Here is a 56392-nt window from a genome sequence, read left to right as displayed (position 1 = left end):
GAAGAGACAGATGAGCCCGAAAGCATCCGGTATGAACCAGATCGAGCTCAGATGGGCAATGTAGAGATAATATCGCGCGGCGGCCGAGAAATCGTCGCGCAGGAAATACGTCGCCATCGCAACGGCTTCGAGACTGAACGCCCCCCACATCAACAGCGGGAGTCGCAGGAGCGGCATCGTCCGGCGCAGCGCTAGCGTTGTCGTCGTCATATTCGTCCTTAGCTCGAAAGGCGTGTCGAGGGCTCGGCCGGCGCCGGCGAATACGCCACCGCTCCGCGGAAGATGTTCCGCACCAGCCTGGACCCGGGCAGTTCGATCCACCGATAGGTCAATTGCGAGAGAGCGAACACGGCGCCGAGCACGATCAGCAGGTTGAGCGTCGGCGCCAGCCCTGGATGGATGGCTTCCAGGTGGGCCACCGCCGGCTTGCCGGCGGCACGGACAAAATACTCGGCGAGCAGCACGACGAAGGCATGGACCATGTAGATCGAGTATGACCGTTGCCCCAGCCACAACAGCGGCCTGACCGTGAGCATGGGGGGAACGACAGCGGCCTTTGGAAACGCCAATAACGAGCCAAGCAGCACGGCAAAGGTTACAGGCGCAAGATAGCTGATCCACGGGTAGGCTTCGGTCAGGGACACATGCGCCACGGCCGCAACTGCGGCCGCAAGTTGAATGGCGCCCTGCAAGGCGGGACTGATGCCGCGTGGCAGTGCCCCGACTGCTTTCGCAGTGAGCACGCCGAGAAAGAAGCTCGTGAAGCAGCGCAGCAGCCCCCAATCAAACTGGACGTCCAGCTGAGGCGTCGCGACCACCGTCGTCAGCACCAACCAGCTGCCGAGCGCCAGCGTGGCGGCGGCGAAGTAGAACCAGGCAAGCGAATTGAGGCGCTGCGCGGCCAGCAGCATCAAGCCGAAGACGAGATAGGTGTAGAATTCGACGCTGATGCTCCAGCTCGGGGCATTCCAATTCAGGTACTGAACGAAGCCGAGCGAGTGCAGCAGGAAGACGTTCAGAAAGAACGAATAGCCGTTGTTGACTTCAAACGCCGCCGGAGCAGTCACGACAACGCCCGCCATCACCAGTCCGAGCCCGATGCGCGCGAGCCGGAACAGCAGCAGCACGAGAAGCATCACGATGTGCAGCGGATAGACGCGCGCGAACCGTCGAACCATGAACTCGCGCAAGGAGAAGCGCCCGAAATCGGTTTGCAGATAGCTCAATGACATCACGATGCCGCTGAGCACGAAGAAAAGATCGACCAGAAATCCGCCGCTGCGGAAGAACGCACAGTCGATCCACGCACGATTTGGAAACGCCGCAAGGAAAGTCGGCATCAGGATCACATGGTGAACGACCACGGTGACCGCGGCTATTCCTCGAATGCTGTCCAGGGGCAGGACATGCGCTTTCTCGCGATGAACCGGCACAGTCACGACAATTTCCTAGCACCCCGCAGCGCAGCATTACTACTGAGCATTCGACGCGAATACAATCTCCGCCGGCATTCGCTGCATGCATTTCGATCGAAGCAGTCGCCCGCACCATAAGCCGTGACGTCACGGTTGATTTGCCGCAGGCAACGCACCCGAACATGACGGTGAAGCGGTCGTTTGCCTGCAGGATGAGCAGCCTGCCCTGTGCAGAACAAGAAGCTCACCACGCAAAACACCTTTGCGTTGATGCTGCTCGCTTTGCGTGTTCGCGAACTGTGGAGTTAACCTGTTCATTCGGCACGAATGTGGCAAAAGCGCTCGCAAGCTCGGGAACTGGAGTACGACGCCAAGCTGCGGTTCTCGGAGTTGATCCTGTGCAAAGCCTCGCGGTTTGCGGCGATTTGGGCGAGCCTGTCTCGGTTTCGTCACACGTTCGTCAACAGAAACACAGTCGCGGCCTTCTTCGAAAGCTGCGCCCTGCTGTTTCTGCGACCATGGCTGCGCTACGACGCGCTCACCAAGCAACCTCAATTGATCGCGATGGGACGGCTACAGACCGCCACTCTCCTTGCGGTTGCAAGTATTCACGACCACAAGGGCACTTGGCGGCGCAGCTTTAGGGCGGAGGCGTGGTGCTGGACATCGGTCGTTGACCGTTCGCCCTGAAATTGCTTCGGCGACGAATCGATGTCGATACAAGTCAGGAACTTCCCGCCTCTGCGTGAGTATAGGCGATCACGGGACTCAAGCTTCGAGAGACGCCATTGTCGTTTGCCTATTCACTGTTCAATCCGGGCGTCTCACCGCTCATCTGCTCATCAGCAAATTCGTTGTGAATTTCAGGGGCTTTCCGACTATGTTTTGCACCGCACAAGAATTTGACATAGTTAAGCGCGACACTCGGTTTGAGCGAAGTCTTGCGCCGAGAAGTCTTGCGCCGATTTGAAATGAACGCGATGAATGGTTTGGCCCTGTCTCAACGACGACGATCTGCCGATCGGCCCATGGGCGGATTCTCGGATGGCTTTCGCGCGGCACTTGCGATCGCAGGGCTGATGCTGGCGTGCGCCGCCAGGCCTTGCGAGGCTCAATGCGTCGAGCAGGGGGAGCGTGTCCCCGCCTCCATTCTGAAGGTCTTCCAGATCGAACCTACGTCGCTGCTGCGCGACCCCACCGTCCGCGGCGATCGCAACAAGCTCACGGGCCGTCTCGCCGCCTACGTCGTAAGCGACATCACAATCCTGCCTGCAGTACGCGATCTCGTCAGCGAATCTTCCAACGTCGAGCGCAATGCGATCGGCATGGCCCTGCGCCGCGCGCAGCTGATCTGTGTGCCTCGCAAGCCCGAGACTGCGCAGAAGATCAGCCAGTTTATTCAGAAACTGGCGGACTCGGCCGTGAGCGCCGGTTACTCCGCCGAGCTCGAGGCCGTCGAATTCAATCCGAATGCGGTGGCGTCCCCGTCGGCTGGAGGCACGCCGGGATCGTCGCCCCAAAAGCCTTCCAGCTCTGCGAACAGCCTCATGACTGGCGAATGGAGTACGGATGTCGGCGATCCGTTTGCTCCTGCGCCGCTCCCCCAATAATTTCACGTCAGGTCGATGAACATTCAGATGTATCAGCCCAGAGAGCAATTCCACGTGCAAGAGAGATCCGCCCTGGAGTTGGCGGGGTCGAGTCTCAGTCTCGAGCGTATCATCGGCATTTTGCGCCGGCAGTGGCCGGTTATCGCTGGGGTCGCCGGCGTCGCGCTGGCGATCTGCCTCGTTTACCTGCTGACGGCCACGCCGATGTATACGGCGAACACGCGCATCCTGATGGACACGCGCCAGACGCAGGTGCTCGACAAGGATAACGGCACGTCCAACGCGCTGATCGACCCCGGCTTCGTCGACAGCCAGGTCGAGATCATCACCTCGGACGATCTGATTCGGTCCGTCGTCCGTCGCATGAACCTGACGGAAGATCCCGAGTTCAACGGCTCGGATCCGGGCCTGCTGCCCGGCATTATCGGAAAGGTCATCGGACTGTTCGGATCGGACGGGCCCTCATCTAAGGAACGCATCGAACGCGGAACGGTCGCCGCAGTTGAGAACAACCTCAAGGTCGAGCGCCTGCTGACGACCTACGTCCTGTCGGCCAGCTTCCGCTCGCGGGACCCCGACAAAGCGGCCCAGATCGCCAACGAGATCGCTGATGCCTATATCGTGGGCGCCCTCGACGCGAAGTACCAGTCCACCAAGCGTGCCAGCGAATGGCTGCAGCAGCGCAGCGCCGAGCTGCGCGAGCAGGCGACCGCCAGCGACCGCGCCGTGCAGACCTTCAAGAGCCAGAACAACATCGTCGGCACCAGCCGCGGCCTGATGAACGAGCAGCAGCTCACCGACGTGAACACGCAGCTCATCCAGGCGCGCGCGGCCACCTCCGAGGCCAAGGCGCGGCTCGACCGCATCGAGGCGATCAGCGACAAGGATATTGCCCAGCCGACGGTCACCGACGCGCTGAACAATCCCGTGATCACCCGCCTGCGCGCTCAATACCTCGATCTGTCGGCGCAGTATTCCGACTGGTCGGCCCGCTATGGCAAGACCCATCAGGCCTCGGTCAATCTCGCCAACCGCATGGAAGAGCTGCGCAAGTCGATCGCGGACGAAGTCAAGCGTATCGGCGATGCCTACCGCAGCGATTATGAAATCGCCAAGAGCCGCGAGACCTCGCTGGAGGAAAACCTCAAGAACCTGGTCAGCCAGGCCGGCAACACCGGACAGGCACAGGTGAAGCTGCGTGATCTGGAAAGCGCTGCCGACACCTACCGCAACCTGTACAACAGCTTCCTGGAGAAGCAGCAGCAGGCAATGCAGAATCAGAGCTTCCCGATCAGCGAATCTCGCATCATCAGCACCGCTGTGAAGCCGGACCGCAAGAGCTCCCCCAAGACCGTACTCTCGCTGATCGGGGCCTTGTTCGGTGGCCTCTGCTTCGGCCTGGGCGCCGCCTTTGCCCGCGAGATGCTGAGCGACGTGCTGCGCTCGCCGATCGAGGTCGAGGACGAAATCGGTGTCAAATGCCTCGGCGTGCTCCCCGCCATCGGGACCAAGGCAATGGGCTTGCCGAAAATACGCGGATCGCGATCGTCCGATGGCGCCCCCGTCGAGGCCAGCGGCCAGCTGTCGCGCTACGTCATCGATCATCCCTTCTCGCGCTATGCCGAGACCATGCGTAACATCAAGGTCTCGATCGATCTCGCCCGCCTGTCGCGGGAGGTGAAGGTCATCGGCATCGTGTCCTCGCTTCCGAAGGAAGGCAAAACCACGGTTTCAGCCAACTTCGCGCACCTCACCGCATTCACCGGCAAGCGCGTGCTGCTGATCGACGGCGACCTTCATACGCGCTCGCTGACCAAGGAGCTCGACCCGACCGCCAAGAGCGGTCTGCTCGAGTCGCTCAAGAATCCGCAGTCGGTCGGCCACCACATCCGGCGCAGCGCAGAGACCGGGCTGGATTTCCTGCCCTCCTTCGCCGTTTCGCGCATGGTGAACTCCGCCGACATCATGGCCTCGAAGGCGATGGCCGACCTCTTGACCTTGCTGCGTAACGAATACGACTACATCGTCATCGATCTTGCGCCGTTGATGCCGGTGACCGATGCCAAGGCCATCAGCCACCTCATGGACGCTTACGTCTATGTCATCGAATGGGGCCGCACGACGCGTACGGCCCTGCAGGAGTCGCTGTCGAGCTCCGAAGGCATTCAGAAGAAGGTGCTGGGCGCCGTTCTCAACGGCGCAAACCCGAAGATGCTGAAGCGCATCGAGGGCTACAAGGGCTCGCACTACAACGCCTACTATGTCGAGGGCGCCTAAGACCGAAGGCGGTACATCTCACGGCTCGCGCTGGTTCGCGCGCGGCGCCAATTATTTGCTGGCGGCCTCTGCCTTGCATGGGCGGTGTCGATCGTCCCAACCCTGTCCGGTCCGACCGTCTCGCGGGGCGCCCGGCAAATCGCCGCCGGCGAGAGCTACGATGCACCTCTGCTGAGGCGCATCGTGACGGAAAACCCGCCCGCGGCTGAGCGCCCGTGCGAACCGAACGGCGATTTCGGGAACTGCTTGTCCTGCAATTGTCGGCCGCCGACATGACCATCCAGGCGGGGATGCGGACGTCGGCGCCGTGCAGCGGGATGAGCAGGAATCCTGTTGGAATGTGCCCCAACCGAGAAGCGCCGGGGTGGCTGGGAGGCCGGCGGCGACTCTCGGCCGCCGCGGGATCAGAACACCTCGCCAGCTCGCCGGTTGATGCCGCAGAAGAATAGCTCTGCCGCCCGACGGACCGAGCTCCGCACCGCTCAGTAGGCTTCCTGATGGACCAGCGCCAGCGCGGTCTTCAGGATGATCCTGATGTCGAGCCAGATGCTCCAATTGCTGACGTACCAGACATCGTATTCAACCCGTTTCTCCATCAGGTCGATGGTCGGCGTCTCGCCACGGAAACCGTTGACCTGGGCCCAACCGGTCAGGCCCGGCTTCATGTGATGCCGATACACGTAGTTGCTGATCAGCTGGTCGTAATAATTGTCATGCGCCAGCGCGTGCGGTCGCGGCCCGACCAGCGACATCTCACCGCGCAGGACATTCCAGAGCTGCGGCAACTCATCGATGCTGGTCCGTCGCAAGACGCGGCCAACGCGGGTGACCCGGGCGTCAGACCTGGTCGCCTGCGTCACGGTGTGGCCGTTCTCGGCCACCGTCATGGACCGAAACTTCCAGATTTGGAATGGCTTGCCGTTGAACCCACGCCGGGACTGCTTGAAGATCACATTCCCGATCGAGTCGAGCTTGATCATGGCCGCAGCCGTCACCAGCAACGGTGCCAGCAGCAACAGGGCAAACGAGGCAAGGCCGATGTCGAGGCAGCGCTTCTGCGCTCGCTCGAACACAGTGAGCGGCGCACGTTGGATTTCGATGGCAACCGTTCCGCTGACGGGTTGGAACGGGCGGGAGACGAGATCGGCGATCGGAAAGTCAGGCAACAGGCGGATCGGCTGGGGAACCACGCGCAAGTGCTGGCTCAGCTTCTGGAGCAGAGGCATTTCGTCCCAGTCGATGACCAGAAGATATTCCTCGACATCGGCCGCACGCGCCTGACTGACGATGTCGCGAATCTCGTGGTCCCACCCCGCGCCTTCTGCGGATGGCCCGAGGACGAAATGCCGCACGACGTTGAAGCCGTGCTTGCGCAGATCCTTGAAACGGCTCGACGTGAAATCGAGCGGCTTCAGGCTGAGCAGCAGGATCTTCCGGTCGACCAGACGGCCTCTGGCGTAGCTTGAGTTCAGCGCTATGCGCCACAGGACCCGGAGCCCGCCCAAGGCAACGCTGCCGGTCGCGGCAAACAGCAACGTGGTTCCGCGCGACAGATCGGCCGACGATTTGAGCAGGAACGCCTCGACCGCGAGAATGGTCAATGAGACGACCCAGATCGCCAGCGTCTTGCGGAGCTGCCAGACCGTGCTCAGGAAGCGATGATGATCATAGACGCCCTGGAAATACGAAATCGTCACAAACACCGCAGCGACGACGAGGCCCGCACCAACCGACGAATCCTGCTCAGCCACGAGCATGCGATACAAACCACTCGCTGCGAAATAGCTGAGCATGAGTGCAAGGAAGTCGCCCGCGATCAGGGCGATCTGGAGGGGGCGTTGGAGGGCTCCACCACGGTTCGAGACAACCGAATAGAAGTTTTCCGAACCGTAAGTTGCTACAGCCATCCGAACCTCGCTGCCTCGTCACGCACTCGCAATCGGAAATTGCAAGCAGTCCATTAAATTTGCGATGCGTCTTGGACAGTGTCTTAACCAAACAAAGCAACATTGCGGCACTGCAACGAAAAAATCAAAACGATTTTTGCAATGCGATACCCGCATACGCGCATGCTCAATGTGCTGTCACACGCGTGACATTCAGCGCAGCATCGCGCCGCGTTTCGCGCCAGATCGCGCTAATTTTACACATCATTGCGCGCACATTTGAACGGTTGCTCAACCCTGTTGCTTAAGCCGCCCTTAGGTCGGCATCGTTCACACTCACGGCTGTTTCGGGGGAGTTGTACCGTGAGTGCCGTCGCCGTTTTGAGTCTGCTGATCGGATCGTTGCTTGGGAGCCGATTCCGGATTTTCGTCCTGCCTCCGATCATTGTTCTCGGTGCCGTGATGATCGGCACCGTCTGCGCACTCTACGGCGAGGGACCGGCTCACGCGGTCGTTACGATCCTGGTCTTTGCTACAGTGCTCCAGCTCGGCTATCTCTGCGGCGCGATCCTCGTCCGCCCTCGCGCAGCGGCGTATCGCACCAAGGCCGCACCGTCTTTCGACAGCCGCGGCTTCAGCTGATCGAAGCCCGGCGTGGCAGATCGACGCCTCATCAAATCGCAGGAGTAATGCAACCGTCGCGCGAGTTGGCGTTCACATTGGCGTGGGCCAAAAAACCACTCTCGCTGACTCGAATTGGTCGATAGCATATTGACATCTCGGGCGAAGCTCTCTCCAAGGGTTGGACCCCATGGTCACGATCCCGACACAGAACTCGCCCCGGCCGAAGCTGCCGAACGGCGTACGGATTTACGCACTCAGCGACATCCACGGCTGCGCGCATCTGCTCGAACAGATGTTCGCCGTCATCGATGCCGACATGGCGAACAGCCGCCCCTATCGCGCGATCGAGGTCTTTCTCGGCGACTACATCGATCGCGGACCGGACTCGCGTCACACCCTGGATCTCCTGATCGACCGCAGCCGCCGCCGCAACACGGTCTTTCTCAAGGGTAATCACGAGGCCTATTTCACCTCGGTGCTGGACGATCCCTCGCGCACCACCGACTGGTTTCAGTTCGGCGGCCTCCAGACCCTGATGTCCTACGGGATCTCGGCGGCCTCCGATCTCAGCAAGGATGAACAATCCGATCTCGTGCGCGAGCTCACGACCGCAATGCCGCCGCAGCACATCGCGTTCCTGCGTCAGTTGCGGCCGACATTCACATGCGGCGACTTCTTCTTCGTGCATGCGGGCGTTCGTCCGGGCATCCCGCTGTCCGAGCAGCGTGAGCAGGATCTGCTCTGGATCAGGGACGAATTTCTCCAGAGCAAGAAACGTTTTGGGAAATACGTCGTGCACGGCCACACGCCCGTGCGCCAGGCCGAGTTGCTCGAGAACCGCGCCAATATCGATACCGGAGCGTATGCCACCGGCAACCTGACGCTGCTGTCTATACAGGGCAACAGCATGCTCGCGATCTAGGTGGCGTTTTCGAGCGAAGTGGATACCGGTTCGCGTCAAGAAAATGCATCAAGACAAAAATCCGTCGCGCCTGCGCGCGCCGTCAGTTGGCCTGGCTTACCGGCGGCCGGTATTCCGGGAATCGGCTGAGCATCGCCGCCTTCAGGAATTTGAAATGGGCGATCGAAGCGCTGAGCTCCTTGAGCCTGCGCTGGCCGTTCAGGATTTCCTTGTCGAACAGATCCTGGTGGTGATTGTCCAGCGCCTCGCGCTCCAGATATTCATCATCACCATTGCCGATTGTCACGGCTGCACGCGCCAGCACGTCTTCCACCCGGCGATTCAGGCCGGATTGCTCGCGCTCCGCCGCATGCAGCGCCTCCTCGATTGCGACCATGATCGCCTCAACGCGCGTGCGATCGGTTTCGGCGTCGCGCTCGGGCGAGCGGGCGCGAAACGTCTGCTCTCCGCCGAAACGATCTTTCAGGAAATTGTGGGTTCGGGCCCGCAAGAAGAGCTGAAACATGCGTGCATTTCCGGTTTCGAGGCGCCAGACCGGAAAATGGGCCCTGGATGGTTAACAAAGGCTAAAGGCCACAGAACGTTATGCTGCGGCGCGGCCCCGTGAGCCGGGCGGAGGACGTTCAGATCGAGGCGTTCAGGGCATCCAGCTCACGATCGAGCGCCTGCTGCCAACTCGGCGGCGTGATGCCGAACCGCTCGCGCAGCCGCGTGAGATCGAGGCGGGAATTGGACGGCCGCTTCGCCTTCACGGGAAATTCGTCCGAACGGATCGGAACAATTTCCTTCACGGCGAACGTAGCGCCCCTCGATTGCAAACCGGCAACGATCGCAGTCGCAAAGCCGTGCCAGCTGGTCTCGCCGGCGCAGACCAGATTGACGACGCCACTTCGTTGCTCGAACGTCTTGCGGAGGTCGTCGTCGCCTTTGGGGAGCATCGCAACCACCGCTTGCGAAATCGCACTGGCTGTCGTCGGCGCACCGACCTGGTCGGCAACGATGCGCAACTCCTCGCGCTCTCCGGCGAGCCGCACGATCGTCTTGAGGAAATTTGCCCCGGTTGCAGCGTACACCCAGGACGTGCGCGCGATCACATGCAGCGCGCCCGCCTCGGCAATGGCCTGGTCGCCCGCGAGCTTGCTTTGGCCATACACGGAGAGTGGCGCCGGCGGACTGTCCTCGCGCCAAGGGCGATCGCCGGAACCGTCGAAGACGTAGTCGGTCGAAAAATGCACCAGCGGCACGCCGCGGGGCGCGGCCCACTCGGCAATTGCCTTGGGAGATTCAGCGTTGATCCGAAACGCGAGCTCTCGCTCGTCTTCCGCGCGGTCGACAGCCGTATAGGCAGCGGGATTGATGATCAGATCCGGCTTGATCGAATCCAGCTTGCCGGCAAGCTCGTCCGGCCGCGACAGATCGAACTGATCCCGCAACGGCGCAACGATATCGGCTCGCTCCCGAAGCATCGGAAGCAGCGCTCCGCCCACCTGCCCCGCAGAACCCGTCAGTAGGATCCTCATGTCAGATCTCCCCGTAGCGCGGGAGATTCTTCACATCTGCGAGCAAGGGCGCATCGGCATCCTTGGGCGACAGTGAGGGATCTGCGAGGCCCCAATCGATACCAATCGCCGGATCGTTCCAGCGCACAGAGATCTCGTCCTTCGGGCTATAGAGCGCGTCGCATTTGTAGAAGAAGTCAGCCGTCTCGGAGAGAACGGCGAAGCCATGCGCGAAGCCGCGAGGAACCCACAATTGCCGCCGGTTGTCCTCATTCAATTCAACCGCCACATGACGGCCAAAATTCGGGCTACCGACGCGCACATCGACGGCCACATCCAGGACCCGGCCGCGAAGCGCCGTGACCAGCTTGCCCTGCGCGCCTGGATTTTGCAGGTGCAGCCCACGCAATACGCCATGACGCGAGCGTGACAGATTGTCTTGGACGAAGGGCTGTGCAACACCGTTCTGCGCGTAGCGCTCGAACTGGTAGGTCTCCAAGAAAAAGCCGCGTTGATCGCCGAATAGCTTCGGCTCGATGATCAGAACTTCGGGCAGGTCTGTCTTGATAACGTTCATTCCAGCGACTTCAGCTCCGTGCGCACAACAATCTTGTGCAGCGCACACTATCTGATATTTTCAAGTTGGTAAACCAGAGGGACCTATGAAGGGAATCATACTCGCTGGCGGAACAGGCTCGCGCCTTTATCCCGTCACGACAGTGGTGTCGAAGCAACTGCTGCCGGTTTTCGACAAGCCGATGATCTACTATCCGCTGTCGACACTGATGCTCGCTGGAATTCGCGACATTCTCATCATCTCGACGCCGCAGGACAAGCCGCTGTTCCAGCGCCTGCTCGGCGACGGATCGGAGATCGGCGTCAACTTTTCTTACGCCACCCAGGAAACCCCGCGCGGTCTTGCCGACGCATTCATCGTCGGTCGCGAATTCGTCGGATCGGATTCCGTCGCCCTGGTTCTCGGCGATAACATCTTCTACGGCCACGGACTTCCGGAAATGCTCGCCAGGGCGGCGACACGCAAGAGCGGCGCCACGATCTTCGGCTACGTCGTCAACGCGCCCGAACAATATGGCGTGGTCGAGCTCGACAATGACGGGCGCGCGCGCTCGATCGAAGAGAAGCCCAAGCATCCGAAGTCGAATGTGGCCGTGACCGGCCTCTATTTCTACGACAACAGCGTGGTCGACATCGCCGCGGGAATCAAACCGTCGGCGCGTGGCGAAATCGAGATCACCGACGTGAATAACGCTTACCTCGCCCGCGGCGATCTGTTCGTCGAAGTGCTCGGGCGCGGCTTTGCATGGCTCGACACCGGCACCCACGCCTCGCTGGTCGAAGCCAGCCATTTCGTTCAGATCCTGGAGCAGCGCCAGGGGTTGCGCATCGCCTGCCCCGAGGAAATCGCCTTGCGACGCGGCTACATCTCTCTCGAAGCCTTCAAGAAGGTGGCCGAGAAGACCGCCAAGAGCAGCTACGGCGAATATCTGCAATCGGTGGCCCGTTCCTTCGCCGCTCAAGACTGAGGCATATCATCCATGCGTTTCGAAGGCTCCACGATTTTCGTCACGGGCGGTGCGGGTTTCATTGGTTCCGCGGTCGTCCGTCATCTGCTCCGCGACACGCATGCGCGCGTGGTCAACATCGACAAGCTGACCTATGCGGCAAATCTCGAGTCACTCCCTGGCGCCGAGGCAAACCCGCGTTATGCATTCGAGAAGCAATGCATTTGCGAGGCTACCTCGCTGCGCAAGCTGTTCGAGAAGTACCAGCCCGCCGCGGTGATGAATCTGGCGGCCGAGAGCCATGTCGACCGCTCGATCGACGGCCCCGGCGAATTCATCCAGACCAACATCGTCGGCACCTTCACGCTGCTGCAGGAAGCGCTGCGATACTGGAGAGCTCTGCCCCCCGACCGCCGTTCCAAATTCCGCTTCCTCCACATCTCCACCGACGAGGTGTTCGGATCGCTCGGCAAGGACGGCTATTTCACCGAGACCACGTCCTACTCACCGAACTCGCCCTATTCGGCGAGCAAGGCGTCGTCCGACCACCTGGTCCGCGCCTGGCGCGAGACCTACGACCTTCCGACCATGGTGACGAACTGCTCGAACAATTACGGGCCGTATCACTTTCCCGAGAAGCTCATTCCCCACATCATCATCAAGGGTCTCGCCGAAGAGTCGCTGCCGGTTTACGGCGACGGCCAGAATATCCGCGACTGGCTCTACGTCGAGGATCACGCCAAGGCACTCACACTGGTGCTCGAACGCGGCGCGGTCGGCGAGACTTATAATGTCGGCGGCCGGAACGAGCGCACCAATTTGCATGTCGTGGAAAGCATCTGCGACCTGCTGGACGGGATGTCGCCGCGCGCGGCCGGCCCGCGGCGCGGCCTCATCTCGTTCGTCGCCGACCGCCCCGGTCATGATCGCCGCTATGCCATCGATGCTTCGAAGCTCGAGCGCGAGCTCGGATGGCGCGCCGACGAAAATTTCGAGAGCGGCCTGGCCAAAACGGTTCGCTGGTTCTTCGACAATCGGCAATGGTGGCAAGCCATTCTCGATCGCGGCTATCAGCAGAAGCGCATCGGCCTCGGATAGCGGGTCGATCCTCCCTTCGCGACGGCTGCCGTCTTGCACAAGGGCGACGGCAGCCTGACCGCATCGGTCCGCAAGAAACTAAAGATAGGGCTGATCGACGCGGCTCCGCGCCATCCAGACCTTCCACGCATCTTCATGCTTGGCGTATAGCTCCAGCCAGCGCTGCTCACCCGGGGCAGGTTGAGACCCGCGCTCGATCCAGATTGCTCCGGCGCGACCGTCATCCGGCTCGCTGTCGAGCCGCTCGAACTCGAAGGTCTCCTCCGGCGTAAGACCGATCAGAACACGCCGGCCGACTGCATCGACAAAATATCGCCGTGGCGCATTATTGTTCCTGATGCTCGTCATGGCGCACCTCTTTCGCGATCCAGGGGCGGCACGGATCAACAGGACACGCCCGCAAGAACCATGCGCAACCAAATGGGGACGTGCGTGGGGAACAATGACCGGCGCGGTCTGACCTTGCCGGATATGGTTACTGTCGCACCGCGCAGCGCTCGGCTGCCCCACTCAGAATGCACGGCCGTCGCAATTCGCGACGCGAACATTCTCATCTTCGAGTTGTGTCGAGATCATGATGGCGTTCGCTGATTTTGTCGTCACAGGTGGGAATTTTTGGGCAGCAGCGTGCTGCCGTCCTGATCGTTCGCATCAACTGACCAGCCAGAAGAAGAATTTCACCGACAGCAGGATGACGAAATAAGCCCATCCCACCATCGCGATCAGCGCAACACCGAGAAAGACACCTTCGAATGCCCGCTCTCTCATCTTCGCTAGAGGCTTGGCAGACAGCGTTTTTTGAAGCATCTCGATCTTCTTCTATTCGTATCGTTCGCACGATCATAGCCGAACGAATTCGACGATCTCGTGACGGATGCAGGCGAGATGCGCCTGGTGTGCGCGCAAGCTCCGTCACGACATCGATCTTCAACGATTTTTGAATCGGCGCGGCGCGCAGCACCCGGCAACGGAACAAATTTTCCGATGATGCGTTCGATCAGAGCTCGACCTGATTCGATGATTTGCAATCTTGACGTGAAACACCCGGATGACGGCATGAGAGGATTTTTCAAGCGGGCTTGCCCGGTCACGGGACGATGCTGCGCAGCCTGACGCGGCTGCGCAGCATCAGGTCGGAGAGTGGCGATCATCGCCGCTCGGCTCGATATCGAGAAAAACCCCGGAATTATACGGAGCGTCAGCGGCTGATTTCGTCGCGGTAAGGTTGAGCAGTTAGCTTAATCCGCGTTGTTTGTTGCGAAGTCTCGCCGATCGCATATCCATCTCTGCACCGGGCTTCCCCCAAGGGCCCGGCCCCACCCAAGCAAAGCCGTCGAGCGACATGGGTCCGCTTGGCGGCTTTGTCGTTGTGTCGATGCAAGAGGATCATTTCGGTTATGGCGCGGAAGCCCTGGTCGTTCAAGGAAGACCGCCGGCTCATGGAGCTGGCCAAGTCTTCGACGTCGCTGGAGGAAGCGGCGAAGCAACTCGGGCGATCGCCCGACGCGATCAAGCGCATGGCCTTGCGTCTCGGCCTGGCGCTGAAATCGAAGGCCACCAAGAAGAGCTAGCGCGCGCCCGCACAGGGTGAGCGGCGTTCGCGGACGATTGCCGTCGGCACTGGCCGGATACAACCGCGCGAAGCGACGTAGTCCGGGCGCTACGGCGCCCTCGCTCTCTCCACGTATGGATGTTAGACTATCCAACCGAACGTCGGCTGTTGCTCGCCAAGGGCGATCGCTCGATAGCCTTGGTATCCGACCGATCATTTGTGGGAGGATTGCACCATGTTGGCCCGCGCTCTTGCCCTAATTGTCCTCCTGGCCCTGCCTTCGATGGCGTCGGCGCAAGTTCCCGTGCATTTCGGATTTCCGAAGGGTGCGCCCTGGTGTGCGTTTGGCTTCGATTGCAGATTCCTGAACTTCCGCGAATGCGCGGGCAGGATCTACGATCCCGCACGCAACTGCCTCAAGAATCCCTACTTCGCGGCCCGCTATCCCACCGATGTAGACAAGGGCTGGTCCTACAATCGGCGGTGAACGGGCGGAGCCCCGAGCGGCCATGTGCTGAGGGGAGAGCCTGGCGCCTGCGCCGGCGGGCGAGCCTGCCGATAAGAGGAACTTGCGCGGCATAGCCCGCCTCGACCAGCGGAACTCTCGGCCCGCCCCAGTGCTGTTCCCCGGGGACGTGGAGACCGATCATCCTGAACATCAGGTCAAACGATCGCATGCGATCTCCTTAAACCCTATCTTAGCGCCTCCCAGGCTAGGGTGCCGCCACCCTTTGTTAACTTCCGCGGGCCGGATGACAGCAGCACGGCCGAGACTCTCATTGGCGGCGCTCGTGCTTGCGGGCATGGCAGCGTTCGCGCTCGCCGGTCACATCGCGGCGACGCGGTTCATCCACGATCAGCAGACGCGCCAGCTCGACGAGCTGACCGAAGTCGTGCTGCGCCGGTCCGAATTCGCCGTTGATTTCGCAACCACAAGCCTCGACGAGCTGGCCGGCCGCGGGCTCGCGACATGCGCGCCCGCCTCGCTCCAGGCGATCCGTCTGCATGTTTATCAACGCTCCGCCGTCAAAGACGTCCGCCTCGTCAATTCCGACGGCTCGGTGATCTGCTCGGCCTATTCCGAGACCCTCGAATTCGACAAGGGCTGGGTCAACCGGACGGACATGCTTGCATCGCGCGATTCGAAGCTGATGCTGTTCCGCGTCGAGCAGTTCGGCGGCGATGCACTCGGCGTGCTCAGGGACATCGGCGACAACAAGGCGCTGGTCGCCATTCTCGGCATCAACTCCAGCCTGTTCGACATCATGCCGGCCGAGCTGCGCGCTCATGGCGAAGTGTTGCTTGCGCTGAAGAACGGCGCACAGCTCGGCGAGTTCGCACTCGATGCCGGCAAGGCGCTGCTGCATCCGATCGACTTCGAGAAAAGCTCGGCGCGCTATCCGCTGCGCGCGGTCATCCGCATCGACAAATCGGTGCTGTCGACGTGGAACAGCGAAGCCTATTGGCCTGCGATGGCGGTCTCGCTCGCGCTCGGCTTGCTGTTCGGTGTCCTGCTGTCGCGGACCCGGCGCACGGAGGGCCCCGTCGCGGATCTCGACCGAGCGCTGGCGCGTGGCGAGTTCAAGCCCTACTTCCAGCCGATCTTCGATCTTCGCACCTCCGAGATCCGAGGCTGTGAGATCCTCGCACGTTGGTTGCGCGAAGACGGCACTGTGGTTCCGCCGATGAATTTCATTCCGCTCGCGGAATCCAGCGGACGAATCGAAGCCATGACCTGGCAGTTGCTCGGCCGCGCCTTGGCCGACCTCCAGCCGCTGCTCAAGGCCGACAAGGATTTCAAGCTCTCGCTCAATGTCGTGCCGAGGCACATCCTCGGCGCCGGCTTCGTCGAAACGCTCCGCAGCACCGTCGCTGCGGCACGGGTTTCGGCACGCCAGATCGTGATCGAGGTGACCGAGCGCGACGAGCTCGACGATCTGGCGCGCGCCGCAGCTGTGGTTGCCGAGCTGCGCGACTACGGCTTCCGTATCGCGATCGACGATGTCGGCGTCGGCCATAGCGGGCTGTCGCGGCTGAAGGGGCTCGGTGCCAACACGATCAAGATCGACAAGTTCTTCGTCGATACCATCGCGGTGGACGCCTCGACCACGACGATCGTGGAGATGCTGGTGGCGCTCGCCAGGGACTTCCACATGACCGTTGTCGCGGAAGGCGTCGAAACCGAGGATCAGGTCCGCGCCCTGATCGCGTGCGGCGTCGAAGAGGGCCAGGGCTATCTCGTCGCTGCGCCGCTGCCCTTCGCGAAATTCAGCGAATTGATGGCGGCGCGGCGTGGAGCGACCTCGCTCGCAGCTCCGACACGAGACACTGCACGGGTGGCCTGACCGGCCGTTGACCCGAATTCGAACAGCCGTAATCCCGACCTGCCCCGCTGCGAACCAACGGTCATGAACGCGTCGTCGACGATGTACGCTCCTTAACGATGTTCTCCGCTTTTGAAAGCGGCGCGCCGGTCGACCGGCTATGATCCGGCGATGCGCCGAAACCACCTCATCGCAGCTGCGGCCGTCTGCCTTGCGCTGATCGTCTATGCCACGCTTGCCACGCTTGCGGGCAGGCCGGTGCTGATGGGCCATGCCGAGGCGTATTGGGTCGTCGTCATCGAGCGCTTCAGCGCCTATTGCCTGCTCGGCTTCCTGCTGTCCTTCCTGCTGCCGGGACGCTTCAAGCTGGCTTGCGCATTCGTGATTGCAGTCGCGATCGGCCTCGAGGCGTTGCAGGCGATCGTGCCCGACCGCGATCCGGGGGTCCTCGACGTGCTGCAAAAGGCGTCCGGCGGCATCCTCGGCATCATCCTCGCCCAGACCGTTCTGGCTTTCCTGCCCAGGCCGCCGTCCTGACCCGCGTAGAGTCAGCCGACATCGCAGGCGCGATGTGCAGCTTGGTCCAATAGATTACTTTGCCATCTGCCCGCGCAGCTCGCCGCCTGGATTGGCCGCGGTATGAATGTTCGCATACCATTTGCCGGCCAGGAGATCGGCAGCCTGCGTATCGGTGAGGGTCGCCGTGCCCTGGATCGGGCTCTGCGTCGACTTGAACGGCAGCGCGATGCCGGCGTTCTTGCCGGCCTCGCTCGGTCCATGGAAATGCGCTCCAAGCGCGGGGCCGGTCAGATCCGCGTAGGTGACCGTGTAAGTCAGGACTTTCGTATTGGTGTCGAAAGCCGCCTCGGCCTTGCCGGAGCCGGAACTCGCATTGGGCGGCACCTCGTTGCTGCCCCTGAGTTCCGCTTGGAGCTTGACCACTTCAGCACTGGCCGCCGTCGCGAGAAGAAGCGGGAGCGCAAAAACCATCGCACCCGCCAGGCACACGGCTCTCATCATGGCAACCTCCCAGCCCGGATCCCGTTGGTTTCGACCCGTTCCGGTGTGAAACACCAAGGGGCGCGGTAAATTCCGGTTGAACGATTATGCCTGATTCGAACCGAGCCGACTGCTGCCGGAGCGTCGAACTGGCGCCATGCCGCGCCGCTCCTGATCGGAGGCGACGGACATCTGCCGGTGCGTTTCTCGCAGTGCCGTGATCGCGTCATCAAGACCGAATTCGGCTTCACGAATGGTCTCGAAGAACCGGGTCATCAAGGCGAAATCCAACTTGACACGGGTGTTGCCATCGCGGCTTTTGCGGCGATCGAGTAACCGATGCAGCGCCTGCGTCCTGGCTTCGGCGGCACTACAGCCAGTAAGCGCCGCGAGTTCGTCATATGTCATCCAGATCTGAGGCATATCCCTGTCCGCCTTTTGTTATGGGCCTCAACCTAGATTTCACATCTAAAAGCACTCTTGCCGCGGTGCGGCCGCCGCATGCTTTCGCGACAACAACGTCAACGCAAAGCTAAGGCGCGGGAAACATCAGGACGCAGGAGGCCTGGAGGGCGTGAACGGTGCTCGCGGCCGCGACCGGCTGTCGGGCCCCCTGGGCAATTTGTCGGCATTGAGCTTCACGATCGCGCATTTGGCGTCGGCCGGCAGCACCTCTTCCTGGCTATAGATCAGCGTGCACTCGAATCCGACCTCGGGCGCCTCCCTCGCCGTCCCCGAACATGTCGCCATCGCGCCGCTGCAGACGCCGGAGAGATCGACCTCGACCTCGTCAGGACCGAATACGCTCGGATTGCCCTCGGTATGCCGTTTCACGGTAAGGACAGCCGTGAAGCGTTGCTGATTGACCTGATAGAAGCCGCCATAAGTGAAGAAGGTGTCGCGGCCCGTGATCTGCCCATCGACCAACTCCACGAGGCCCGTGCCCTGACCGCGCGCGGTCCGGAACCAGGCAGCGTATTTGCCGTCTCTCAGCATGAAGACATCCACCGTAAAAATTTCAAATGTATTTGCAACCAACTCTGGGGCGCGACAATGACCGACGCGGCGCGTATTCCGCCACGGTTAACGCCCTGCAAAATCAATCCGTCAAATTGCCGTCGCCGCATGCGCGACTTCGGCGGCGGGATCAGAACAGTTCTATCCCGTCATCCGCCGCCTCGATCACCTCGGCCCGGCGGGCGGCAGCGGTCGACGAAAGCCCGAGAGATTGCAAAAACTCCCGGTGGACATCGCGCTCGCGCTCCATGGTGTAACGCGCGAACAGATCGTCGAGCAGCACCTCGTCTTGTGGCTGCGGACGATGCGCGCCTGCGCTTACGGTCTCGAGGCGCGCAGCGACGGCGGGCAGCGTCGCAGAGCTCTCGCCGAGCGAGCTCATCAGACCTTGCGCCGAATTCATCAGCCCCTCGAACTCGGCACCTTCGTCGACGAGCCGGCTCATCAGCTTGCCGAGCCGTTCATTGCCGGCCTCGACCTCGCGCAGCGCCTGAAGGATCTGCGGCTCGAGGTTAGCAAGCTGGGTAGGATCGCCCTGAACGCGGAGCTCCTTCAATTCGTTGGCGGACCGCTCGATGCCATCGAGCACTGGCCGCAAGCGCCCGGCGCCGGCCGAAACCTGGTCGGCGGTCGCCTTGAGCTCGTTGGCGATGACGACGAAGGCGCTGCCGCGACTGCCGAGATGGCTCGCCTTGAGGCCCGCATTCATGCCGATCAGCGTGATATCGACCGAGGCTTCGGCCAGGCCCGCAATGGCCTGGCGGAATTTCGCCAGCGTCTCCTCGACGACCGCCAGCGCCTCGTCGACCGCGTGGCCGCCGTTCTCGCAAGTGGCGATCAGGGTCGAGGCCTGGGCCAGCGTCTGCTTGATGCGGGTGAGGAACGACGACGAGGAGCCGTTCTCGCCGCCAAACAGCGAGCGGCCGTGACCGACGACGCTCCCCGCATCATGCAGGATCGCCGACAGCGCCCGGATGATCTGGTCGATATCGCCGCCGAACTCGCGCTGGGCGTCCCTGAGCTGGGTCGCCTGCAGCCGGCGGATCGCATGCGCGCCGTCTTCGCTCGCGGTCGTCCCCGGAACCAGACTTGGCTCCGGGCCGGAGGAAAGACGCAGACCATGACAGACATGTTCGAGCCGTTGCCGCGTGCTATCACCAGCCTGCAACGAAATGATCGCGCTGCCGACCGCCTCGGCGATCTTCCGCGTGCTGCCGCTTGCGAGATCGGCGAGATGGCTGCTCTTGCTGCGCTGGTCGCGCAGGCCGGAATAGGCCGCACCGAGTTCGGCGCTCTCTGCGACCAGCTGATCGCCGTAGCGACTCTCGAACTCCTTCTGCCGGCCGGATGCGGTGGCGACCGCCTCCGACAGACGCTGTTGGTCCCGCGCGCAGCCCTCAATCGAGCCCTGCACGGCCTTGCCAAGGTCGTAGGCTTCCTGTGTGAAGGCGAGAAAGCCCTCGCGATCGCCCTCGAGCGACGCCGCCTCGATCCGCGCACTGCGCGCGATGATGGTGATCATCTGGATATGCTTGAACAGCGACTTCAACAGCGCGGACGCCTCGGTCGTGCTCTTGCCGATCATCGCGAGCAGCGCGCTCTCGGCCGGCAGTGCCTGCGCCAGCTCACTCAGCCGCGCCGCGATCTCCTGCAGCGCGGTTGCGGCGCCCTCGATCTCGGCGCCGGAGAGCTCCCCGGAAAGAGACGCGAGACCCAGATTCAGCTCCTTGAAGATGATGTGGCCGCGACCGAGCTCGTGGCCGACGCGCGCAAACACGTCCTCGATGCGCGACGAGACGGCCTCGACCGCGGCGATCGCATCCGTCAAATTGCCGGCAGAAGGAGCAGTCATCGCGATCAACCCGCCGTCGCCGCGTGCCCAGCCTGATACCAGTGCATGATCTCGCGCGGAATGTGGTGCAGCGCGACCACCTTCTCGACTCCACCATGAGCGATGGCTTCCTTGGGCATGCCGAACACCACGCAGCTCTCCTCGTCCTGCGCCCGGGTCGAGGCGCCGAGCTTACGCATCTCCAGCATGCCGCGTGCGCCGTCGTCGCCCATGCCGGTCATGATGACCCCGAGCGCGTTGGCGCCGGCATGCTGGGCCGCGGAGCGAAACAACACGTCGACGGAGGGCCGATGCCGCGACACCGGCGGGCCATCCTTGATCGCGACCTGATAGCGCAGGCCGATGCGTTGGAGCAGCATGTGGCGGGCGCCCGGCGCGATGTACGCGCAGCCCGGCAATACCGGCTCACGATCCTCCGCCTCCTTGACGCGGATCTGGCAAATGCTGTCGAGCCGCTTGGCGAAAGCAGCCGTGAAGCCCGCCGGCATATGCTGCACGATCAGAATGGGCGGACAATTCGCCGGCAGCATCTCGAGGACGTCGTTCAGCGCTTCCGTGCCCCCGGTCGATGCACCGATGCATACGATGCCCTCGGTCGCCGGCCTGATCTTTCCCTGCACTGGAGGGGGGATGATGGCGTCGGCTGTCAGCTTCTTCTCGATCACTCGCCGTTCCGTGCGCGGCCGCACACGCGCGCGCGCTGCCGACTTCACGGATTCACGCAGCCGGGTGGAGCACTCGAGCAACGCCTGTCTCGTGTCGATCTTCGGTTTCGGCACGATGTCGACTGCGCCGGCCTCGAATGCCTCGAACATCACGTTCGAGCCTTCCTCGGTGAGCGAGGAACATATGATCACTGGGATCGGACGCTGCGCCATGATCTTCCGCAGGAACGTCATGCCGTCCATGCGCGGCATCTCGAGATCGAGAATCATGACATCGGGGATTTCGTCCTGGAGACGCCGCGCCGCCACGAACGGATCGGACGCCGTCGCCATCACCTCGATGTCGGGATCATCGTTGAGGATCGTCTGAAGGATTTGGCGCACCGACGCCGAATCGTCCACGATCAGTACGCGAACTTTCTCCCTCGGCATGATGAATGTGCTCCCGATCAGACCTGGAAAATGGTCGGCTGAACTTGCTTCAGCCCTGGAACGGCACTGTGAACCATCGACTCGGAATGTCCTACCAGCAGATATCCTCCCGGCCGCAGGTGACTGCAAAGCCTTTCGACGACCTTTCGTTGCGTCGGCTTGTCGAAATAGATCAGCACATTGCGGCAGAAGATCAGGTCGACGTCCCGGTCGACGGGATAGGACGGATCCATGAGGTTCATCCGCATGAAATGCGTCATGCGTCGCAATTCCGGTACTATCCGCACCTCGCCACGCAACTTGTCGCGTGAGGACAGGAAATATCGCTTCACGAACGGCTCCGGCACGGGCGCCAGCACGTCACGGGTGTAGATCGCGGTCTTGGCGAGGCGCAGCACCGCAGTCGAGATGTCGGTCCCGAGGATGCGATACTGAAACCGAGATCCGTTCCGCGTCATATCGTCCAGCACCATGGCGATGGTGTAGGCTTCCATGCCGGTCGAGCTCGCCGAGCTCCAGAACTTCAGATCCGCATTCTTGCTTCCATGCGACTTGAGCAGCGCCGGAATCGCGATCTCCCGCATGAAGTCGAAGTGCTGCGGCTCGCGGAAGAAGTCGGTCTTGTTGGTCGTCACCACATCGATCAGATGGGTGAGTTCAGCCTCGAAATGATCGGCCTCGAACAGGTTGTCGACATATTCGTTCAGGTCGGAGAAATTGAGCGCACGCACGCGCTTGTGCAGGCGTCCTTCCAACATCAACCGCTTGCCCTGCGGCAGCTTGATGCCGACCTGACCTTCGATCAGTTCGGCGATGGTCCGAAAATGACGGTCCGATAGATGCACAGCCGCATCCTGCACGGCGGGCATCACGGCCGCCAACCCCGGCCTCGAAGGCCCGCATGCAGGGAATGTCGGGCCAAACGGGCCATCTTGAGTCCTACGCGTTCACTTGACAGCAGAAGACAGATAGGCCCGCCTCCGAGGCGGACCTATCCCAGAAAACTCTCAACGCTGAAAATCGGCGTCCCGATCATCCTCGCCGTCGTTCATATCGAAAGCAAAGCCGCCAGCACCGGCGACCTTCATCGCACGTGCCGGCTTGGCCTGCGGTTTCTTGGCGGGACGCTCGGCCGCCGCCATGGTCGCAGCCTTGGCGCGGAGCTGATTGACGGCCCGGTCGATCGGCGCCGGCGTTTGACTCCTGCCGCCCTGCTCGATGCGGAAATAGGCGATCGTCGACTGAAGCTGCTCAGCCTGCGAGGCGAGTTCCTCCGAGGTCGAGGACACCTGCTCGGAGGCACTGGCGTTCTGCTGACCGACCTTATCGAGCTGCTGGATCGCCTGGTTGATCTGAGCGGAGCCGACGTCCTGCTCACGGCAGGCCGCGGTGATCTCCTCGACGAGCTCTGCCGTCCTCTTGATATCGGGAACGAGCTTGGACAGCATGGAGCCTGCTTCCTGCGCCACTTTGACGGTGTCGGCTGACAGCGTGCCGATCTCGGCGGCAGCTGCCTGGCTACGCTCGGCAAGTTTTCGGACCTCGGAGGCGACCACGGCAAAACCCTTGCCGTGCTCGCCGGCGCGCGCGGCCTCGACCGCCGCGTTGAGCGCGAGCAGATCGGTCTGGCGCGCGATCTCCTGCACGATGGTGATCTTCTCTGCGATGGTCTGCATCGCGTTGACGGCGCGGCCGACCGCTGCACCGCTGGCTTCGGCGTCCTTGGCCGATTGCGCCGCGATCTTCTCGGTCTGGTTGGCGTTGTCGGCATTCTGCTTCACGTTCGAGGCCATCTCCTCCATCGAGGACGACGCCTCCTCGGCCGACGAAGCCTGCTCGGTCGCCCCCTGTGAAAGCTGCTCGGCGCTGGCGGACAGCTCCTGGCTGCCCGCGGAGACATTCTGTGCCGCCGTCAGGGCTTCCGAGACGATCTGGCGGAGCTTCACCACCATGCGCTCGAGCGCGAGACCGAGCGTATCCTTGTCCGACAGCGGCTTGGCTTCAACCATGAGATTGCCCTGTGCGATCTCGTTGGCGAGGGCAGCCGTCTGGTTCAGATTCACCGTCATCGTATTCAGTGACTTGATCAGGTCGCCGATCTCGTCATTGCTGGATGAATCGATCTTGTGGCTGAGATCGCCGACCGCGACAGCGTCGGCCAGTCCGACGGCAAGCGCCAGCGCGCGGCTGATATTGAGCGCGATCCAGAACGCGGCCGCCGCGGCAATCACAAGGGACAGGCCGACCAGCGCAAGCAGCATGGTGATCGCCCGGCTGCCTTCCAGCCGAGCCTCAGCGCTCTCCTCGGCCATCGCCTTCTTGACGTAGCTGATGTAGTCGTTCGCGGCATTGAGGGCCTGCGTCGTCGTCTTCAGGCCCTGATTCATCGAATGTTCGGCGGCTTTCACCTTATCCTGCTTGGCCATCCTGATGGTTTCGTCCTGCACCGTGTTCGACGCGGTATAGGCGACGGCAAATGCATCGATCATCTTCCTGCCGGCTTCACTCGCACCGGCATAGGTCTCGTCCTTGACCTTCAGCGCCGTTTCGCGAAGCTGCATGATCTGGCCGATGAACTTATCCTGGTCGGCCTCGGTCGCGGCAAGAATCGTGTTTTTCTCGGCCCGTACCTGGAGAAGAACGCTTTGCTGCAACTCGGAGACTTTGGCCAGACGGGCCGCGCGCGCCGACAGGTGCTCGGCCGTGTTGACGGTGTCGCTAAGCTTCAGGTAGGCGACGGCACCCGCAATCATCGAGAGCAGGATGACGACGCCAAACGCGCTGGCGAGCTTTGCCTTGACAGTGAATCTCATGGTCGATCTCGTCGGTTCGAATTACGGGTACTTATCGGCAACGCGTCACGCATATCAATTCAGGCGGCCCGGGATGCGTCGGTGTCGGTGCTCTCCGGGATCCGGTCATGCGCCATCAGCTTGGCGAGATCGAAGATCACGACGAATTTCTCGCCCTTGCGGCCGATGCCGACGGCATAGTCGGACTGCCATTTTCCCCCCACCTCCGGGATCGGCTCGATCGCCTGCTCGTCGATGTCGGTGACCTCGAACACGCAGTCGGCGACGAAACCAACGCCGACGAGACGGTCCTTCATCGGCACGTCGAGGATGATGATGCGGGTCGCTTCGGTGGCGGCGATAGCCGGCAGGCCGAGCTTGGTCCGGAGATCCACGATCGGGTAGCCGGAACCGCGCACGTCGATCATGCCGAGCAGGAAGTCCGGGGCATGCGGCAGGCGCGAGATCGGCCGCATGTCGAGAATTTCCCGCACGTTGCGGATGCTGATGCCGAACGTCTCGCCGGCGAGCCCGAGCGTCAAATATTGCGAGGTTGCGGCCATGCTTGGGTCCAGGCTCCGATGGTTCTGGGGGGTCAGCGCTGAAACTCGGCGTCGCGATCGTCTTCGCCGTCCTGCATGTCGAAGGCGAAACCGCCGCCGTTTGCGACCTTCATCGCGCGCGCCGGCTTTCGAGCGGGCACCGGCTTCTTCCCGCCGCGATCCGCCGCCTGCATCTGCACCGCCTTGCTGCGGAGCTGGGTGACCGCGCGGTCGACCGACGCGGGCGCGGCACTTTCACTACGCCCGCCCTGCTCGATGCGGAAGAACGAGATGGTCGACTGGAGCTGCTCGGCCTGCGAGGCCAGCTCTTCCGAGGTCGAGGAGACCTGCTCGGAGGCACTGGCGTTCTGCTGGCCGACCTTGTCGAGTTGCTGGATCGCCTGGTTGATCTGCGAGGAGCCGACATCCTGCTCGCGGCAGGCGGCGGTGATCTCCTGGACCAGCTCGGCGGTCTTCTTGATATCGGGCACGAGCTTGGACAGCATGGAACCTGCTTCCTGCGCCACCTTCACGGTCTCGCTCGACAGCGTGCCGATGTCGGCCGCGGCAGCCTGGCTGCGCTCGGCGAGCTTGCGTACTTCAGAGGCGACCACCGCAAAGCCCTTGCCATGCTCGCCCGCGCGGGCGGCTTCGACTGCAGCATTCAAGGCGAGCAGATCGGTCTGACGCGCGATCTCCTGCACGATTGTGATCTTCTCGGCGATGGTCTGCATCGCCTGGACGGCGCGGCCCACGGCGACGCCGCTGGCTTCCGCATCCTTGGCCGACTGCGCCGCGATCTTCTCGGTCTGGTTGGCGTTGTCGGCGTTCTGCTTCACGTTGGAGGCCATCTCCTCCATCGAGGACGACGCCTCTTCGGCCGACGAGGCCTGCTCGGTCGCGCCCTGCGAGAGCTGCTCGGCGCTGGCGGAAAGCTCCTGGCTGCCGGCAGAGACGTTCTGGGCGGCGGTGAGCGCCTCGGCCACGATCTGCCGGAGCTTCCCGACCATCATGTTGAGCGACTTGATGAGGTCGCCAATCTCGTCATTGCTGGCAGAGGGGATCGTCTGATTGAGATCGCCGTCGGCCACTGCTCCGGCGAGGCTGACTGCGCGGCCGAGGGAGCGGCTGATCGAGATCGAAATCCACAAGGCGGCAGCGATCGCGACCATCAGCGAAACGCCCAGGAGGGTCATCAGCATGAACTGGGCCTGATGTCCCTCTTCCTTCGACACGACCGCCTGGTCCGCCATCTGCTTCTTGGTGTTTTCGACGTAAGCGCCCATGGAGTCGAGCGCTTCGTTCACGATTCTGCGTCCCTCGGTCGTGGAGCGATCCGCCGCCTTGACCTTGTCGGTCTTGGCGATCCGGATCGTCTCCTCCTGATACGCATTCATCTTGGCGTAGGTCACGGCAAAGGCGTCGAGCAATTTCTTGCCCGCCTCGCTCGCCAGGGCATAGACCTCATCCTTGGTCTTCATGGCGGCCTCGCGGCGCTTGGCGGCATCGGCTGCTGCCTGCTCGACCTCGCCCTCGTTGCCGATGATGGCGTTCTTTTCCGCACGAAGCTGGATGAGAATGTGCTTTTCGATCTCTGTGGCTTTTTCCATGCGCTTGGCGCGCAGGACCATGTTGTCGGCCGTCGCCATCATGTCGCCGAGCTTCATGTAGGCGACGCCGCCGGCGACCATCGACAGGACGATGACCAGGCCGAACGCGCTGGCAAGTTTCGCCTTGACCGTAAATCTCATATCCAGCCCCTAACCCCAGTCTCGCCCGAGACTCCGTTTCAATTCAGAATGCGTTCCATGTTCGGAACGATGACGAACTCTTCGCGCCATTTCGCGATGAAGCGAATGAACTCCGGCTTCCAGTGCATGCCGACGCGCGGCGTCTGCTGCACGTCTGTCTGCGAGATTTCCGTGACCTCATAGACCTTGTCGGCGGTGACGCCGACCAGCACGGGCTCGTCGTCGAGCTCGATCTCGATGACGACGATACGCGTATCAGCGGAGTCCTCGAGCTGCGGCATGCCGAAACGGATGCGCAAATCCGCCAGCGGAATGACGTTGCCGCGCACATTGATGACGCCGGGAACGAAGGCGCGCGCGCCGGCCACCTTGGTCACGGGCACGGGATCGATGATCTCGCGCACGAGACCGGCGTCGAGCGCAAATTTCTCCTCGCCGAGACCGATCATCACGACCTGCATCGCGTCGGCCCGGTGCTCGACCGCCAAACCATCCGACATTACGCCGCCTCGCTGATGTGTTGCCTCTCGACCTTCGACTGCGCCAGCGTGACCAGCTGCGCGACGTCGAGGATCAGCGCCGCCGTGCCGTCGCCGAGAATGGTCGCCCCGGAGAAGATCGTGACGTCCGAATGCAGCTTGGAGAGTGACTTGATCACGGTCTGGTGGTTGCCGATAATCTGGTCGGCGACGAGGCCGACGCGGGTCTCGCCGGTCGAGATGATGATCGTCTTCTGGTGACGGTCCGGCGCACCGGCCGACGACATGATCTCGCGCAGGCGCAGGAAGGGAACGAGATTGCCGCGCACGTTGAGGAAATTGCGGCCGCGCGAGCGCTCGTCCTCGGCGGTCAGCTCGACGCATTCCTCCACCGCCGACAGCGGAATGATATAGCGGCCTTCGCCGACGCGGATCAGCAGGCCTTCGATGATCGCCAGCGTCAGCGGCAGGCGCAGCGTCACGGTGGTGCCCTGGCCCGGCTTGGTCGACAGGTCGATCGAGCCGCGCATGTTCTCGATGGTGCGCTTGACCACGTCCATGCCAACGCCGCGGCCGGACAGTGCCGAGATGGTCTGCGCGGTCGAGAAGCCCGGATGGAACAGGAACTGGTGGATCTCGTGATCGGAGAGCACGGCGCCGGCGGCGATCAAGCCCTGCTCTTCGGCCTTGGCGCGGATACGGGCGGTGTTGAGGCCGCCGCCATTGTCCTTCACGGTGACGAGCACCTGTGCGCCGGAATGGACGGCCGCGAGCTCGATCCGGCCCTGCTCCGTCTTGCCGTTCGCGGAACGGGTCGCGGTATCCTCGATGCCGTGATCGATGGCGTTGCGGATCAGATGCACCAGCGGATCGGCCAGGCACTCGATCATGGTCTTGTCGAGCTCGGTATCTTCGCCCGAGGTCACGAACTCGACCGGCTTCGACAGGTCGCGCGACAAATCGTGGATCAGGCGGCGGAAGCGGCCGAACAGCGAGCCGATCGGCACCATGCGCGCGCCCATCGTGGTGTCGCGCAACGAGGAGGCGAGACGCTCGATCTCCTCAGCGATCATCTTGATCGAGAGATCAGAACCGGAAGCTGCGAGCTGGGTCAGCCGTGCCTGGGCAATGACGAGCTCGCCGACGCGGTCCATCAGCTCGTCGAGGCGCTCGGCCTGGACGCGGACGGTGGCGATGCCGCGATCGTCACGCTTGGCTTCGACCTTGGATTCAGGCTTGGATTCAGGCTTGGGCTCCGCCTTTGCGACGGGCTTCTCGACCGCGGGGGCCGCAACCGCCTCGACGACCGGTGCCGGCGCCTCGGCCGCCGGGGCAAGCTCCTCGTCGAGAAGCTGGAACAGCGGCGCCGGCGCAGGCGCTTCGACATGCTCCAGCGGCGAAAGCGTCAGCTTCATCTCGTCCGAGACGAACATGAAGACGTCGTCGATTGCGTCCTTGTCGCAGGCTGCGTGCAGCTTGACGTCCCACTTCAGATAGCAGTCTTCCGGCTCCATCTCGTCGAGGAATGGGACGCCGTCGGTGATTGGCACGACGAAGCAGGGACCGAGCTTGCAGAGATCTTCCAGCAGGTCGAGCGGGTTCGAGCCGTTGCGCAGGATGTGGGATTCGAATTCCAGGTAGAGTTGCCAGCCGGCCTGCTTGCTCTCGACAGCTGCCAGCGGCGGCGCTTCAACAATCTCGGCGACCGCTGCGACGGGCTGATCCGAGGATACGAAGCGCTTGAGGTCGTCGAGGATGGCTTCGCCGATGATATCGTCGGTCGATTGCGGATCTTCGATCAGCGCGCGGATATAGTCCTTGGCGGCAAGCGCCACCGAGATCAGCTCCTGGGTCGGCTTGATCTCGCCCCTGCGGACGCGATCGAACGCAGTCTCGAATTCGTGAGTGAAAGAGGCAACCTTGTCGAAGCCGAACATGGCGCCCGAGCCCTTGATCGTGTGCAGGGCGCGGAAGGCGGAATCGACCAGCTCGCGGTCGTCGGGACGCTGGCCGAGATCGAGCAGGGCCCCTTCGAGGACTTCGAACAGCTCGCTGGCTTCCTGGCGAAAGACCTCGGTCGGGTCCATCGCGCTCATGCGCGCACCAGTCTTGCGACGACTGCGAGCAATTGCTCAGGCTTGAACGGTTTGGTGATCCAGCCGGTGGCGCCGGCGCTCTTGGCCTCCTGCTTCACCGTGTCGTTGGACTCGGTGGTCAGGAACACGATGGGCATGCCGACCGCGCTCGGCAGCTTGCGCAGCGCCTTGATCAGCTCCAGCCCATTCATGACAGGCATATTGAGGTCGGTAATGACGAGGTCGAGTTTGCCGGCTTGCGCCTTGGCGAGACCTTGCGCGCCGTCGCCGGCCTCGATCACGCTGTGACCGGCCGGCTCGAGCACGACCTTGATCATCTGCCGGATGCTGGGAGAATCGTCGACCGTGAGAATCGTGGCCATCAGATGCCATCTTTCTTTTGCGGGAAGTGCTGATCGATCATCGCGTCGCTGGCGAATCCGGCGCGGCGAAGGGTGTTACGCAGAGATTGGGAGAAGGAGGTCAGGACCACCGGGCGGCCCTGGGCGTCGCCGGTCTTGGCGGCCGACAGCAGAAGCTGGATCGAGGTCACGTCGGCCTTGTCGACGCTGGAGCAATCGATCTCGAGCCGGTCCTGCCGGCCGAATGCTTCGCGGATCAGCTCGTAAACACTGCGGATCGCGGCGATGCTGCAATCTGCAGGCAGCCGTAGGGACCACTTCGGCTCAGTGACATCAGACGACATTCGTCCCCCAGATTTGCTGGAATTCGCTGCAACTACCGAACGAATCCCACACGACGACTATTCGGGGGGAGAGTATGCAAACCCCTAACGGAATCCTCCGTACAACTACGGGTCACATTTCATCGGAATTCGCGCAAATGCATGCAAGCGTGCACAGCCCGTAAAATCACGCGCGCGTAACGTTGAGGCGATTTGCCGCGGTGCGGACGTTTGCTCCGCGTTAAATCGCGCCGGCTATTCCTTGAGATCACGCCTCGCCATCCGAACGAGTCCGGCCGCCGATGCTGACCCAAGCGCTTCTGGTTGATGACAGCCGCTCTGTCCTCAATTTCCTGAAACGTCATATCGAAGCGGAAGGCCTCGTCGAGGCCACCACATTCCTCGATCCCGTCGAGGCGCTGGCTTGCGCGCGCGAACGCGTCTTCGACCTCGTACTTGTCGACTACGAAATGCCGCACATGGACGGCATCAGCTTCATTCGCACACTTCGTACGCTGCCGGGCTGCGCTGACATTCCGATCGCGATGATCACGTCGCGGCAGACCGACGACATCAAAATGGAAGCGCTGCAGGCGGGTGCAACCGATTTCCTGCCCAAGGCACCGCAGAGCGTCGAGATGACGGTGCGCTTACGGAATTTGATTCAGCTCGGTGCAGCCGTGCGCAAGCTCAACGATCGCGCCGCGCATCTGGCCAGCGAGGTTGCTGCCGCAACACGCAAGCTCGGCGAGCGCGAGGAAGAGATCATCCTGCGGCTCGCGCTCGCGGTCGAATATCGCGACAACGACACCGGCGAGCATACGCTGCGGGTCGCCCGCTACAGCCGGATCATCGCCGAACAGCTCGGCCTTCCCGCCCGGTTGTGCCGTGACATCTATCTTGCCGCCCCCCTGCACGACGTCGGCAAGGTCGCAATTCCCGACAACATCCTGCTCAAGCCCGGCAAGCTGACCAACGACGAGATGGCGGTGATCCGTACCCATGCGACGATCGGCGAGAAGATCTTGGCCGGTTCCAGCTGCGAGCTGATCCAGCTCGGTGCAGAAATCGCGTCTGGCCATCATGAGCGCTGGGACGGCACCGGCTATCCGAACGGCCTCAAGGCGGACGAGATCCCGGTCGCCGCGCGCGTGGTCGCGGTCGCCGACGTCTTCGACGCCCTGACGACCCGACGGCCATATAAAGAGCCGATGCCGCTGGAACTAGCGCGTGACTATCTGGTCGCAAACCAGGGGCGGCAGTTCGACCCGGCCTGCGTCGAGGCCTTTCTGTCGCGCTGGGACGAGGTGATGGGCATCGCAGCCGGACCAGCTGCAATGCCGTTGCAGAAATCCGAGGTGGTCCTCGCACCCTTTATATTGGGTGCGACCGGGGACCGTCCGGACGAGGACCGAATGCCCGACGCCGCCGCGGTCTGACATCGCGGCTGACGTTCCGGTTTGCTGCGGCGCCGTTTTCTGCCATCAACGATTTGAACCTGTTCCTGCCAGGGGTGCACCAATACCGAGAGTGATTCTGATCACACTTGCCTGGGACATCTCCTGCTAGGCTCCCGCCGGGACGTGGATCAGTCGCATATCGTTCGAATTGGAAGAGACAGTCATGAGAAGCCTGATCGGCGCCATCGTCGGCGTGTTTTGCCTGAGCGCCCCGGCCCTCGCGGAAACGCCGGCCGCCATCGTCGAGGACGTGCAGGGCAAGGTCGACGGCATCGAATTCATGGATTATGTGGCGCCCGGGAAGATCATCAAGCTCGGTCCCAAGGCCGGCATCACGCTGAGCTATCTCAAATCCTGCCTGCGCGAGACCATCACCGAAGGCGTGGTGCTGGTCGGGGCGGAGCAGAGCACCGTGCAGCTCGGCAACGTCGAGCGCGTCAAGGTGCCGTGCGATGCCAACGCTGCACAGCTCTCCGAGCGCGAGGCGAACCAGAGCGCTGCGACCACGTTCCGCACGATGCGAGTTGACACCAACAGCGCGCCGGCCAAGCTGCCGACGATCTACGGTACCGCACCGCTGATCCAGGCCAAGAGCGGCAGCACGCTGGTGATCGAGCGGACCGACGGCAAGGAGCCCACGATCAGCCTGCCGCTCAAGAACGACATCATGGTCGCCAAAAAATTCTACGACCTTTCAAAAGCCGGCAAATCGCTCACGCCGGGGGGCAGCTATCTCGCGAAGATCGGCGCCAAACGCTACACCTTCCAGGTCGACGCCGGCGCGACCTCGTCGCCGACGCCGATTGTCGGCCGTCTGCTGCGGCTCGAATAGACGGCCCGCGTCAGCAGCGATGCGGCGGATCGGCAGGCGGGACATCGTTGCGGCGATCCTGATTGGACTCGTTGCGGGCGCGGCTGTCACGTCTCCGCCACTCCAGAGGCTGCAAGGTCTCTCGCTCGACATTCTCACGGCCTTGCGCTGGAAGCTGATTGGCGACCGCCGCGATCCCGCGACCTCGCCGGTCGTCGTCGTCGCGATTGACGGGGAGACCTACGACACCCCGCCCTTCAAGGGCTCGCCGACGCAGACCTGGACACGGGAGATCGGCCGGGTGCTCGGCGGCATCACCGAGGGCGGCGCCAAGGTCATCGGATTCGACGTTATCTTTCCGAGTTCGATCGAGCAGTCGGAAATTCCCTTTGGCGATACCTCATTCGGCAGCCGTGTGAGAGGATTTGACCGGGACTATCTGATTGCGCTCCGGCGCCTCTCCGACAGCGGCAAGCTCGTGCTCGGCGAGATTCTCAGCAACGACCATCCGGACAGGCCCGATCGCGCGCAGCAACTGGCGGTGAAAAACAACATCCGCGCCCTCAACGTTCATACCGACCCCGACAACGTGATCCGGCGGACGCCGTTGAGCTTCTTGATCGAAGGCCAGCCGGTACCCGCAATGGCCGTCGAACTCGCCGCACGTTCACTCGGCCTCGAGCCCGAGACCGGACCGGCCGGCGTGACGAGCTTGTCCGGCTACACGATCCCGGGCACGCCCCCCAACACGCTCACACTCAATTTTCGCGGCATGGGCCGCGATATCCCAGCCTATTCTTTCGCCGATTTGCGTGCCTGTATCGAGAAGGGAGACACCGACTTCTTCCACCGTGCGTTCGACGGCAAGATCGTATTGCTCGGCAGCGTGCTGACCTTCGAAGACCGCAAGCTCACTTCGATGCATTTGAGCCGCGCACATGACGGGAGGCCTGCGGCGCGATGCGCCCTGCCCGCGCCTGCGGGCGCTGCGCGAGAAGTCCGTAGCGGAATCGCCGGCGTCTTCGTCCATGCCACGGCCGTGCGAAATCTGATCGAGCATGATGCCATCACCGAGCTCGGCTCTCCACTGCGGCTGATTCTGGCGATTGTGTTCGCAGCGATCGCTGCCTGCGCGGCCTGCCTGCTCGCTCCGACCGGCGCGGCGATCACCTGGTTTGCACTCACCGTTACCTACACCGCTGTCGCTGTCGCCACATTCACCCATGCCGTCGCACTTCCCCTGACCGAGCCGGTGCTTGCGGGCCTCGCAGCTCTCGCGATGATGATCGGCTATCGCTTCGTCATCGCCGACCGCGAGGAGCGCTTCCTGCGCAAGAGTTTTGCGTTCTATCTCGCGCCGGAGGTGATCGACAGCATGGTTGCCTCCGGCAAGATGCCCGTGCTCGGCGGCGAGATGCGCAACATCACCATGTTCTTCTCGGACCTCAGCGGCTTCTCCTCGATCGCCGAGAAGATGGCGCCGGCCGAGTTGGTCGCGCTGATGAACGAATATCTCTCGGCCATGACCGACATCATCGAAGGCCATGGCGGCTATGTCGACAAATATATCGGCGATTCCATCGTCGCGATGTTCGGTGCGCCGGCCGACGATCCCGATCACGCGCGGCACGCGGTCGCCGCCGCGCTGCAATGCCGCGACCGCCTCGAAGAGCTCAACGAGAACCATCCCGCGTTTCGGGGACGCGGCCTTGCCCACCGCATCGGGCTGAACAGCGGCGAGGCCGTGGTCGGCAACATCGGCTCGCGCCGACGCTTCAACTACACCGTGATGAGCGACACCGTAAACCTCGCCTCGCGGCTCGAAGGCGCCAACAAATATTTCGGCACCGTGATCATGGCGTCCGAGATGACCGCGAACCAAAGCCGCGACGCCTATATCTGGCGCGAGCTGGACCTGGTCAGGGTGCAGGGGCGCGACGAGCCGATCAGGGTGTACGAGCCGCTCGCCGAGAAGAACCAGGAGACGCAGCAGCAGAGCATCCACGCGGCGACTTACGCCAAGGGACTTGCGTACTGGCGCGCACGCGACTTCACGAAAGCCGCCGAGCTGTTCGAAAGCGCCGCCGGCGATGACCCGCCGTCCCGATATTTTGCCAAGCGCGCGAGAGCCCTAGCCGCCAATCCACCGCCGGCCGACTGGACGCCGGTGAATACGCTCGAAGGGAAGTAGTGGCTGCGAGCTACACGCGCAGGTGCACCCTCTCCCCTTGTGGGAGAGGGTGGCTCGCCGCAAAGCGGCGAGACGGGTGAGGGGTTCTCTCCGCGCGTGACCTCTTACATTTGGACCTGCTGAAGCAACCCCTCATCCGGCGCTTCGCGCCACCTTCTCCCACAAGGGGAGAAGGGATTACACTAAGTTAGAACGGCAGCCCCACATAGTTCTCCGCGAGCAACCGCTGCGCCGTCTCGGACGAAAGCAGGTACTCCAGCTCGATCTGCTGCAGCCGGTCTTCATAGTCGGAACGGTCGGGAAAGCGGTGCAGCAGCATCGTCATCCACCACGAGAAGCGCTGCGCCTTCCAGATCCGGGCCAGCGCCTTGGCGGAATAACCTTTCAGCCCTGAATCGTCGCCCTGCTGATAATGCGCGAGCATCGCGTGATAGAGATAATAGATATCGGAAGCTGCACTGTTCAGCCCGCGCGCGCCGGTCGGGGGCACGATGTGAGCGGCGTCGCCGGCGAGGAACAGGCGGCCATAGCTCATCGGCTCGGCGACGAAGCTGCGCAATGGCGCGATGCTCTTTTCGATCGAGGGGCCGGTGACCAGCCGCGCAGCGACGTCGTCCGGCAGACGACGCCTCAGCTCGTCCCAGAACGCATCGTCCGACCAATCCTCGACCTTGTCGGTCAGAGGCACCTGGACGTAATAGCGGCTCAGCACCTGTGAGCGCAGCGAGCAGAGCGCAAAGCCGCGCTCGTGCCTCACATAGATCAACTCCGGCGACACCGGCTTGGTGCGCGACAGCACGCCGAGCCAGCCGAACGGATAGACCTTCTCATACTCGCGCAGCACATCCTTCGGGATCGACTTACGGCTGACACCATGAAAGCCGTCGGCGCCGACGATATAGTCGCAATCGACTCGAACGGTCTCACTGTTCGCGCGGTACGTCACGTAGGGCTGGTCCGACGTCAAATCATGTGGCGTCACGTTCTCGGCATTATGTACGATCTTGCCGGCGAGACGGTCGCGCGCCTCGTAGAGGTCGCGCGTCAACTCGGTCTGGCCGTAGACCAGCACCGAATTGCCGCCGGAATGCTTGTGCAGATCGATATGGGAGAGCACCCCGTCATGGGCGATCTCGAAGCCGTTGTGGATCTCGCCCTCGCGGTCCATACGCTCGCCGCACCGTGCCTCGCGCATCAGCCTGGCAAAGCCGTGTTCGAGCACACCGGCACGGATGCGGGCCAGCACGTGGTCGCGGCTGTATTTCTCCAGCACGATCGTGTCGATGCCCTTCAGGTGCAAGAGCTGGGACAGCAGCAGCCCGGACGGCCCACCGCCAATGATGCAAACCTGAACTTTCATTTTTCCGTCCTCCCGTCGGCACTTTTTTGCAGATTTCGCGGCGCGGACCGATGGAGGGTTTTGCCATTGTCTTGTACTATTCGAACATGAGAACCGAAGCCCCCGCCCCGGCCATCCGGGTCTACAATCTGTTCGGCGAGGCCGGCGACCTGCCCGACGTCGTGCATTGCGAGACGATTGCGTCCCGCTCGGTGCTGCATGACTGGACACTCGCCGTGCACCGGCATGCCCGCCTGCACCAGGTGCTGTTGATCGAACGCGGCGGCGGCGAAGCGACGCTCGACGGACGCGTGGTGCCCCTGAAGCCGATGCAGATCGTCAACGTTCCAGTTGGCCATGTCCATGGCTTCCGGTTCATTCCGGGAACCCAGGGCTGGGTGCTGACTATCGCCGCGGAGATCCTGGACGAGGCGCTGCTTGCCGCCGAGGGCCTGCGCAGCGTGCTGTCCCGGTCCGCCGTCGTGCTTGGCACCCCGCAGATCCGCGCGACCATGAAGCAGATCTTTGCCGAACACGCTGCGCGCGATTTCGGCCGCGCGCACGTCCTGCGCGCATTGTCCGCCGCCATGATCGGTCTCGTGGCACGTGCGCTCGCAGGCGAGAGCGGCGGCAGCGGCAGTGCAGATTCAAATCTGTTCCGTCGTTTCGAGGCCTTGCTCGAACAGCATCATCTGGAGCGCTGGACCGTGGCGGACTACGCGAAGGCGCTGGCAATCACGCCGACCCATCTCAACCGGGTCACGCGCGCGGCGACCGGCGACACAGCCTCGCACCTAGTCCTGAACCGGCTGATCCGCGAAGCGCGGCGCAACCTCGTCTATACCAATCTGCCGGTCTCGACGATCGCCTATGCACTCGGATTCGAGGATCCCGCCTATTTCAGCCGGGTCTATGCTGCGGCCACGGGGCTGTCGCCACGCGCCTTTCGCGCGCAGCTCCATGGCGACGACGGCTGATCCGAACCCTTACTGGTGCGCGCTCTCCGCCGGGGCTTCCTCCGGATGTCTCTTCTCGTAATGCAAGAAGAGATCGAGCAGGGCCAGAAGCAGGATGACGATGCCAAAGCCTATGCTCAGATGCATCGCCCGCGTGTGCGGAAATCCGAGCAGCCAGGGTGACGCAATCAGCCAGACGCCCATCAGGACGTTGATCCACTCCTCCCAGTCCCGGTAGGCGATGATAGCCGCAAGCGAGAGCACGACGATGATTGCGCTCGTGATCCAAAGATCGATCTTGCCCTGGCTGTTCGTCAATTTGAACAGCCACGGCGAGATGAAGAGAACGGCGGCGAGAAACAGATTGTAGACGTCAGGGGCGGTTTCGCGCTCTTGTAGCTTGCTCATGACACCCTCCGCGCGGGACGTGTCAAAGCAAAGATCGGAAAGCGATTTGGTTCCTGACCAGCAGTGGCGTTCCGCCTAGACTTTGGTCTCAATCTGGAACCGAAGCGACGACAATAGTCCGGCGGCGCGGTGGGAGCACGCGCAAGATGCTACGACCCAGCTTCCACCTGCAGCCGTTGGTCTGTTGCCGGAGCGACCACCTACCTTCGTATGTGGAGCCCTATCCTTTGGATGGAGGCATTTTACCTCGGTACAATTGAGCAGCGAATGCGCGCGCCTTAGCCTGACTGCATTCGGCGCCCTGGCGCCGGTGGCATCGAATCCTCCCTAACCTTGGCGCAAGGCGGCCATCCCTGTCGGTCGCCGGCGCCGTTTTTCAGCAAGCCATCGGCACCTTCAGAGTTTTCGGGCTGACGCACCGCGCCATTTCGGCTGGACCGCCCGGCTTTTCCACGGAACCGAGGATTTACACCCAATGTCTTCAGTCGAGAAGATCGCGCTTTTTATCGATGGCGCCAATCTCCATGCCACCTCCAAGGCGCTCGGCTTCGACATCGATTACAGGCATCTGCTCAGCGAATTCCAGAGCCGCGGAAAGCTGCTGGGCGCCTTCTACTACACGACGGTCGTCGAGGATCAGGAGTATTCGTCAATCCGCCCCTTGATCGATTGGCTCGACTATAACGGGTACACCGTCGTCACCAAACTCACCAAGGAGTTCGTCGACGTCACAACTGGCCGCCGCAAGATGAAGGGCAGCATGGATGTCGACCTCGCCGTAAGTGCGCTGGAGCTCGCAGAGCACGTCGATCGGATCGTGTTATTCTCGGGCGATGGAAATTTCCGTTCGCTGGTGGAAGCCCTGCAACGCCGCGGTGCCCACGTTACGGTCGTCTCCACGCTCTCCACTCAGCCTCCCATGGTCGCCGACGCCCTGCGCCGCCAGACGGACCTCTTCATTGATTTGGCGGAGCTGAAGCCAAGGGTGGGGCGCGCCCCGACCGACCGGCCGGGATCGCGCGAGATGCGTCAGCCACCGCAGTTCGTCGCGCGCGAAGCGACCAACCGCGACGACCGGGTAGAGTGATCCTGCGGGACGGCCGCCGGATCTTCACACGTCGAAGAACACCGTCTCGTCTGGCCCCTGCAAATTGATCGTGAAGGAATACACGACCTTGCCGGCGCGCTCGCTGCGCGTGGCGATCAGCGTCTTGCGGCGCACGGCCGGCTCAACCAGGTTGAGCACCGGATCGTCGGCATTCACGGCTTCCTCGTCGGAGAAGTACAGGCGCGTGTTGAGACCGATATTGATGCCGCGCGCGACGATCCAGACATTGATGTGAGGCGCGCATTTGCGGCCCGTCTTGTCGACGATGGCGCCGGGCTTGATGGTCTCGAACGTGATGAGGCCACTGTCGAAGTCCGAGCCGCCACGACCCCAGCCGCGGAAATCCTGGTCCAGCGCGCCGGCGGAGCGGTCGGCTGGATGGTTGTAGCGGCCGGCCGCGTTGGCCTGCCAGATCTCGAGGAGCACGTCGCGCAACGGCGAGCCGCTGCCGTCGAGCACCTTGCCTTCCAGCGTGATACGCTCGCCTTGCGTGTTCGGCGTCACCAGCACGTTGGAGAAATTCTTCTCGAAAATGTCGAAGCCGGCCATGGCCGGAATCAGGCCGATATGAACGTAGGGCCCTGCGGTCTGCGAGGCGGTTTCCTTGAGATAGTTGAGCGGCTGCGGCATGGCTCAGTTCCCCGCGGTGCGATTTTCGAAGTAGGTGGAGCGCTGGCCGCGCAGCACGATATCGAAGCGGTAGGCCAGCGAGTCGAACGGCGTCGAGGCGTTGAGGTCGAGCGGCGCCACCAGGCGATCCAGCGCGTCCTTGTCCGGAATCGTCGTCAGGATCGGGCAGACCGGAATCAGGGGATCTCCCTCGAAATACATCTGCGTGATCAGCCGCTGCGCAAAGCCCGAGCCGAACACCGAGAAGTGGATGTGGGCGGGACGCCAGCTGTTGACGAAGTTGCGCCAGGGATAGGGGCCGGGCTTCACCGTCCGGAAGTAGTAGTAGCCGGTGTCATCCGTCAGCGCGCGGCCGCAGCCGCCGAAGTTCGGATCGATCGGCGCAAGATAGGTATCCTTCTTGTGCCGGTAGCGACCGCCGGCATTGGCTTGCCAGAACTCGACCAGCGTGTTGGGCACGCCGCGGCCGGTCTCGTCCAGCACCTGGCCGTGGACGACGATGCGCTCGCCCACGGGATCGCCGTCCTTGGCGTAATTGCGGATCAGATCGTTGTCGAGCGGTCCGAGATCGTTGTGACCGAACACCGGCCCTGTGATCTCCGAGGCCGAGTTCTCGATCGACAGCAGCGACTGGCGCGGCGAGCGCAGCACCGACGATTTGTAGCCGGGCGCGTAGGCCGGCGGATGGATCGAGCGGTCGCGCTGGAAGAAGCCGCCGTCGCGCGGCGTGAATGGCTCGGGGCTGTTGAGGCGGGGATCCCTTAAGGCTGGCGCCTGGACATTCATCGGCGTTGTCTCTCCCTTAGGCGCCCCGGGGCCGGGTGCGCGGCTTATTGAACGATAATGCCGCCACCTATTCTCAAGATAAATAGATCGATTATAATGTATTCCATGAAGAAAATCGATCATTTGGCACTCGACGGCCACGCCCTCGAATTGTTCCTCGCGGTGCTGGAGGAAGGCTCGGTCACGGCGGCCGCGACGCGGCTCGGCCTGACGCAATCCGCCGTCAGCCACAGCCTCAACAAGCTGCGGCGGATCGCCGGCGATCCGCTGTTCGCGAAGTCCGGCCGCGGCATCGTCGCCACCGCCCACGCCCAAGCATTGGCCGCGAAGGCGCGCGCGTTGATCGACGAGATGCGCAGCTTTGCCGGCGGCGTCACCTTCGAGCCGACGCAGGCGCAGCTTTCGCTGACGATCGCCGCCAACGACTTCCAGCGCGATCTGCTGCTGCCTCGCTTCTTCGGTCACGTCGCCTCACAAGTGAAGGGGCTGGACCTGCGCGTGATCCCCTCGCAATCGCCCTCGCCCGCGATGCTGCGCGAGAATCGCTGCGACCTTCTGATCACGCCACTGCCGCCGTCCGGCGTCGATATCGTGCAGAAGCGGCTGCTGAGCGATCATTACGTCTGCTATTACGATCCCAGGGCGCGCGCCGCACCAGCTGACCGCAGCGCTTATCTCGCCGCACGTCACATCACGGTGGTCTATACCGATAACGAGCGGCTCGACTTCGATCGCCGGCTTGCGGCGAACGGCCTCCACCGCGACATCGCCATTTCCGTACCGAGCTTCTCCGGCGTGCCGTCGTTCCTGCGCGGCTCGCAGATGCTCGCGAGCATGCCGAGCCTGCTCGCCTCCGGCGTCATGCACGGCTTCGCGCATGCGCGGATTCCGCTGGCCTCACGCACGCGCACGCTGGCCGAGTTGCCGATGTTCATGGTCTGGCATCAGCGATATCAGAAGGACCCGGCGCATCGCTGGATCAGGAGCCAGCTCGAAACTGTCGCAGCGACAGCCGCGAGCGGCTGACCAAGCATTGAGCACAAGCTGCGGCCGATCGGCCACACCAACGTCCTGAAATATCGCGCCATGCGCGACCGCCGGCCGAGTTCAACCGTCTGGTTGATGCGCGATCCGCGATTCGCCCTCACGGTGCGCGCAACTGGAACTGGTGCGGGACGAGGTGCATACAATGAAGAAAATTATTGCAGTCATGCTCGGCGCGAGTGCGGCATTGACGTCGACGGGCGCCGTGGCCGGTGAGCTCGAAGACACCAAGGCGCGCCTCGAAGTTCTCGAAAGGCAAAGCGACGCGATCCGGAAGGAAAACACCGCGTTGCGCGAAAGCCAGCGGCTGCTTCGGGACAACGCACGGCTGAAATCGCAAAGCGCAAGCGCGGCGATCGCATCCGCCGGGACCGTCGCCCGATCTCGGCAGGAAAGCAGTGCGTCCGCCGCGATGTCGACTCCGACGCAACGGAGCAGTAGCCCATTGCAAGCCTACGCCGCCGACCTGCCGGTCAAGGCACTCCCACCTGGAGCTCCGGGGCAGTTCAGGGCTTGGATCGAAGGCGGCGCTATCTGGAGCGGCGGAGATCCAGTGTTCAACAATTACGACAATAATGGTGTGACCGGTGCATTCGATCTGACACCCGAGGTGGGCTGGGAAGCGGCCGTCGGATTCGACCATCGCTTCGCCGGATCTCCCTGGCACATCAGCGGCCAATTCCGTTACGGTGAAGGCGGCAAGACCGACGGCCAGCGAACTATCGCCATCGCCGGCGGCGGGGCCGTGGGAACGGAGACCTTTGGGGCTGCATACAAGGAAACTCACTGGCTTGCCGATCTTGCGGTGGGACGTGACATTGCCGGGCACGGGCCAGACGCGCTTCAGTTGAAGGGCGGTGTTCGCGTCGCCGAATTCGTCACCCGGAGTTGGAATTCGGATGTCCAGGCCGCTACGCTTGGCGGCGCTTCCTTCACGCTCTCGAATTTCAACGACACGCGGGCGAGCTTCTTGGGTGCAGGACCTCTTATCGGCGTCGAAGGCTCGGTCCCATTCGCCGGAAAATGGTCGTTCGACTATAACGGTGACGTCGCCTTGCTGTTCGGGCGGCAGCAGTCGCAGGTCACGGCGAGGACCATGACCGTCGTGACAGGCCCGGCTCCCTCTGCCACGGACCTGCTCGCGACGGGCGGTGATCGACTCTTTGCCGGCATACTAAGTGCCGACATTCAGGTCGGCGTGTCCTATTGGCTGACGCAAAACCTGAAGCTCGGCGCAGGCTATCGGCTCGACACGTTCATCAACGTGTTCAACCAGGCCGGCTCCTCCGGCTCCGGTTTCACGCCAGACCGCTACACGCACGGCCCGCGCGTCACGCTCACTGGACAGTTCGACGCGATGTAGGGAATAGGATGGAGAGACTACGCTGCCGCTGAGGCGGCCGCCCCGGGCAACGCTGCCGCCGAGGGTGGGGCGTGGCCCTGCCCTCTCGCCAAACCCACTGGTTGCGCGCGGTCGGCCACGCTAGAATTCGGTCATGACAGTGACCGACATTGCGAACCGAACCTACAATCACAGCTGGCGGCTGGATCCCATCATCCGCAGCCTGCTCGATACCGACTTCTATAAGCTATTGATGTTACAAATGATTCGGGAATCATACCCGGATCAGCAGGTTACATTTTCGGTCATCAACCGCTCGCGCCATGTGCGGCTCGCCGAGATCATCGACGAGGGCGAGCTGCGCGCCCAGCTCGACCATGCCCGCACCATCCGCTTCACCAAGAAAGAGCTGATCTGGCTTGCCGGTAATACCTTCTACGGCAAGACCCACATGTTCTCGGCGGACTTCATCCGCTGGCTCGCCGAATTCCGCCTTCCCGAATACGAGCTGCGCAAGGTCGAGGGCCAGTACGAGCTGCATTTCCACGGGCCCTGGGCTCACACCACGATGTGGGAGATTCCCGCCCTCGCCATTCTCAACGAATTGCGCTCGCGTTCGGCGATGAAAGGCCGCGGCCGCTTCGAGCTCGACGTGCTCTATGCCCGCGCCAAGGCCAAGCTGTGGACCAAGGTCGAGCGGCTGCGTGGACTCGAGAATTTGCGGCTGTCCGACTTCGGCACCCGCCGCCGCCACGGCTTCCTCTGGCAGCGCTGGTGCGTGGAAGCGGTGAAGGAGGGGCTGGGACCGTCCTTCATCGGCACCTCCAACGTGCTGCTCGCGATGGACAACGATCTCGAGGCAATCGGCACCAATGCGCACGAGCTGCCGATGGTCGCGGCCGCGCTCGCCAGGGACGACGAGGAATTGCGTTGGGCGCCCTATCGCATCCTCGACCAGTGGCGCCAGACCTATGGCGGCAATCTGCTGATCGCGCTGCCGGACGCCTTCGGGACGAAGGCCTTCCTGCGCGATGCCCCGGAATGGGTCGCCGACTGGACCGGTTTCCGCCCCGACAGCGCGCCGCCGATCCAGGCCGGCGAGGAGATCGTCGCCTGGTGGGAGAAGAAGGGCCGCAACCCCAAAGACAAGCTGCTTGTGTTCTCCGACGCGATGGATGTCGGCTCGATCGAGGAGACCTATCACCACTTCGCCGGCCGCGTACGACTGTCGTTCGGCTGGGGCACCAACCTCACCAATGATTTCGTCGGCTGCGCGCCCGACGGCTCGTTCAATCTCGATCCGATCTCACTGGTCTGCAAGGTATCGTCGGTCGACGGACATCCGGCCGTCAAGCTCTCCGACAATCCGGAGAAGGCGACCGGCATGCCCTCGGAGATCGAGCGCTATCTGCGTGTGTTCGGCGACGCCGGCCGCGTCCGCAAGCCGGTGCTGGTCTAGCGCCGGGCCAAATTCTCTCGATCGAGTAAATCGCAACGTTTGGATTCGCGACATCTGCGCGGTGATGCCGCGGCGGTTCCGGCTTCGTCGCATTTGCTGCGATCTGCGCGCATCCGTTTCATGGCGCTTTCACCTTGCGCCACGGTCTCTCGACAATTTCAGGTCGAGTTAAGCAGCGTTCCCGTCTTATTCGCGTTATCAGCGGACCGCTCCGCTGGGGTCGTTGAGCGATTTGGGGAACGCAGTGTTTCGCAGAAAAGCAACGTCGGCGAGGGAACGCAGCTTCCTTCACGTGATCAAGCTCGTCTCGCCCTTCGTCATGGTCGTTGTGCTCCAGGCGACGATTGCCGGATTCAGCTTGGAAGTGATGTCGTCGGTTCGCGCCTATGTCGCAGGCGAGGCGATGTGGTCGCGCTCGCAGAAGAACGCCGTCTATTTTCTCAATCTCTATCTGCATTCGGGCGAAGCCAGCCAGTTCGCAGAGTACCAGACATCGCTCGCCGTTCCGATCGGTGACGAATATGCAAGATGCGCGCTTGAGCGCGATCCGGTCGACGTCGAGACCGCGCGCATCGGCTTTTTGCAGGGCGGGAACCACCCGGATGACGTGCCCGGCCTGATCTGGCTGTACCGCTATTTCAACCAGGTCAGCTTCTTCCGGGAAGCGATCCGGGAGTGGACTGCCACTGACCCGATGCTGCTGGAGCTCAGCGTCTTCGGCGAAGTCATCCGGAGTGAATTGAGGAACGGTCCGATTGGCGACAGCCACCGCCTGCAAACCCTGTCGTTGCGGCTCTCCGAGCTGAACCGGCAGTTCACGGGGCATGCCGAGCGGTTCTCGACCGTGCTGGGAGAAGGCTCCCGCGCCATCAAGCTGACGCTGACATGCCTGAACATCGCGACCGCCGCGAGCTTGATCCTGCTCCTGATCTGGCACACGCGACGATTGGTGCTGCAGCGGCAGGCGTTCGAGGATGCGCTGCATGCCGAAAAGGAGCGGCTCGCCTTCCAGGCCTCGCATGACTGGCTGACCGGTATCGCCAACCGGCGAGCCTTCGAGGCGCGCCTGCAGAGCGAGCTCGATAGTCGTGGTGAAGGCTCACTCAGCCTGATCCTGCTCGACCTCGACCAGTTCAAGAGCGTCAACGACAGTTGCGGCCATCTCGCCGGCGATCGGTTGCTGTGTCAGGTCGCGCAATTGCTGCAGCGGGACCGGCGAGCGCACGATCTGGTCGCCCGGCTCGGCGGCGACGAATTCGGACTGGTCCTGCCGCAATGCGCGCCCTACGACGCCGTCGATATCGCCGAGCGGTTGCGGCGGTCGCTCGAGCTGTTCAACTTCGCCTGGGACGACCGCTGCTTTGCGGTGACCGCCAGCATCGGCGTTGCCTGCATTGCCGACGGCAATACCACACTCGAGGAGGCGATGCGGTGGGCGGATGCCGCCTGCTATCGCGCCAAGGAAAAGGGACGCAACCGGGTTCAGGTCGACAACGGGAAACCGGACGTCGTTGTCGTCGCCACCAGGCCGCGCGAAGCTGCGCGCGCGTGACAGCGGCCGTCCCAGTTAGCGTGCCGGCAGGATGCCAAGACCCACGAGATGCGCGTCCAGGAACTGCGTGACTTGCTGACGCAGCATCTGCGGCGGCACGGCGACCATGCGCTCTTCGAGGCCCAGGGAGATGATCCCGTGCACTGCCGAGAACAGCGTGCGCGACAGCAGCGCGATCTTCACGTCATCCGCATCCGGTAGCACCCGCACCAGCGGCGGATGCATCAACGCGAAGGCATCCATCACCATCTGGAGGATGTCGTCGGGATAAGGACGATCGTCCTCCATCCGATGCTCGAACAGCGAGCGCAGCAGATTGGCGTGCTCGGCGAAGAAGTCGAGATAGGTCTCGGCCAGACCATAGAGCTGGCGGACCGGGTCCTCGGCCGGAACCCCGCCCAGCCGCATCGTCAGCGCCTGAACCGTCTCCCGATTGACCGTCAGGATCACCCCGTCGAAGTCGCCGAACTCGTTATAGACGCTGCCGACCGAACAGCCGGCGGCCTCGGCCACGTCCCGAACCTTCAACGATCTCAATCCCTTAGTTGCGATAATGCGACGGGCGATCTCCAGGATCTGGAGCCGGCGCCGATTTTTTTTCTGATCTCGCAGCGATTCTTCTTGAACATTGTTCATTTTCAAGCTACTCATTTGAACAATGTTCAAATTAACCTGGAGACCTGCAAAATGCAAACCCTTGCTGTTGATATCGCCTCCACCTTCATCGATGACGCTGCGGCTCTCGTGACCAGGCTCGGCCGCGCGCTGCTGCGGTTCGTCATGGCCCCGATCGATCGCATCGCAAATGCCTGCGACATTGCCGGCGTGCTCACCGAGCGGCGCGCGACCTTCCGGATGTGGCGGGCGAGCCGCGCCAGTGCCCGCCACGAGGGCCGCCGCTTCAGCCTGCTCGGCCGCTTGAACCCCTTTCGCCATCTCGCTCATCTCACCTGAGGAGAGGCGTCCACGCATGCGGGTCCATTCGAATGCGAGGGCCGGATGCAACAAAGGACTTACTATGTCAGGACATTCGTGGCCGACTTCGCTGATGTCAGAGATGCCGTTCAGCTTTTCCTTATCGCCCCCGGGCGATATCCCGGCAAGCGCGGCATTTCCGCCCGATACTGCGGCCGCGACGGGATATTTGCGAACCTAACGAGAGCACTTGGAGACCAACAGGATCGGAGGGACCGAGGGGGACACAGCAGGCCGGCGACCATCGTCACCTGCAAATCGCTCCTCCCATAGCCTTCCGGTCGTGACATTTCACCGACAAGGTAACAACCTCAGGCTGCCTTTCCAAAACAGGACTAGTCATGATCAGGGATTTGATGTCGTCACGCCGCTTTGCGCCGCTGTTCTGGGCGCAATTTTTCTCGGCGCTCAATGACAATGTGCTCAAGAACGCGCTCGTCATCATCCTGCTTTACAGTGCGGCGACAGGCCATGGCGATGCGCTGGTGACGGTGGCAGGCGCCGTCTTCATCTTTCCCTATTTCATCCTGTCAGGGCTTGGCGGGCAGCTCGCCGACAAATACGTCAAATCGGTCGTCGCACGGCGATTGAAATTCGCCGAGATCTTCGCGGCGGGCTTTGCCGCCGCCGGCTTTTTCCTGCACTCGGTGCCGCTGCTGTTCGCAGCGCTCGCATTGTTCGGCATCATCGCCGCCCTGTTCGGTCCCGTGAAATATTCCATGCTGCCGGACCAGCTCGCGCTCGGCGAGCTCGCGACCGGCAACGCACTGGTCGAAGGCGCAACCTTCATGGCGATCCTGCTCGGCACCGTCGCCGGCGGCCAGTTCGTGGCCGGCTCCGCCCATATGGGCTGGGTCGCATCGGCGGTCGTCGTGCTGGCCCTGCTGTCCTGGGCCTTTGCGTCCCGCATTCCTCAAACAACGCCGTCCGCATCTGATCTGCCCGTCGATGCCAATCCCTGGACCTCGACGCTCAGCCTGCTCAAGACGCTGCACGCGGATCACCGGCTGTGGGACGGCACCGTGATCGTCTCCTGGTTCTGGCTGGTCGGCGCCATCGTGCTGTCGCTACTGCCGGCGCTGGTCAAGGATGTCGTCGGCGGGACCGAGGGCGTGGTGACGCTGTGCCTTGCGATCTTCGCGATCGGCATCGCCATCGGCTCGCTGTTCGCGGCCAGCTTGAGCCACGTTCGGCCGAACCTCGCACTGGTGCCGATCGGCGCCATCATCATGGGCTGCGCCGGCCTTGATCTTGCCTGGGCCATCGCTGTGGCTACCAAGGGCCAGGACATCGCAGCGGTCGACTTTGCGACCTCTTTCGCCGGCTTGCGCATGCTGGTCGACTTCGTCGCTTTCGCCTTCGGCGGCGGCCTGTTCGTCGTTCCCTCCTTCGCCGCCGTGCAGGCCTGGTCGTTGCCAAATGAACGTGCCCGCATCATCGCCGCCGGCAACGTGCTGCAGGCCGCCTTCATGGTGGTCGGCTCGCTGTTCGTCGCGCTGCTGCAGGCAGGCGGATTGCATGTCGGCTGGATCTTCTTCGGCCTCGGCGTCGCCAGCTTCGGCGCGGTGTGGTTCGTCCTGACGAAGTGGGGCAAGGAAGGCGTCCGCGATTTCGGCGGACTGCTGTTCCGCGCGCTGTTCCGCACCGAAGTGCGCGGGCTCGAGAACCTGCCGCCTCCCGGCACCCGCATGCTGATCGCGCCGAACCATGTCAGCCTGATCGACGGCCCGTTGCTGCACGCCGTGCTGCCGATCGATGCGAGCTTCGCGGTCGATACCGGCATCTCCAAGGCCTGGTGGGCCAAGCCGTTCCTGCGCGTGGTCAAGCACTACACCATGGACCCGAGCAAGCCGCTGGCTGCGCGCGACCTGATCAAGCTGGTCGCTGCCGGCGAGCCGGTCGTGATCTTCCCGGAGGGACGCATCACCGTCTCCGGCTCGCTGATGAAGGTCTATGACGGCACCGCCATGATCGCCGACAAGGCCGATGCCGTCGTCGTGCCCGTTCGCATCGAAGGTGCGCAGCGCTCCCATCTCAGCTACCTCAACTCCAGCCAGATCAAGCGCTCCTGGTTTCCGCGGGTGACGGTCACGATCCTGCCCCCGGTCAAGCTGCCGATCGATGAATCACTCAAGGGCAAGGCGCGGCGCAACGCCGCCGGCGCCGCGCTCCAGGACGTGATGATCGATGCGATGGTCAAGAACGCCATGCTCGATCACTCGCTGTTCGAAGCGCTCGGCCACGCTTATCGCGACCGCGACACCGGTAAGGTCATCATCGAGGACGCACTCGGCACCAAGCTGACCTATCGCAAGCTGATCCTCGGCGCGCAGGTCCTGAGCCGCAAGCTCGAGACCGGCACCACGGCCGGCGAGAATGTCGGCGTGCTGCTGCCGAATTCCGCGGGCGTCGCCGTCGTCTTCATGGCGCTGCAAAGCATCGGCCGCGTTCCGGCGATGCTCAACTTCTCCGCCGGCCCGGTCAACGTGCTTGCCGCCATGAAGGCCGCGCAGGTCAAGACCGTGCTGACGTCGAAGGCTTTCATCGAGAAGGGCAAGCTCGACAAGCTGATGGCTGCGATCTCGGCCGAGGCCCGAATCGTCTATCTCGAGGACGTTCGCGCCTCGATCGGAGCAGTCGACAAGATCAAGGGCCTGCTCGCCGGCACCGCGCCGCGCGTCGCCCGCCAGGCCAACGATCCGGCGGTCGTGCTGTTCACGTCGGGCTCGGAAGGCACGCCCAAGGGCGTCGTGCTGTCCCATCGCAACATCCTCGCCAACGCGGCGCAGGCGCTGGCTCGGGTCGATGCCAACGCCGACGACAAGGTGTTCAACGTGCTCCCGGTGTTCCACTCGTTTGGCCTCACGGGCGGCATGATGATGCCGATCCTCGCGGGCATCCCGATCTACATGTACCCCTCGCCGTTGCACTACCGGATCGTGCCCGAGCTGATCTACCAGACCGGCGCCACGATCCTGTTCGGCACCGATACGTTCCTCACCGGCTATGCGCGCTCGGCCCATGCCTACGACTTCCGCACCCTGCGCCTGGTGATCGCCGGCGCGGAGGCGGTCAAGGACCGGACGCGCCAGGTGTTCATGGAGCGCTACGGCATCCGCATCCTCGAAGGCTATGGCGTCACCGAGACGGCGCCCGTGCTAGCGATGAACACGCCGATGGCCAACCGTCCCGGCACCGTCGGCCGCCTCTCGCCGCTGATGGAGAGCAAGCTCGACCCGGTCCCCGGCATCGAGGAAGGCGGACGCCTATCGGTGCGCGGACCGAACGTGATGCTCGGATATCTGCGGGCTGAAAATCCCGGCGTGCTCGAAGTGCTTCCCGAAGGTTGGCACGACACTGGCGACATCGTCGCGATCGACGCGGCCGGCTTCATCACCATCAAGGGCCGCGCCAAGCGCTTTGCCAAGATCGCGGGCGAAATGGTCTCGCTGTCGGCGGTCGAGAGCATCGCGACCACGCTGTGGCCGCAGGCCGCCTCGGTCGCCGTGTCGATCCCCGACCAGCGCAAGGGCGAACGCATCGTGCTGCTGACGACGGAGAAGAACGCCGAGCGCAGCGCGATGCAGGGCCAGGCCAAGGCGATCGGCGCGTCCGAGCTGACCGTACCTGCGGCCATCATGGTGGTCGACAAGGTGCCGCTGCTCGGCACCGGCAAGACCGACTATGTCACTGCGACGACGATGGCCCGCGAGCAGGCCTCCTCGCCGGAGCGCGAGGTCGCGTAAGAGAGATGCGCGAGGCGCCTGAAATGGACAGCGCGCGGTGGCCAGGAGTGGTTCTGCTTCATGGCATCGCGCGCACCTCCGCATCCCTTAAACACCTTGAGCGGGCGCTCCAGTCAGCCGGATTTGCAACGCTCAACATCGACTATGCGAGCCGCGAGAGGCCAATCGCCGTGCTCGCCGACGATATCCACCCGGCGATCGCCCGTTTCGCTGAACGTGACGCCCCGCTCCATTTCGTCGCGCATTCGATGGGCGGTCTCGTGACGCGCGCCTATATCGCCAAACACCGGCCGAACCGGCTTGGCGGCGTCGTGATGCTGGGCACGCCGAACGGCGGCAGCGAAGTCGCCGATCTCCTGAGCGGATCCCGGCTGTACCGCGTATTCTACGGGCCCGCCGGGCTCGAGCTCACAACTGCACTCCGATCGTGCGCCCCGGCCGCCGTGGACTATCCCGTCGGGGTGATCGCGGGAAATCGCTTCATCGATCCTGTCGCCGGCCTCTTCATTCTACCGAGGCCCAATGACGGACGAGTCACCGTGCAAAATGCAGTACTGGCCGGCATGACCGACCATATCGTCGTGAAGGCATCGCATACCGGACTTCCAAGCCACGCCACCGTGATCGCACAAACCATCGCTTTCCTGCGCGAGGGGCGCTTCCGGTCGGGTACCACTCACGCCGCCGGCCGCCGCTCCTGCGCGTAACGCACCAGCGCGGCGAAGCGATAGATGCCATGCACGAACTTGCCATAAGGCATGGTGATGAACAGTGCGAACACCGCCCCAAGATGCAGCGCCAGCAACGGCCCCATGGCGACGGTCCCGCGCAGGATCAGAAGCAGCATGCCGGTGAGGCCGGTCAGGAACAGCATGGCGATGAAGCCGACATCCATGCCGTAGCGGTTCTCGTCGAGCAGCGCCGGATCGCGGCGCGTTTTCGCGAGGAACAGGCCAATCGGACCAACGATGAGCCCGATGCCGCCGAGCGTGCCAAGCACCACAGGCAGATCCCACACCGGATATGGCGCCTCCCGGCCGAGCAGATAGTGGTACAGCGTGGCCACCGAGGTCGCGGCGAAGCACAGCAGGAAGCCGTAGAACGTCAAATGATGGAAAACTTTGCGCCGGTCGGTCGGCTTGTCGTCCTCATTGTAGCAGCCGACCCCACCGCCATGGAGATAGCGCAACTCACCGGCATCGCGGATCGCCTGAAAGATCGAACCGCCCTCGGCCCGTCCGCCGATCGGCGTCCCGATGTCACGCCAGAAGGCGCGCAGGCTCATACCCAGCGCGAGGATCGCGTAAAGAAAGGCGGCGCTGAACAGCGCCGCCATCGCGTTATGCGGCATCAACTTGTAGAACGCCCCGGCGCCGGTGTGCACACCGAATAGCGCGCTGTGGTCGTTCAGCGCGGCGAAGCCGAGGATGAAAGCGGCCATGCTGAGCGCTGCGATGACGCTGATGACGAGGCCGTTGCGCGTGAAAGCGCCGGACAGTGCCTGCGGCCAGGCATAGGCCGCATAGGATTCGGCGCGCGCGACCGCGAGCGTCTTGGGAACGTTGACGTTGAACTCATGGGGCGGTGAGAACTGGCAGTCGACGTAGCAGGCGCCGCAGGCATGACAGAGGTTGGCGAGATAGTTGAGATCGCCGTCGGAGAAGGCGCGCCGCATCTCCATCGCCGGGAACACCGCGCAAAGACCCTCGCAGTAGCGGCAGGAATTGCAGACCGTCATCAGACGATCGGCTTCGTTCAGGATTCTAGTTCCGTGCATGTTTCGCCGCTTCCCGTCCTGCGATCCGCCCGAACACGCTGCCGATGGTCATGCCCATGCCGGCCGCGTAGCCCTTGCCGAGCACGTTACCGGCCATGATCTCGCCGGCCGCAAACATGTTGCCTGACGGCTTGCCGTCAGCCATCAGCATCCGCGCCTCCTTGGTCACGCGCGTCCCGAGATAGGTGAAGGTGATGCCGGGCCGCACCGGATAGGCGAGATAAGGCGGCGTCTCGATTTTGCGCGCCCAGTGCGTCTTGGGCGGCGTGATGCCTTCGGTCACGCAATCGTCCAGGACGGTGTGATCGAAGGTACCGGGCCGCACTGCGGCGTTGAATTCGGTGATCGTGTTTTCCAGCGCGGCCGGTTCAAGCTCGAGCTTGCCGGCGAGCTCGGCAACCGTTCGCGCGGCGATCGGCGGGAACAGCGTCGGCATGAAGCTCGTGACCACGGTCGAATCGAAGATGATGTAGGCGATCTGGTCGGGCTGCGCCGCGACGAGCCGGCCCCAGATCGCGTAGCGCTTCGGCCAGAGGTCCTCGCCCTCGTCATAGAAGCGCTGAGCGTGCTTGTTGACGACGATGCCGAACACGACGGAGTCGTGGCGCGTGATGATACCGCCGTCGAATTTCGGCGCGCGTGCATCGATCGCGACCGCATGACACTGGGTGGGATCGCCGACCTCCTGCACGCCCTTGTCGAGCAACATCTTCAGGATCGAGCCGCGGTTATAGGGCGTGCCGCGGATCAGGAAATTGTCGGCCGCCTCGCCCCAATATTGCTTGAGCCATTCGATGTTGGCCTCGAAGCCTCCGGCCGCGGCCACCAGAGAGGTGGCGCGGATCTCGGTCTCGCCGTTGATCGGCCGCTTCAGGCGCGCGGCGAGGAACATGCCGTCCTCGATCACGAGGTCGGTGACCTCGGCGTCGTATGCGACATTGACACCGAGCTGTTCGGCGGTGAGATAGAGCGCGTTCAGCATCGCCCGGCCGCCACCGAGGAAGAACGAGTTGGTACGGCCGAGGCTCAGCGTGCCGCCGAGCGACGGCTGCCAGCGCACGCCCTGCTCCACGATCCAGTTCAGGATGTCCTTGGACTCCCGGATCATGTGGCGCGCAAGCACCTCGTCGGTCTGACCGCCGGTGACGCGCAGCAGGTCCTCCCAGAACTCCTCCTCGGTGTAGGGACCGGTCAGGATTTCGGTGGCAGCATCATGGGCGCAGCGCATGTTGCGGGTGTGGCGGGTGTTGCCGCCGCGATAGAATTTTGGCGCGCCTTCGAGCACGAGCACGGAGGCGCCGCCGCGGCGCGCAGCGATCGCCGCGCACAGTGCCGCGTTGCCGCCACCGATCACCAGCACGTCGTATTTGCTGCTCATACCGTCTGCCCGATGCGACGAAGTTAGAGCCATTCTGCCCGCCGGTGGCTCCGGTCAACCGCATCCATCATTGCGTACTTTTGTATACAAAGATATACAGTATTCGCGCAAGCGGCATCTCTGCATGAGCAGGATGCGCCCTGCGCGTCGAGGGACCATGGCAAGGCGCCCGGCAAAAGCAGGCGGATCGATCACGCGCGGCGCCGGCGTCGCGCTGGGCGAAGCCGTATTCCGCTCGCTTTGCGAGGCGCTTCAGGCTGGCAATTATCGCGCCGGCGATCGTCTCCGCGAGGAGGAAGTGGCGCAGCGGCTGAAGGTCAGCCGCACGCCGGTGCGCGAAGCGCTGGGGCGCCTCGCGGCACGCGGCTTCGTCGAGCCGGCCGGCGGGCGCGGGTTGATTGTCCGCAACCTCGACATATCCGAGGTACTCGAGCTCTACGCCATGCGCGAGATCATGGAGGGTGCGGCCGCACGGCTCGCTGCCGAACATGCTTCGGCGCCCGAGGTCGACGCACTCAGGGATATCGAGCAGGCCCTTGTCGAGGCGTCCGCGACCGACGCCGCCGAGATGGCGAAGCTCAACCGCACCTTTCATGAAGCGATCTGCCGCGCCGCGCGCAACCGTTATCTCGACAATGCCTCGCGCGAATTGCAGGACTGGATCGCCCTGCTCGGCCCGACCACTTTCACGATAACCGGCCGTCCCTCGACCAGCCACGGCGAGCACCAGGCCATCATCGACGCCATCGCCGCGCGCAACGGCGACAAGGCCGAACAGCTCGCGCGCGCGCATATTCGCGAGGCGCTGCGCTGCCGGCTGAAGCTGCTTCAGAAGCAGTAGGCGCTCACGCCAGCACGTCCGCGGCGACGGCTTTCGTGACGTCCTTCACATCGCTGGGCTTGAGCCGCACCTGCAAGCCGCGCTGGCCGCCATTGAGATAGACTAGATCATGCGCGAGTGCGCTCAGCTCGATCACAGTGCCGACCTTCCTGCGCTGCCCGAACGGGCTGATGCCGCCGACCTTGTAGCCGGTGAGGCGCTCGGCCTCGGGCGGCTTCATCATCTGCGCCGACTTGCCGCTGACGGCTGCGGCGAGCTTCTTCATCGAGACTTCCTGGTCGGAAGGAACGACGACGCAGACCGGCTTGCCGTCCACCAATGCCATCAGCGTCTTGAGGACGCGCGCGGGATCCTCACCGAGTGCAGCGGCGGCCTGCAGGCCGATGCTCTCGGCGTCGGGATCGTAGTCGTAGGTGTGAACGGTGAAGGCAACACCGGCGGCCGTGAGCGCGCGCGTGGCGGGAGTGACTTTGGACATGGGTCATGTCTACCACCGTCGTTGGCGCGAAGCGACACAGACGCCGCACACTCAGTCGTCGTCCCGGCGAAGGCCGGGACCCATAACCCCAGGGAGTAGTTTGGCGAATACTCGTCGTCCGGGAGTGCTGCCTCCCACAACCGATGGATTCCGCGGTGGGTCCCGGCCTTCGCCGGGACGACGACTGGGGATTACTCGGCCACCGTGACCACGGACTGCGAAGCCTACTCCGCCGCGTCCCGCATCTCCGCGCGTTCGGCCCTCGCCGCGCAGAACTTGAATTCCGGGATTTTTCCGAACGGATCGAGTGCCGGATTGGTCAACAGGTTCGCTGCCGCTTCCGCGTAGCAGAATGGCATGAACACCATGTTCTCCGGTACGTCGCGGTCGGAGCGGACCTTGACCTCGACCGCGCCGCGGCGGGTTTCGAGGCGAATGAAGTCGCCGGGCGCGAGCTGCTTCTTGCGCATGTCCTTCGGCGACATGAACGCAACCGCCTCCGGCTCGATCTGGTCGAGCACCTGCGCCCGGCGCGTCATCGAGCCGGTGTGCCAGTGCTCCAGCACGCGGCCGGTCGACAGCACCATCGGATATTCATCGTCCGGAATCTCGTCCGGCGGGATGACATGAGCCGGCACGATCTTGCCGCGGCCACTCGCGGTCGGGAAGCCCGTGGTGAAGATGATCTCATTGCCGGGCTTGTTGGGATCGTCGGCCGGATAGGTGACAGCGCCTTCGCGCACCAGCCGCTCCCAGCTGATGTTTTTGAGCGAGGGCATCAGCTCCGCCATCTCTGTGTAGACCTCGCCGGGACCGGAGTAGTTCCAGGGCAGGCCCATGCGCTTGCCGATCTCCTGGATGATCCAGAGATCCTGCCGCGCATCGCCGGGCGGCTTGATCACCTGACGCGCGAGCTGCACCCGGCGATCGGTGTTGGTGAACGAGCCGTCCTTCTCCGCGAAAGCCGAGGCCGGCAGGATGACATCGGCGTGGAACGCGGTCTCGGTGACGAAGAGATCCTGCACCACGAGATGATCGAGCATGGCGAGCGCCTGGCGCGCGTGCTGCAGATCGGGATCGGACATCGCGGGGTTCTCGCCCTCGATATACATGCCCTTGATCTCGCCAGCGTGGATCGCATTCATGATCTCGACCACGGTCAGGCCGCGGACGGGATCGAGATCCTGCTGCCAAAGCTTTTCGAAACTGCCGCGCAGATCGTCACGGCCGACCGGCTGGTAGTCCGGCAGGAACATCGGGATCAGGCCGGCGTCAGAGGCGCCCTGCACGTTGTTCTGGCCGCGCAGCGGATGCAGGCCTGTGCCGGGGCGTCCGACCTGGCCGGTGATCAGCGCCAGCGCAATCAGGCAGCGCGCATTGTCGGTCCCGTGGACGTGCTGGCTGATCCCCATACCCCAGAAGATGATCGAGGATTTGGCACGCGCATACGTACGCGCGACCTCGCGCAGCGTCTGCGCCGGGATGCCGCAGATCGCTTCCATCTTCTCCGGCGTGAACTCCTTGATCTTCTCCTTGAGGTCTTCGAAGCCCTCGGTGTAGCCGGCGATGTACTGGTCGTCAGTCAAGCCTTCGGTGATGATGGTGTTGATCATCGCGTTCAGCATGGCGACGTCGGAGCCCGGCTTGAACTGCAGATGCTTGGTCGCATGACGCGACAGCGTCTGCCGGCGCGGATCCATCACGAACAGCTTGGCGCCGTTCTGCTTGACCGCGTTCTTGATGAAGGTCGCGGCGACCGGATGGTTCACGGTCGGGTTGGCGCCGATCACGATGATGACCTCTGCGTCCATCGCGGCCGAGAACGGTGCCGACACCGCGCCCGAGCTCAGGCCCTCGAACAGCGCGGCGACTGACGAGGCATGGCACAGACGGGTGCAGTGGTCGACATTGTTCGAACCAAAGCCGGTGCGCACCAGCTTCTGGAACAGATAGGCCTCTTCGTTCGAGCCCTTGGCCGAGCCGAAGCCGGCCAACGCCTTCACGCCCTTCTCGTCGCGGATCCTGACGAGGCCCTTGGCGGCGATGTCGAGCGCTTCATCCCAGCTCGCTTCACGGAAATGGGTGAAGGGAT

Annotated in this window: 53 protein-coding genes (2 of these 53 cut by a window edge); 23 read left to right on the top strand and 30 right to left on the bottom strand. The window is 63.1% G+C overall.

The annotated features are described in order from the left end of the window. Nucleotides 1–210, bottom strand: the 5' end (the start) of a protein-coding gene (locus JQ587_RS24610) for a hypothetical protein (protein ID WP_212426996.1). 1161 nt of this gene lie to the left of the window's left edge; 210 of the gene's 1371 nt are visible here — the first part of the coding sequence; the start codon lies at nt 208–210; its stop codon lies off the left edge, out of view. Between the two features lie 8 nt (nt 211–218). Further along, the gene (locus tag JQ587_RS24605; RefSeq protein ID WP_349629530.1) at nt 219–1439 is read right to left on the bottom strand and encodes an acyltransferase family protein; all 1221 of its coding nucleotides are present in this window, start codon (nt 1437–1439) and stop codon (nt 219–221) included. 303 nt (nt 1440–1742) lie between these two features. Here JQ587_RS24605 and JQ587_RS24600 point away from each other — a divergent pair, with 303 nt between their 5' ends. The 3 genes from JQ587_RS24600 to JQ587_RS24590 all read left to right on the top strand — a co-directional run bounded on the left by JQ587_RS24600 (nt 1743) and on the right by JQ587_RS24590 (nt 5302). Continuing rightward, complete coding sequence (locus JQ587_RS24600) at nt 1743–2105, top strand: hypothetical protein (protein WP_212426995.1); 363 nt, start codon at nt 1743–1745, stop codon at nt 2103–2105. Between the two features lie 239 nt (nt 2106–2344). Further along, the gene (locus JQ587_RS24595) at nt 2345–3025 is read left to right on the top strand and encodes a hypothetical protein (RefSeq protein ID WP_212426994.1); all 681 of its coding nucleotides are present in this window, start codon (nt 2345–2347) and stop codon (nt 3023–3025) included. A 27-nt stretch (nt 3026–3052) separates the two neighbouring features. Then, nucleotides 3053–5302, top strand: a complete 2250-nt coding sequence (locus tag JQ587_RS24590; protein WP_212299851.1) for a polysaccharide biosynthesis tyrosine autokinase — start codon at nt 3053–3055, stop codon at nt 5300–5302. A gap of 482 nt (nt 5303–5784) precedes the next feature. On the opposite strand, the gene JQ587_RS24585 is transcribed toward JQ587_RS24590, so the two are convergent. After that, nucleotides 5785–7209, bottom strand: a complete 1425-nt coding sequence (locus JQ587_RS24585) for an undecaprenyl-phosphate glucose phosphotransferase (RefSeq protein ID WP_212426993.1) — start codon at nt 7207–7209, stop codon at nt 5785–5787. Nucleotides 7210–7551: 342 nt separating this feature from the next. Between JQ587_RS24585 and JQ587_RS24580 the strand changes: the two genes are divergently transcribed. Then, entirely contained in the window at nt 7552–7830 is a 279-nt protein-coding gene (locus tag JQ587_RS24580; RefSeq protein WP_212299853.1) for a hypothetical protein, read from the top strand. 169 nt (nt 7831–7999) lie between these two features. Continuing rightward, complete coding sequence (locus JQ587_RS24575; protein WP_212299854.1) at nt 8000–8734, top strand: metallophosphoesterase family protein; 735 nt, start codon at nt 8000–8002, stop codon at nt 8732–8734. 82 nt (nt 8735–8816) lie between these two features. Here the strand turns inward: JQ587_RS24575 and JQ587_RS24570 are convergent, their stop codons facing one another. The 3 genes from JQ587_RS24570 to rfbC form a co-directional block, all read right to left on the bottom strand. Further along, nucleotides 8817–9239: a hypothetical protein gene (locus JQ587_RS24570; RefSeq protein ID WP_212299855.1), complete on the bottom strand. Its 423-nt coding sequence runs from the start codon at nt 9237–9239 to the stop codon at nt 8817–8819. Between the two features lie 118 nt (nt 9240–9357). Beyond that, nucleotides 9358–10254: a dTDP-4-dehydrorhamnose reductase gene (gene rfbD / locus JQ587_RS24565; RefSeq protein WP_212426992.1), complete on the bottom strand. Its 897-nt coding sequence runs from the start codon at nt 10252–10254 to the stop codon at nt 9358–9360. A gap of 1 nt (nt 10255) precedes the next feature. Then, a complete protein-coding gene (gene rfbC / locus JQ587_RS24560; RefSeq protein ID WP_212299857.1) occupies nt 10256–10810 on the bottom strand; it encodes a dTDP-4-dehydrorhamnose 3,5-epimerase in 555 nt (184 codons plus the stop codon). A gap of 85 nt (nt 10811–10895) precedes the next feature. Here rfbC and rfbA point away from each other — a divergent pair, with 85 nt between their 5' ends. Further along, nucleotides 10896–11777 carry a glucose-1-phosphate thymidylyltransferase RfbA gene (rfbA, locus tag JQ587_RS24555; RefSeq protein WP_212299858.1) on the top strand — a complete coding sequence of 294 codons (882 nt, stop codon included), beginning with the start codon at nt 10896–10898 and terminating at the stop codon, nt 11775–11777. A 12-nt stretch (nt 11778–11789) separates the two neighbouring features. Then, nucleotides 11790–12854, top strand: a complete 1065-nt coding sequence (rfbB, locus tag JQ587_RS24550) for a dTDP-glucose 4,6-dehydratase (protein WP_212426991.1) — start codon at nt 11790–11792, stop codon at nt 12852–12854. 78 nt (nt 12855–12932) lie between these two features. Here rfbB and JQ587_RS24545 read toward each other — a convergent pair whose 3' ends face one another. Both JQ587_RS24545 and JQ587_RS24540 read right to left on the bottom strand, forming a co-directional pair. Continuing rightward, entirely contained in the window at nt 12933–13202 is a 270-nt protein-coding gene (locus JQ587_RS24545) for a hypothetical protein (protein ID WP_212426990.1), read from the bottom strand. Between the two features lie 303 nt (nt 13203–13505). Beyond that, nucleotides 13506–13661 carry a hypothetical protein gene (locus JQ587_RS24540; RefSeq protein WP_212299861.1) on the bottom strand — a complete coding sequence of 52 codons (156 nt, stop codon included), beginning with the start codon at nt 13659–13661 and terminating at the stop codon, nt 13506–13508. Nucleotides 13662–14251: 590 nt separating this feature from the next. On the opposite strand from JQ587_RS24540, the gene JQ587_RS24535 reads away from it, so the two are divergent. The 4 genes from JQ587_RS24535 to JQ587_RS24520 all read left to right on the top strand — a co-directional run bounded on the left by JQ587_RS24535 (nt 14252) and on the right by JQ587_RS24520 (nt 17267). After that, nucleotides 14252–14425, top strand: a complete 174-nt coding sequence (locus JQ587_RS24535; RefSeq protein ID WP_212299862.1) for a hypothetical protein — start codon at nt 14252–14254, stop codon at nt 14423–14425. A gap of 216 nt (nt 14426–14641) precedes the next feature. Next, on the top strand, nt 14642–14893 hold the full coding sequence (locus tag JQ587_RS24530; protein ID WP_212426989.1) for a hypothetical protein: 252 nt from the start codon (nt 14642–14644) through the stop codon (nt 14891–14893). Nucleotides 14894–15158: 265 nt separating this feature from the next. Further along, on the top strand, nt 15159–16751 hold the full coding sequence (locus tag JQ587_RS24525) for an EAL domain-containing protein (protein WP_212426988.1): 1593 nt from the start codon (nt 15159–15161) through the stop codon (nt 16749–16751). A 150-nt stretch (nt 16752–16901) separates the two neighbouring features. Beyond that, nucleotides 16902–17267: a VanZ family protein gene (locus JQ587_RS24520; protein WP_212426986.1), complete on the top strand. Its 366-nt coding sequence runs from the start codon at nt 16902–16904 to the stop codon at nt 17265–17267. 54 nt (nt 17268–17321) lie between these two features. On the opposite strand, the gene JQ587_RS24515 is transcribed toward JQ587_RS24520, so the two are convergent. The 13 genes from JQ587_RS24515 to JQ587_RS24455 all read right to left on the bottom strand — a co-directional run bounded on the left by JQ587_RS24515 (nt 17322) and on the right by JQ587_RS24455 (nt 30040). Further along, the gene (locus tag JQ587_RS24515; RefSeq protein ID WP_433995308.1) at nt 17322–17747 is read right to left on the bottom strand and encodes a CHRD domain-containing protein; all 426 of its coding nucleotides are present in this window, start codon (nt 17745–17747) and stop codon (nt 17322–17324) included. A gap of 87 nt (nt 17748–17834) precedes the next feature. Further along, the gene (locus tag JQ587_RS24510) at nt 17835–18152 is read right to left on the bottom strand and encodes a hypothetical protein (RefSeq protein ID WP_212426984.1); all 318 of its coding nucleotides are present in this window, start codon (nt 18150–18152) and stop codon (nt 17835–17837) included. Nucleotides 18153–18278: 126 nt separating this feature from the next. Further along, nucleotides 18279–18725, bottom strand: coding sequence for a hypothetical protein (locus JQ587_RS24505; protein ID WP_212426983.1), 447 nt, complete (start codon nt 18723–18725; stop codon nt 18279–18281). Between the two features lie 151 nt (nt 18726–18876). Then, on the bottom strand, nt 18877–20598 hold the full coding sequence (locus tag JQ587_RS24500) for a methyl-accepting chemotaxis protein (protein WP_212299868.1): 1722 nt from the start codon (nt 20596–20598) through the stop codon (nt 18877–18879). Between the two features lie 5 nt (nt 20599–20603). Continuing rightward, nucleotides 20604–21695: a protein-glutamate methylesterase/protein-glutamine glutaminase gene (locus tag JQ587_RS24495; protein WP_212426981.1), complete on the bottom strand. Its 1092-nt coding sequence runs from the start codon at nt 21693–21695 to the stop codon at nt 20604–20606. Between the two features lie 17 nt (nt 21696–21712). After that, complete coding sequence (locus JQ587_RS24490) at nt 21713–22567, bottom strand: CheR family methyltransferase (RefSeq protein ID WP_212427006.1); 855 nt, start codon at nt 22565–22567, stop codon at nt 21713–21715. Nucleotides 22568–22702: 135 nt separating this feature from the next. After that, entirely contained in the window at nt 22703–24508 is a 1806-nt protein-coding gene (locus JQ587_RS24485) for a methyl-accepting chemotaxis protein (protein WP_212426980.1), read from the bottom strand. Nucleotides 24509–24567: 59 nt separating this feature from the next. Next, nucleotides 24568–25050: a chemotaxis protein CheW gene (locus JQ587_RS24480; RefSeq protein WP_212426979.1), complete on the bottom strand. Its 483-nt coding sequence runs from the start codon at nt 25048–25050 to the stop codon at nt 24568–24570. Between the two features lie 32 nt (nt 25051–25082). Beyond that, nucleotides 25083–26780, bottom strand: coding sequence for a methyl-accepting chemotaxis protein (locus tag JQ587_RS24475; RefSeq protein ID WP_212426978.1), 1698 nt, complete (start codon nt 26778–26780; stop codon nt 25083–25085). A 38-nt stretch (nt 26781–26818) separates the two neighbouring features. Further along, entirely contained in the window at nt 26819–27280 is a 462-nt protein-coding gene (locus JQ587_RS24470; RefSeq protein WP_212426977.1) for a chemotaxis protein CheW, read from the bottom strand. Next, nucleotides 27280–29355 (bottom strand): chemotaxis protein CheA, encoded by a 2076-nt coding sequence (locus tag JQ587_RS24465; RefSeq protein WP_212426976.1) that lies wholly within the window; start codon nt 29353–29355, stop codon nt 27280–27282. The genes JQ587_RS24470 and JQ587_RS24465 overlap by 1 nt, the downstream gene beginning before the upstream one ends. Next, a complete protein-coding gene (locus JQ587_RS24460; RefSeq protein WP_212299876.1) occupies nt 29352–29717 on the bottom strand; it encodes a response regulator in 366 nt (121 codons plus the stop codon). Before JQ587_RS24460 ends, JQ587_RS24465 begins: the two co-directional genes overlap by 4 nt. Then, a complete protein-coding gene (locus JQ587_RS24455) occupies nt 29717–30040 on the bottom strand; it encodes an STAS domain-containing protein (protein ID WP_212426975.1) in 324 nt (107 codons plus the stop codon). Before JQ587_RS24455 ends, JQ587_RS24460 begins: the two co-directional genes overlap by 1 nt. 281 nt (nt 30041–30321) lie before the next feature. On the opposite strand from JQ587_RS24455, the gene JQ587_RS24450 reads away from it, so the two are divergent. From JQ587_RS24450 to JQ587_RS24440, 3 genes are all read left to right on the top strand, one after another. After that, entirely contained in the window at nt 30322–31458 is a 1137-nt protein-coding gene (locus JQ587_RS24450; protein WP_212426974.1) for an HD domain-containing phosphohydrolase, read from the top strand. Nucleotides 31459–31642: 184 nt separating this feature from the next. Beyond that, nucleotides 31643–32311 carry a hypothetical protein gene (locus JQ587_RS24445; RefSeq protein ID WP_212299878.1) on the top strand — a complete coding sequence of 223 codons (669 nt, stop codon included), beginning with the start codon at nt 31643–31645 and terminating at the stop codon, nt 32309–32311. 19 nt (nt 32312–32330) lie between these two features. Then, nucleotides 32331–34481 carry an adenylate/guanylate cyclase domain-containing protein gene (locus JQ587_RS24440; protein WP_212426973.1) on the top strand — a complete coding sequence of 717 codons (2151 nt, stop codon included), beginning with the start codon at nt 32331–32333 and terminating at the stop codon, nt 34479–34481. 187 nt (nt 34482–34668) lie between these two features. Here JQ587_RS24440 and pobA read toward each other — a convergent pair whose 3' ends face one another. Continuing rightward, entirely contained in the window at nt 34669–35841 is a 1173-nt protein-coding gene (gene pobA / locus JQ587_RS24435; RefSeq protein ID WP_212426972.1) for a 4-hydroxybenzoate 3-monooxygenase, read from the bottom strand. 50 nt (nt 35842–35891) lie between these two features. Here pobA and JQ587_RS24430 point away from each other — a divergent pair, with 50 nt between their 5' ends. Continuing rightward, a complete protein-coding gene (locus tag JQ587_RS24430) occupies nt 35892–36797 on the top strand; it encodes a helix-turn-helix domain-containing protein (RefSeq protein WP_212426971.1) in 906 nt (301 codons plus the stop codon). Between the two features lie 9 nt (nt 36798–36806). Here JQ587_RS24430 and JQ587_RS24425 read toward each other — a convergent pair whose 3' ends face one another. Next, nucleotides 36807–37184: an SPW repeat protein gene (locus JQ587_RS24425; RefSeq protein ID WP_212426970.1), complete on the bottom strand. Its 378-nt coding sequence runs from the start codon at nt 37182–37184 to the stop codon at nt 36807–36809. A 475-nt stretch (nt 37185–37659) separates the two neighbouring features. On the opposite strand from JQ587_RS24425, the gene JQ587_RS24420 reads away from it, so the two are divergent. Continuing rightward, nucleotides 37660–38271 (top strand): LabA-like NYN domain-containing protein, encoded by a 612-nt coding sequence (locus tag JQ587_RS24420; protein WP_212426969.1) that lies wholly within the window; start codon nt 37660–37662, stop codon nt 38269–38271. Nucleotides 38272–38295: 24 nt separating this feature from the next. On the opposite strand, the gene pcaG is transcribed toward JQ587_RS24420, so the two are convergent. Both pcaG and pcaH read right to left on the bottom strand, forming a co-directional pair. Next, complete coding sequence (gene pcaG / locus JQ587_RS24415) at nt 38296–38922, bottom strand: protocatechuate 3,4-dioxygenase subunit alpha (protein ID WP_212426968.1); 627 nt, start codon at nt 38920–38922, stop codon at nt 38296–38298. Nucleotides 38923–38925: 3 nt separating this feature from the next. Continuing rightward, nucleotides 38926–39708, bottom strand: coding sequence for a protocatechuate 3,4-dioxygenase subunit beta (gene pcaH, locus JQ587_RS24410; RefSeq protein WP_212426967.1), 783 nt, complete (start codon nt 39706–39708; stop codon nt 38926–38928). Nucleotides 39709–39804: 96 nt separating this feature from the next. Here pcaH and JQ587_RS24405 point away from each other — a divergent pair, with 96 nt between their 5' ends. The 4 genes from JQ587_RS24405 (at nt 39805) to JQ587_RS24390 (ending at nt 45105) form a co-directional block, all read left to right on the top strand. After that, a complete protein-coding gene (locus tag JQ587_RS24405; RefSeq protein WP_212426966.1) occupies nt 39805–40734 on the top strand; it encodes a LysR family transcriptional regulator in 930 nt (309 codons plus the stop codon). Between the two features lie 163 nt (nt 40735–40897). Then, nucleotides 40898–42115, top strand: coding sequence for an Lpg1974 family pore-forming outer membrane protein (locus tag JQ587_RS24400; protein WP_212426965.1), 1218 nt, complete (start codon nt 40898–40900; stop codon nt 42113–42115). A 133-nt stretch (nt 42116–42248) separates the two neighbouring features. Further along, complete coding sequence (pncB, locus tag JQ587_RS24395; protein ID WP_212426964.1) at nt 42249–43553, top strand: nicotinate phosphoribosyltransferase; 1305 nt, start codon at nt 42249–42251, stop codon at nt 43551–43553. A 244-nt stretch (nt 43554–43797) separates the two neighbouring features. Then, nucleotides 43798–45105 carry a GGDEF domain-containing protein gene (locus JQ587_RS24390; protein ID WP_212426963.1) on the top strand — a complete coding sequence of 436 codons (1308 nt, stop codon included), beginning with the start codon at nt 43798–43800 and terminating at the stop codon, nt 45103–45105. Between the two features lie 15 nt (nt 45106–45120). Here JQ587_RS24390 and JQ587_RS24385 read toward each other — a convergent pair whose 3' ends face one another. Then, complete coding sequence (locus JQ587_RS24385; RefSeq protein WP_212427005.1) at nt 45121–45741, bottom strand: TetR/AcrR family transcriptional regulator; 621 nt, start codon at nt 45739–45741, stop codon at nt 45121–45123. Between the two features lie 680 nt (nt 45742–46421). Here JQ587_RS24385 and JQ587_RS24380 point away from each other — a divergent pair. After that, a complete protein-coding gene (locus JQ587_RS24380) occupies nt 46422–49826 on the top strand; it encodes an acyl-[ACP]--phospholipid O-acyltransferase (RefSeq protein ID WP_212299889.1) in 3405 nt (1134 codons plus the stop codon). A gap of 5 nt (nt 49827–49831) precedes the next feature. Further along, on the top strand, nt 49832–50533 hold the full coding sequence (locus tag JQ587_RS24375; RefSeq protein ID WP_212299890.1) for an alpha/beta fold hydrolase: 702 nt from the start codon (nt 49832–49834) through the stop codon (nt 50531–50533). On the opposite strand, the gene tcuB is transcribed toward JQ587_RS24375, so the two are convergent. Then, nucleotides 50503–51603, bottom strand: coding sequence for a tricarballylate utilization 4Fe-4S protein TcuB (gene tcuB, locus JQ587_RS24370; RefSeq protein WP_212299891.1), 1101 nt, complete (start codon nt 51601–51603; stop codon nt 50503–50505). The two genes, JQ587_RS24375 and tcuB, sit on opposite strands and share 31 nt — an antisense overlap. Further along, complete coding sequence (gene tcuA / locus JQ587_RS24365; protein ID WP_212299892.1) at nt 51590–52981, bottom strand: FAD-dependent tricarballylate dehydrogenase TcuA; 1392 nt, start codon at nt 52979–52981, stop codon at nt 51590–51592. The genes tcuB and tcuA overlap by 14 nt, the downstream gene beginning before the upstream one ends. A 157-nt stretch (nt 52982–53138) precedes the next feature. Between tcuA and JQ587_RS24360 the strand changes: the two genes are divergently transcribed. After that, complete coding sequence (locus tag JQ587_RS24360; protein ID WP_212426962.1) at nt 53139–53822, top strand: GntR family transcriptional regulator; 684 nt, start codon at nt 53139–53141, stop codon at nt 53820–53822. Between the two features lie 4 nt (nt 53823–53826). Here JQ587_RS24360 and ybaK read toward each other — a convergent pair whose 3' ends face one another. Both ybaK and fdhF read right to left on the bottom strand, forming a co-directional pair. Further along, nucleotides 53827–54300, bottom strand: coding sequence for a Cys-tRNA(Pro) deacylase (gene ybaK / locus JQ587_RS24355; RefSeq protein ID WP_212426961.1), 474 nt, complete (start codon nt 54298–54300; stop codon nt 53827–53829). A 224-nt stretch (nt 54301–54524) separates the two neighbouring features. Continuing rightward, a protein-coding gene (gene fdhF, locus JQ587_RS24350) for a formate dehydrogenase subunit alpha (protein WP_212426960.1) crosses the window boundary here: on the bottom strand, nt 54525–56392 show its 3' portion. Its footprint extends 901 nt past the window's final position; 1868 of the gene's 2769 nt are visible here — the last part of the coding sequence; its start codon lies beyond the right edge, outside the window; it ends in the stop codon at nt 54525–54527.

Source organism: Bradyrhizobium manausense (assembly GCF_018130615.1).
Taxonomy (GTDB): domain Bacteria; phylum Pseudomonadota; class Alphaproteobacteria; order Rhizobiales; family Xanthobacteraceae; genus Bradyrhizobium; species Bradyrhizobium manausense_A.
Note: the sequence above shows the minus strand (reverse complement) of the source record. Positions and strands in the feature narration are given on the sequence as shown.

Coding starts and splice junctions, on each gene's coding strand:
- JQ587_RS24600 (WP_212426995.1), top strand. CDS start 1,743: ATGTGGCAAAAGCGCTCGCAAGCTCGGGAACTGGAGTACGACGCCAAG.
- JQ587_RS24590 (WP_212299851.1), top strand. CDS start 3,053: ATGTATCAGCCCAGAGAGCAATTCCACGTGCAAGAGAGATCCGCCCTG.
- JQ587_RS24585 (WP_212426993.1), bottom strand. CDS start 7,209: ATGGCTGTAGCAACTTACGGTTCGGAAAACTTCTATTCGGTTGTCTCG.
- JQ587_RS24575 (WP_212299854.1), top strand. CDS start 8,000: ATGGTCACGATCCCGACACAGAACTCGCCCCGGCCGAAGCTGCCGAAC.
- JQ587_RS24570 (WP_212299855.1), bottom strand. CDS start 9,239: ATGTTTCAGCTCTTCTTGCGGGCCCGAACCCACAATTTCCTGAAAGAT.
- rfbD (WP_212426992.1), bottom strand. CDS start 10,254: ATGAGGATCCTACTGACGGGTTCTGCGGGGCAGGTGGGCGGAGCGCTG.
- rfbC (WP_212299857.1), bottom strand. CDS start 10,810: ATGAACGTTATCAAGACAGACCTGCCCGAAGTTCTGATCATCGAGCCG.
- rfbA (WP_212299858.1), top strand. CDS start 10,896: ATGAAGGGAATCATACTCGCTGGCGGAACAGGCTCGCGCCTTTATCCC.
- rfbB (WP_212426991.1), top strand. CDS start 11,790: ATGCGTTTCGAAGGCTCCACGATTTTCGTCACGGGCGGTGCGGGTTTC.
- JQ587_RS24545 (WP_212426990.1), bottom strand. CDS start 13,202: ATGACGAGCATCAGGAACAATAATGCGCCACGGCGATATTTTGTCGAT.
- JQ587_RS24540 (WP_212299861.1), bottom strand. CDS start 13,661: ATGCTTCAAAAAACGCTGTCTGCCAAGCCTCTAGCGAAGATGAGAGAG.
- JQ587_RS24535 (WP_212299862.1), top strand. CDS start 14,252: ATGGCGCGGAAGCCCTGGTCGTTCAAGGAAGACCGCCGGCTCATGGAG.
- JQ587_RS24530 (WP_212426989.1), top strand. CDS start 14,642: ATGTTGGCCCGCGCTCTTGCCCTAATTGTCCTCCTGGCCCTGCCTTCG.
- JQ587_RS24525 (WP_212426988.1), top strand. CDS start 15,159: ATGACAGCAGCACGGCCGAGACTCTCATTGGCGGCGCTCGTGCTTGCG.
- JQ587_RS24520 (WP_212426986.1), top strand. CDS start 16,902: ATGCGCCGAAACCACCTCATCGCAGCTGCGGCCGTCTGCCTTGCGCTG.
- JQ587_RS24515 (WP_433995308.1), bottom strand. CDS start 17,747: ATGAGAGCCGTGTGCCTGGCGGGTGCGATGGTTTTTGCGCTCCCGCTT.
- JQ587_RS24510 (WP_212426984.1), bottom strand. CDS start 18,152: ATGCCTCAGATCTGGATGACATATGACGAACTCGCGGCGCTTACTGGC.
- JQ587_RS24505 (WP_212426983.1), bottom strand. CDS start 18,725: ATGCTGAGAGACGGCAAATACGCTGCCTGGTTCCGGACCGCGCGCGGT.
- JQ587_RS24500 (WP_212299868.1), bottom strand. CDS start 20,598: ATGACTGCTCCTTCTGCCGGCAATTTGACGGATGCGATCGCCGCGGTC.
- JQ587_RS24495 (WP_212426981.1), bottom strand. CDS start 21,695: ATGCCGAGGGAGAAAGTTCGCGTACTGATCGTGGACGATTCGGCGTCG.
- JQ587_RS24485 (WP_212426980.1), bottom strand. CDS start 24,508: ATGAGATTCACTGTCAAGGCAAAGCTCGCCAGCGCGTTTGGCGTCGTC.
- JQ587_RS24480 (WP_212426979.1), bottom strand. CDS start 25,050: ATGGCCGCAACCTCGCAATATTTGACGCTCGGGCTCGCCGGCGAGACG.
- JQ587_RS24475 (WP_212426978.1), bottom strand. CDS start 26,780: ATGAGATTTACGGTCAAGGCGAAACTTGCCAGCGCGTTCGGCCTGGTC.
- JQ587_RS24470 (WP_212426977.1), bottom strand. CDS start 27,280: ATGTCGGATGGTTTGGCGGTCGAGCACCGGGCCGACGCGATGCAGGTC.
- JQ587_RS24465 (WP_212426976.1), bottom strand. CDS start 29,355: ATGAGCGCGATGGACCCGACCGAGGTCTTTCGCCAGGAAGCCAGCGAG.
- JQ587_RS24460 (WP_212299876.1), bottom strand. CDS start 29,717: ATGGCCACGATTCTCACGGTCGACGATTCTCCCAGCATCCGGCAGATG.
- JQ587_RS24455 (WP_212426975.1), bottom strand. CDS start 30,040: ATGTCGTCTGATGTCACTGAGCCGAAGTGGTCCCTACGGCTGCCTGCA.
- JQ587_RS24450 (WP_212426974.1), top strand. CDS start 30,322: ATGCTGACCCAAGCGCTTCTGGTTGATGACAGCCGCTCTGTCCTCAAT.
- JQ587_RS24445 (WP_212299878.1), top strand. CDS start 31,643: ATGAGAAGCCTGATCGGCGCCATCGTCGGCGTGTTTTGCCTGAGCGCC.
- JQ587_RS24440 (WP_212426973.1), top strand. CDS start 32,331: ATGCGGCGGATCGGCAGGCGGGACATCGTTGCGGCGATCCTGATTGGA.
- pobA (WP_212426972.1), bottom strand. CDS start 35,841: ATGAAAGTTCAGGTTTGCATCATTGGCGGTGGGCCGTCCGGGCTGCTG.
- JQ587_RS24430 (WP_212426971.1), top strand. CDS start 35,892: ATGGAGGGTTTTGCCATTGTCTTGTACTATTCGAACATGAGAACCGAA.
- JQ587_RS24425 (WP_212426970.1), bottom strand. CDS start 37,184: ATGAGCAAGCTACAAGAGCGCGAAACCGCCCCTGACGTCTACAATCTG.
- JQ587_RS24420 (WP_212426969.1), top strand. CDS start 37,660: ATGTCTTCAGTCGAGAAGATCGCGCTTTTTATCGATGGCGCCAATCTC.
- pcaG (WP_212426968.1), bottom strand. CDS start 38,922: ATGCCGCAGCCGCTCAACTATCTCAAGGAAACCGCCTCGCAGACCGCA.
- pcaH (WP_212426967.1), bottom strand. CDS start 39,708: ATGAATGTCCAGGCGCCAGCCTTAAGGGATCCCCGCCTCAACAGCCCC.
- JQ587_RS24405 (WP_212426966.1), top strand. CDS start 39,805: ATGTATTCCATGAAGAAAATCGATCATTTGGCACTCGACGGCCACGCC.
- JQ587_RS24400 (WP_212426965.1), top strand. CDS start 40,898: ATGAAGAAAATTATTGCAGTCATGCTCGGCGCGAGTGCGGCATTGACG.
- pncB (WP_212426964.1), top strand. CDS start 42,249: ATGACAGTGACCGACATTGCGAACCGAACCTACAATCACAGCTGGCGG.
- JQ587_RS24385 (WP_212427005.1), bottom strand. CDS start 45,741: ATGAACAATGTTCAAGAAGAATCGCTGCGAGATCAGAAAAAAAATCGG.
- JQ587_RS24380 (WP_212299889.1), top strand. CDS start 46,422: ATGATCAGGGATTTGATGTCGTCACGCCGCTTTGCGCCGCTGTTCTGG.
- JQ587_RS24375 (WP_212299890.1), top strand. CDS start 49,832: ATGCGCGAGGCGCCTGAAATGGACAGCGCGCGGTGGCCAGGAGTGGTT.
- tcuB (WP_212299891.1), bottom strand. CDS start 51,603: ATGCACGGAACTAGAATCCTGAACGAAGCCGATCGTCTGATGACGGTC.
- tcuA (WP_212299892.1), bottom strand. CDS start 52,981: ATGAGCAGCAAATACGACGTGCTGGTGATCGGTGGCGGCAACGCGGCA.
- JQ587_RS24360 (WP_212426962.1), top strand. CDS start 53,139: ATGGCAAGGCGCCCGGCAAAAGCAGGCGGATCGATCACGCGCGGCGCC.
- ybaK (WP_212426961.1), bottom strand. CDS start 54,300: ATGTCCAAAGTCACTCCCGCCACGCGCGCGCTCACGGCCGCCGGTGTT.